The 57,671-nt window shown below is 53.9% G+C and carries 44 protein-coding genes (2 of these 44 cut by a window edge); 22 read left to right on the forward strand and 22 right to left on the reverse strand.

All coding sequences use genetic code 11. From position 1 onward, the window contains the following. The 3 genes from LCM31_RS06075 to LCM31_RS06085 form a co-directional block, all read right to left on the reverse strand. Positions 1 to 698 carry the 5' end (the start) of an MBOAT family O-acyltransferase gene (locus tag LCM31_RS06075; RefSeq protein ID WP_224868392.1) on the reverse strand. Its footprint begins 856 nt before the window's first position, so the window shows 698 of its 1,554 coding nt (coding positions 1–698); it begins with the start codon at positions 696 to 698; its stop codon lies beyond the left edge, outside the window. A gap of 118 nt (positions 699 to 816) precedes the next feature. Continuing rightward, positions 817 to 3,522 carry an AMP-binding protein gene (locus LCM31_RS06080; RefSeq protein WP_224868394.1) on the reverse strand — a complete coding sequence of 902 codons (2,706 nt, stop codon included), beginning with the start codon at positions 3,520 to 3,522 and terminating at the stop codon, positions 817 to 819. Positions 3,523 to 3,674: 152 nt separating this feature from the next. After that, positions 3,675 to 4,343 (reverse strand): VOC family protein, encoded by a 669-nt coding sequence (locus tag LCM31_RS06085; RefSeq protein WP_224868396.1) that lies wholly within the window; start codon positions 4,341 to 4,343, stop codon positions 3,675 to 3,677. Between the two features lie 571 nt (positions 4,344 to 4,914). Between LCM31_RS06085 and LCM31_RS06090 the strand changes: the two genes are divergently transcribed. The 8 genes from LCM31_RS06090 (at position 4,915) to LCM31_RS06125 (ending at position 14,296) form a co-directional block, all read left to right on the forward strand. Then, positions 4,915 to 6,327, forward strand: a complete 1,413-nt coding sequence (locus LCM31_RS06090) for an undecaprenyl-phosphate glucose phosphotransferase (protein ID WP_224868398.1) — start codon at positions 4,915 to 4,917, stop codon at positions 6,325 to 6,327. 50 nt (positions 6,328 to 6,377) lie between these two features. Then, on the forward strand, positions 6,378 to 7,589 hold the full coding sequence (locus LCM31_RS06095) for a hypothetical protein (protein ID WP_224868400.1): 1,212 nt from the start codon (positions 6,378 to 6,380) through the stop codon (positions 7,587 to 7,589). 11 nt (positions 7,590 to 7,600) lie between these two features. Continuing rightward, a complete protein-coding gene (locus tag LCM31_RS06100; RefSeq protein ID WP_224868403.1) occupies positions 7,601 to 8,164 on the forward strand; it encodes a polysaccharide biosynthesis/export family protein in 564 nt (187 codons plus the stop codon). Between the two features lie 8 nt (positions 8,165 to 8,172). After that, a complete protein-coding gene (locus LCM31_RS06105; protein WP_224868405.1) occupies positions 8,173 to 10,356 on the forward strand; it encodes a GumC family protein in 2,184 nt (727 codons plus the stop codon). A gap of 145 nt (positions 10,357 to 10,501) precedes the next feature. Then, positions 10,502 to 11,236 carry a tyrosine-protein phosphatase gene (locus LCM31_RS06110; RefSeq protein ID WP_224868407.1) on the forward strand — a complete coding sequence of 245 codons (735 nt, stop codon included), beginning with the start codon at positions 10,502 to 10,504 and terminating at the stop codon, positions 11,234 to 11,236. Between the two features lie 341 nt (positions 11,237 to 11,577). Next, positions 11,578 to 12,669, forward strand: a complete 1,092-nt coding sequence (gene hppD / locus LCM31_RS06115; protein ID WP_222247865.1) for a 4-hydroxyphenylpyruvate dioxygenase — start codon at positions 11,578 to 11,580, stop codon at positions 12,667 to 12,669. A gap of 39 nt (positions 12,670 to 12,708) precedes the next feature. Then, positions 12,709 to 13,257 (forward strand): VOC family protein, encoded by a 549-nt coding sequence (locus tag LCM31_RS06120; protein WP_222230671.1) that lies wholly within the window; start codon positions 12,709 to 12,711, stop codon positions 13,255 to 13,257. 28 nt (positions 13,258 to 13,285) lie between these two features. Beyond that, a complete protein-coding gene (locus LCM31_RS06125; RefSeq protein WP_224868409.1) occupies positions 13,286 to 14,296 on the forward strand; it encodes a fumarylacetoacetate hydrolase family protein in 1,011 nt (336 codons plus the stop codon). A 45-nt stretch (positions 14,297 to 14,341) separates the two neighbouring features. Here the strand turns inward: LCM31_RS06125 and LCM31_RS06130 are convergent, their stop codons facing one another. Next, positions 14,342 to 16,459, reverse strand: a complete 2,118-nt coding sequence (locus LCM31_RS06130; RefSeq protein WP_224868412.1) for a winged helix-turn-helix domain-containing protein — start codon at positions 16,457 to 16,459, stop codon at positions 14,342 to 14,344. A 141-nt stretch (positions 16,460 to 16,600) separates the two neighbouring features. On the opposite strand from LCM31_RS06130, the gene LCM31_RS06135 reads away from it, so the two are divergent. Beyond that, positions 16,601 to 18,472, forward strand: a complete 1,872-nt coding sequence (locus LCM31_RS06135; protein ID WP_224868414.1) for a beta-lactamase family protein — start codon at positions 16,601 to 16,603, stop codon at positions 18,470 to 18,472. Positions 18,473 to 18,563: 91 nt separating this feature from the next. Here LCM31_RS06135 and LCM31_RS06140 read toward each other — a convergent pair whose 3' ends face one another. From LCM31_RS06140 to LCM31_RS06150, 3 genes are all read right to left on the reverse strand, one after another. After that, a complete protein-coding gene (locus LCM31_RS06140) occupies positions 18,564 to 21,302 on the reverse strand; it encodes a TonB-dependent receptor (RefSeq protein WP_224868416.1) in 2,739 nt (912 codons plus the stop codon). 213 nt (positions 21,303 to 21,515) lie between these two features. After that, positions 21,516 to 22,352, reverse strand: coding sequence for a LytR/AlgR family response regulator transcription factor (locus tag LCM31_RS06145; protein ID WP_224868417.1), 837 nt, complete (start codon positions 22,350 to 22,352; stop codon positions 21,516 to 21,518). After that, the gene (locus LCM31_RS06150) at positions 22,339 to 23,472 is read right to left on the reverse strand and encodes a sensor histidine kinase (RefSeq protein WP_224868419.1); all 1,134 of its coding nucleotides are present in this window, start codon (positions 23,470 to 23,472) and stop codon (positions 22,339 to 22,341) included. The genes LCM31_RS06145 and LCM31_RS06150 overlap by 14 nt, the downstream gene beginning before the upstream one ends. A gap of 249 nt (positions 23,473 to 23,721) precedes the next feature. Here LCM31_RS06150 and LCM31_RS06155 point away from each other — a divergent pair, with 249 nt between their 5' ends. After that, positions 23,722 to 26,316, forward strand: coding sequence for a glycoside hydrolase family 3 protein (locus LCM31_RS06155; protein WP_224868421.1), 2,595 nt, complete (start codon positions 23,722 to 23,724; stop codon positions 26,314 to 26,316). Between the two features lie 342 nt (positions 26,317 to 26,658). Then, positions 26,659 to 28,842 carry a carbohydrate-binding protein gene (locus tag LCM31_RS06160; RefSeq protein ID WP_224868423.1) on the forward strand — a complete coding sequence of 728 codons (2,184 nt, stop codon included), beginning with the start codon at positions 26,659 to 26,661 and terminating at the stop codon, positions 28,840 to 28,842. 263 nt (positions 28,843 to 29,105) lie between these two features. On the opposite strand, the gene LCM31_RS06165 is transcribed toward LCM31_RS06160, so the two are convergent. From LCM31_RS06165 to LCM31_RS06175, 3 genes are all read right to left on the reverse strand, one after another. Further along, complete coding sequence (locus tag LCM31_RS06165; protein ID WP_224868425.1) at positions 29,106 to 29,759, reverse strand: putative glycoside hydrolase; 654 nt, start codon at positions 29,757 to 29,759, stop codon at positions 29,106 to 29,108. A gap of 112 nt (positions 29,760 to 29,871) precedes the next feature. Beyond that, a complete protein-coding gene (locus LCM31_RS06170; protein ID WP_224868427.1) occupies positions 29,872 to 30,489 on the reverse strand; it encodes a hypothetical protein in 618 nt (205 codons plus the stop codon). Between the two features lie 41 nt (positions 30,490 to 30,530). Beyond that, positions 30,531 to 31,190 carry a DsbA family oxidoreductase gene (locus LCM31_RS06175; protein WP_224868429.1) on the reverse strand — a complete coding sequence of 220 codons (660 nt, stop codon included), beginning with the start codon at positions 31,188 to 31,190 and terminating at the stop codon, positions 30,531 to 30,533. A 185-nt stretch (positions 31,191 to 31,375) separates the two neighbouring features. On the opposite strand from LCM31_RS06175, the gene LCM31_RS06180 reads away from it, so the two are divergent. After that, positions 31,376 to 32,170, forward strand: coding sequence for an SDR family NAD(P)-dependent oxidoreductase (locus tag LCM31_RS06180; RefSeq protein ID WP_224868431.1), 795 nt, complete (start codon positions 31,376 to 31,378; stop codon positions 32,168 to 32,170). A 159-nt stretch (positions 32,171 to 32,329) separates the two neighbouring features. Then, positions 32,330 to 34,129 (forward strand): DUF885 domain-containing protein, encoded by a 1,800-nt coding sequence (locus LCM31_RS06185; protein WP_224868433.1) that lies wholly within the window; start codon positions 32,330 to 32,332, stop codon positions 34,127 to 34,129. Here the strand turns inward: LCM31_RS06185 and LCM31_RS06190 are convergent. The 3 genes from LCM31_RS06190 to LCM31_RS06200 are packed head-to-tail and all read right to left on the reverse strand — an operon-like array spanning position 34,086 to position 39,064. Further along, on the reverse strand, positions 34,086 to 34,880 hold the full coding sequence (locus LCM31_RS06190; protein ID WP_224868435.1) for a CLCA_X family protein: 795 nt from the start codon (positions 34,878 to 34,880) through the stop codon (positions 34,086 to 34,088). The genes LCM31_RS06185 and LCM31_RS06190 overlap by 44 nt on opposite strands. Positions 34,881 to 34,892: 12 nt before the next feature. Continuing rightward, on the reverse strand, positions 34,893 to 37,400 hold the full coding sequence (locus LCM31_RS06195) for an ATP-dependent DNA helicase (protein ID WP_224868437.1): 2,508 nt from the start codon (positions 37,398 to 37,400) through the stop codon (positions 34,893 to 34,895). Further along, positions 37,397 to 39,064: a VRR-NUC domain-containing protein gene (locus tag LCM31_RS06200; protein ID WP_224868439.1), complete on the reverse strand. Its 1,668-nt coding sequence runs from the start codon at positions 39,062 to 39,064 to the stop codon at positions 37,397 to 37,399. The genes LCM31_RS06195 and LCM31_RS06200 overlap by 4 nt, the downstream gene beginning before the upstream one ends. A gap of 228 nt (positions 39,065 to 39,292) precedes the next feature. Here LCM31_RS06200 and LCM31_RS06205 point away from each other — a divergent pair, with 228 nt between their 5' ends. From LCM31_RS06205 to LCM31_RS06220, 4 genes are all read left to right on the forward strand, one after another. Beyond that, on the forward strand, positions 39,293 to 40,321 hold the full coding sequence (locus tag LCM31_RS06205) for a zinc-binding dehydrogenase (RefSeq protein WP_224868441.1): 1,029 nt from the start codon (positions 39,293 to 39,295) through the stop codon (positions 40,319 to 40,321). 319 nt (positions 40,322 to 40,640) lie between these two features. After that, complete coding sequence (locus tag LCM31_RS06210) at positions 40,641 to 41,054, forward strand: DUF1330 domain-containing protein (RefSeq protein ID WP_224868443.1); 414 nt, start codon at positions 40,641 to 40,643, stop codon at positions 41,052 to 41,054. A 467-nt stretch (positions 41,055 to 41,521) separates the two neighbouring features. Next, positions 41,522 to 42,343 carry a zinc metalloprotease gene (locus LCM31_RS06215; protein ID WP_224868445.1) on the forward strand — a complete coding sequence of 274 codons (822 nt, stop codon included), beginning with the start codon at positions 41,522 to 41,524 and terminating at the stop codon, positions 42,341 to 42,343. A 42-nt stretch (positions 42,344 to 42,385) separates the two neighbouring features. Beyond that, positions 42,386 to 42,787 (forward strand): hypothetical protein, encoded by a 402-nt coding sequence (locus LCM31_RS06220; protein WP_224868447.1) that lies wholly within the window; start codon positions 42,386 to 42,388, stop codon positions 42,785 to 42,787. A gap of 146 nt (positions 42,788 to 42,933) precedes the next feature. Here the strand turns inward: LCM31_RS06220 and oppF are convergent, their stop codons facing one another. The 5 genes from oppF to LCM31_RS06245 all read right to left on the reverse strand — a co-directional run bounded on the left by oppF (position 42,934) and on the right by LCM31_RS06245 (position 48,586). Continuing rightward, the gene (gene oppF / locus LCM31_RS06225; RefSeq protein WP_224868449.1) at positions 42,934 to 43,941 is read right to left on the reverse strand and encodes a murein tripeptide/oligopeptide ABC transporter ATP binding protein OppF; all 1,008 of its coding nucleotides are present in this window, start codon (positions 43,939 to 43,941) and stop codon (positions 42,934 to 42,936) included. Continuing rightward, entirely contained in the window at positions 43,941 to 44,918 is a 978-nt protein-coding gene (gene oppD, locus LCM31_RS06230; protein ID WP_224868450.1) for an oligopeptide ABC transporter ATP-binding protein OppD, read from the reverse strand. The genes oppF and oppD overlap by 1 nt, the downstream gene beginning before the upstream one ends. An 11-nt stretch (positions 44,919 to 44,929) precedes the next feature. Further along, positions 44,930 to 45,838, reverse strand: coding sequence for an oligopeptide ABC transporter permease OppC (oppC, locus tag LCM31_RS06235; RefSeq protein ID WP_222230618.1), 909 nt, complete (start codon positions 45,836 to 45,838; stop codon positions 44,930 to 44,932). A 15-nt stretch (positions 45,839 to 45,853) separates the two neighbouring features. Next, entirely contained in the window at positions 45,854 to 46,777 is a 924-nt protein-coding gene (gene oppB, locus LCM31_RS06240; RefSeq protein ID WP_224868451.1) for an oligopeptide ABC transporter permease OppB, read from the reverse strand. A 132-nt stretch (positions 46,778 to 46,909) separates the two neighbouring features. Continuing rightward, positions 46,910 to 48,586, reverse strand: coding sequence for a peptide ABC transporter substrate-binding protein (locus LCM31_RS06245; RefSeq protein ID WP_224868452.1), 1,677 nt, complete (start codon positions 48,584 to 48,586; stop codon positions 46,910 to 46,912). Between the two features lie 417 nt (positions 48,587 to 49,003). Here LCM31_RS06245 and LCM31_RS06250 point away from each other — a divergent pair, with 417 nt between their 5' ends. Beyond that, positions 49,004 to 49,507 (forward strand): YHS domain-containing (seleno)protein, encoded by a 504-nt coding sequence (locus tag LCM31_RS06250; protein ID WP_224868453.1) that lies wholly within the window; start codon positions 49,004 to 49,006, stop codon positions 49,505 to 49,507. A gap of 105 nt (positions 49,508 to 49,612) precedes the next feature. Here the strand turns inward: LCM31_RS06250 and LCM31_RS06255 are convergent, their stop codons facing one another. The 4 genes from LCM31_RS06255 to LCM31_RS06270 all read right to left on the reverse strand — a co-directional run bounded on the left by LCM31_RS06255 (position 49,613) and on the right by LCM31_RS06270 (position 52,540). After that, positions 49,613 to 49,861: a DUF6482 family protein gene (locus tag LCM31_RS06255; RefSeq protein ID WP_224868454.1), complete on the reverse strand. Its 249-nt coding sequence runs from the start codon at positions 49,859 to 49,861 to the stop codon at positions 49,613 to 49,615. 159 nt (positions 49,862 to 50,020) lie between these two features. Continuing rightward, a complete protein-coding gene (nhaA, locus tag LCM31_RS06260; RefSeq protein WP_224868455.1) occupies positions 50,021 to 51,256 on the reverse strand; it encodes a Na+/H+ antiporter NhaA in 1,236 nt (411 codons plus the stop codon). Between the two features lie 108 nt (positions 51,257 to 51,364). Next, on the reverse strand, positions 51,365 to 52,306 hold the full coding sequence (locus tag LCM31_RS06265) for a sodium-dependent bicarbonate transport family permease (RefSeq protein WP_224868456.1): 942 nt from the start codon (positions 52,304 to 52,306) through the stop codon (positions 51,365 to 51,367). Next, positions 52,307 to 52,540 carry a hypothetical protein gene (locus tag LCM31_RS06270; protein WP_224868457.1) on the reverse strand — a complete coding sequence of 78 codons (234 nt, stop codon included), beginning with the start codon at positions 52,538 to 52,540 and terminating at the stop codon, positions 52,307 to 52,309. Positions 52,541 to 52,698: 158 nt separating this feature from the next. Here LCM31_RS06270 and LCM31_RS06275 point away from each other — a divergent pair, with 158 nt between their 5' ends. The 4 genes from LCM31_RS06275 to LCM31_RS06290 form a co-directional block, all read left to right on the forward strand. After that, on the forward strand, positions 52,699 to 53,634 hold the full coding sequence (locus LCM31_RS06275; protein WP_224868458.1) for a LysR family transcriptional regulator: 936 nt from the start codon (positions 52,699 to 52,701) through the stop codon (positions 53,632 to 53,634). A gap of 124 nt (positions 53,635 to 53,758) precedes the next feature. Then, positions 53,759 to 55,504 carry a phytoene desaturase family protein gene (locus LCM31_RS06280; protein WP_224868459.1) on the forward strand — a complete coding sequence of 582 codons (1,746 nt, stop codon included), beginning with the start codon at positions 53,759 to 53,761 and terminating at the stop codon, positions 55,502 to 55,504. Between the two features lie 164 nt (positions 55,505 to 55,668). Then, the gene (locus LCM31_RS06285) at positions 55,669 to 56,274 is read left to right on the forward strand and encodes a hypothetical protein (RefSeq protein ID WP_224868460.1); all 606 of its coding nucleotides are present in this window, start codon (positions 55,669 to 55,671) and stop codon (positions 56,272 to 56,274) included. Further along, positions 56,274 to 57,671: the 5' portion of a zinc metalloprotease gene (locus tag LCM31_RS06290; protein ID WP_224868461.1), read on the forward strand. The gene runs 1,056 nt beyond the window's last position; only the first 1,398 of its 2,454 coding nucleotides appear in the window; its start codon is at positions 56,274 to 56,276; its stop codon lies off the right edge, out of view. The genes LCM31_RS06285 and LCM31_RS06290 overlap by 1 nt, the downstream gene beginning before the upstream one ends.

Raw genomic sequence — 57,671 nt, forward strand, 5'->3', positions numbered from 1 at the left:
CCAAACATTTTGGCAATCCCCAGCGCCATATCAGCATAGCCACTAAAATCGAAATAGAGCTGAAACGTATACGCGAGTAGTCCGCCCCATGATTCCAGTAGTGTGATTTCCGAACCCTGGTCCGCTGAGACAAACACTGGTGTAGCGTAGGGAGCAAGTTGATCTGCAATTAACACTTTCTTGGCAAGGCCGATACTGAATAGCAGTAGACCAGCGCTCACCTGATTTAGTGGTATTCGGCGGGATTCAAGAAGTGTGAATTGGGATGCGACATCACTGTGTTTCACGATCGGCCCCGCAATTAACTGGGGAAAGAACGTGACAAAAAGCAGATAACGGTCGAATCGTTTTTCGGCACGTCCCGTGCGAAAGGTGTCAACCAGATAAGCGATTTGCTGGAAAGTAAAGAACGATATCGCGAGAGGAAGTATGATGTCAGGTAAGTCTAGGCTGGCCCCAGTGATACTTGAAGCTATAGAGGCGAAGAAGCCAAGATATTTATATAGTGCAATAATACATAGATTAGTGCTGATTCCTAGAACTAGAAAAATATATCTTAGGTGGTGTTTTGCAAGCAATTGCCCTAGAAAGAAATTGAATAGGATGGATCCAACAAGCAGCGGTAGATATTTGGGGTTCCACCAGGCGTAAAAAAATAGGGAGGAAATTGATAACCATAGCAAGGCAGCTCGGAACATAGCGACATTCCGAAGGATATAGTACCCCGCGATTACGAGGGGTAGGAATACCAGTATGAATTCGATGGAATTGAATAGCACGTGTGCCTAGCCTTACATAAGAGCGTCGATATTCTCGTTATATTATTTTTTCAATTATTCTGGCGACGTTCGGCGCGTTTGCCTCATTGAGCATGGAGTGGTGTTCGCCGGGCACTTCATGTATTACCAGTTTCTTCGCATATTTTCCCCACCCAAGATCTTTTTGTGGGCGTTCACCGTAAAGGAATTTGCGATCGCTCGCCTTGATGAGGGTGAGAGGCATTTCGATGCTATCTAACCGCGTTGAGAGAATGGCAGTTTTTCTAGTCTTGTGCCTTATACGGATGTTATCTGTCTCACTATCCGTATTAGATACACGATCATCCCCTGAAGCGCTCTTCCTGGTTAAGAGTCGTTGTCTGATCTTTCCGAGCAGATACGCAGGTCCCTCCGCCGCTGTACGTCGTAGGTGTTCGCCAAGTCTGAATGACAGTTTTTTATGCGCTGTGAATGTGTCGGGGACAATCGTATCCAATAGGCCGATGAGATCCACGGTTTCGCCGCTTTCGACGAGGGCTCGACTTACTTCGATTGCGATAATGCCGCCGAAAGATTTTCCAACCAGCAGGTAGGGTCCATTTGGTTGTACTTTCTTTACCAGAGATAGATATAGTCGGGATACACCTTCAATTGAATTGGTGCTTTCGACTGCATCGGAAGTGGATCCCTTGAGTATCAAATCCACCTCTTCCGGCAAAAACAGTGCATATATTGGCCGATTGGAATCTATTGACTTGGCTAAATGGAGGTATTCAACAACGCCGTTGATTAGCAATAGCGGCGATAAACTTGGATCCCCTTGTCTTAGAGGGATACAGCCCTCTGGGATTAGGGCGGTAGTGCTCTCTTTACGGTCAGTATTGGATTGTTGCTGTGAAATTCGATTTCCCAATGTTCTGACGGTGGCATTCTCTACGATATCGGAGATGGTCAACTGGCAACTGTACGCATCGGACAGCCTAGCAACGGCACGGACTGCAGCGATTGAATCACCACCGGTTTCGAAAAAATCCGTGTGTGCATGGATGTTGTCAACCTTTAGAAGATCGCGCCAGACTTTCGCAACTTGGTGTTCTACTTCACCAACAAGCGGTTCACGTTGTCTTGACTGCAAGATTGCACAACCTGCAGGATCGGGCAGGTTAATCCGGTCAATTTTACCGTTGTGATTAGTCGGTATCTGCTCAGTCGCCAGGTACATTGACGGGACCATATAGGCCGGCAGTTGTGCGGAAAGAAATGACTTTATTTCATTGACGTCTGGCGACTGACCCTGTTCCATGACTACATAAGCGACTAGGGTTTTCGAGTTTCCCTCACTTTGCAGTTGCTTCGCGGCAACAACACAGTTCCTTATGCCCTTTACCCGCTTTACAGCGGCTTCGACTTCCAATAACTCGATCCGGTTGCCATTGAGCTGGATCTGGAAGTCTTCACGTCCTAGCATCTCAAAAGTGCCATCTTCATGCGCTCGTACGATATCCCCTGAAGCAAAATATCGTATACCTTCATGGCGATAAAACTTCTCGAAGTTCAGGTCTTCCCTGTGCAGGTAGCCTTTAATGACCCCCGGACTTGCTACAAATAATTCTCCAGCCTCCCCTATGGGTACCGGGCGACGATTGCTATCCAGGACCTTCAGCTGGACATTTTGCTGGGGAAAGCCGATCTTCGTTTTGTGTGGCTTCGGCTGCTCAACCGGCCAGTATGTCACCATACAATTTGTTTCACTGGCGCCATAGTTCACGTACAGATTTACTTCAGGCAAGAGGTAGCGAATTCTTGCGAGGAGATCTGGTGGCACGTTGTCGCCGCCGCTGAGTATGCATTTCAAATTCGATAGCTGGGCAACCCTATCCGGGGCACGCTCTACGTGATCAATAATTCTTGCAAGTAGTGTTGGTACGAAGTGCCAAACCGCGACCGTGCTTGCCAACTTGAACAGACGGTTGATGTCGAGAATGTCATGGCGCCGTGCGACTACCGTGTGGCCACCGCAGGCCAGCATTGCCAGCAGCTCGAAGGTGCTAATACTGAACGAAGCACCTGCGACCGATAGTATGCTCATCTCGGGTTTTAGCCCGAAGCAGCGGATGGATGAGAACATTCCATGTGCTAAATTTTGATGCGTCGAAACCGCGCCTTTGGGACGGCCGGTTGTTCCTGAGGTGAAAAATATATGGGATTCGTTATCTAACGAAATTTCTGTAGGCGGGGAAAATTCAGGGCCTAGTGCATCATATTCTTCAAGTTGGGTGACATCTAGCAGGCGGTTGGAAAAGGTCGCCCCAAATGTAGAACCTGGTTCTGAGTAATGGTTAGGATCGAAAATAATTACGGAGGGGGCGATATCCTCGAAGATCATCTCAATTCTGGTCTTCGGGAACATTGGGTCGATCGGGACGTAGGTACAGCCGCTGAAATGAATGGCGAGCAAACCACATACCAAGGTATAACCCGGCTGCATAAGTACAGCGATACGGTCACCAGGGGTGACACCGCGTGCTTTTAGTACTTCACCGATTCGCGTCGCGGCCAGTATCAGTTCGCGATACGTATGTTCTTGGCCATCGAAGATAATTGCAGTTTTGTTTGGAGATAGCCGCGAGTTCTCGAGTATGCGCTGCGGCACGGTCATGCCGCCTTCACTAAAGGGTACTCGCTCGGATCTAGTTACAGAACTCTGGGTATCGAGGCTATTGCTCGCGTTTTGTACCGTCAGTTCGGCTTCACGCTTTTCCACACGGATTTCATCCCTGGCAGGCGCCAATCATCTCCATAATGGTCTAGTCACCGTGTGACATTAAGTAACACAGATACTTGCTGTATCCGGAAATCGATTAGCAGTAGTCCGTAGCTAGTACTTAGCTACACATTAAGGCAGCTGGCCAGCTACTAGGCTGGCTCAACGGTTTCCTCACTTGTGTGCGTGGTGCTAGCCGCAGACGCACGTTGGGGAGGGAGGTTCTTTCCAGGTGCCCAATTTTCCGGCATCAGAGAAAAGTCTATTAGAGTGGAGGTGTCCCCGGAATTGCGTGCGTCTTCTATGCGCTGATAGAAATTCTTGCCGGTATTCTGGGGGACACTGGTACTCATGCTGGCCCCTTGTTTTGGGCGCTCTACATATTCCGGGAAAGACATGAGTGCCGCGTTTTGCTTTGAATAGCCCTTTCCGAACAGTTGTTTCAGATCACCAAAACCGTCGTTACTGACTAGCTGTTGCCCACGCAGGTTTACACCCTTGGAAATGGCGTGCGTGACGAAATCTTCAAGATTGGTCGTGTCAAAAGCGATATGCTGGACACTGTGATCACCGTGGCACTCTGCGAATGCAGATACCTGGCTCTTTTTCTTGCGGTCGATTCCTTCGACCAAGACGACACCAAAGCTTTCGAAATCGATACACCAGAGCTTCATGCTGCTATCGGGGTCATCGGGACGAACGTCGTCAACCCGTTTGGTGAGCTTGCCGCCTTCGATCTCGATATGATACCAGGCCCATTTTTCGATCATGCCTGATGCGACTGCATAGGCGATATGGTCAACTCTGTTGACTCTAGACATTCCGTGTCCCCCCAAAATGAGAAAATAGCTTCCCTGTCGCAAACCCTGCGACTAGCGCCGCCTAATATGGCAGCGCGAAAAATAATGTCAACAAATAAAGTTCTGAGAACTGGTACACAAAATTACACGCTCTCAAATTTGTGTTTCGAAATTGTGCGTGATGCACGTTTTGGAAATCATTTTAGGGCAGTGCCAACATGCATGGCGCGTATTTCTTCTAAATATTTCACTTCAGTTTCATTTGCTGTGTTTTGTGCCAACTTGCGCCTTTTTACGCTTCACGTGGATTCTTGCGACAAGAATAGTTGAGTTCCATCACATTTTTTTATGATAATCGCGCCCCGCAGTATCCAGTGGCGCGAGGAGGCAAGACGAAAAACCATTCGTTATTCGCCTGCGAGATTTCGGCCCGGATTGTGCAGGGAAGGATTTGAGGTTGGTGAGATTGGAGATGTAACAAGCTCTCGATAGCTTTCAACCAACCGTACTGCTGCTTTCGGCATGGTTGCTGAAAATTAGCAGGTATAACAAGGAACGTGGAGATCGATTGATCTCACCTCAGGGGGTTCTCGTGGAACAAGGATGGGTCCGCAGTCGGCAGAGTGGAATCATAGCGCTCTATCGACTTTTCGATGTATTGCTGATTCAGGGCGTACTTTATGCGTGTCTGGCATACTTTAATGTCACGCCAGACAAAGACTGGTTGATCGCCGGGCTTCTGGCGTCGGTTAGCTTCGCGTTTATTGCTGAATCGGTCGAATTGTATCGATCCTGGCGTGGCGAAACGTATGTACGTATTCTGGGTACGGTGACGGTCGCGTGGGTAGCGGTCTGTATATTCCTCATCATCATCGCGTATTCTTTCAACGCATTCGCGGCTGATTTTCTGCGTCCGGCGGTTGCCGCGTGGTTGGTGTTTACCTTGTTCGGCCTTGCGTTCTGGCGTTTTTGCCTCCGTCAGTTGCTCTTCTTTATTCGCGTTCGCGGCAGAAATACCCGCAATGCTGTCATCATTGGCTGTACCGATTCAGGCTTCAAGCTCGCGAAAGACCTCTCGGTAAACCCTCAGCATGGTATCCGCGTGAGCGGGTTTTATCAGGTCACTGAAGCACAGGACCTAGCGTCGCGCCGTATTATGGACTCCGAGTTTAATGTACTGGGTAGCGTCGATGATGCAGTTGCAAAAGGCCGTGCTGGCGAATTGGATGTAGTATTTATTGCATTGCCGATGCGGGCAGAAGATCTCATCAGTGAGATTCTGGATAAATTCTCAGATACCACCGCGACCGTACATATTCTTCCAAATTTCTTTGTTGCGAAAATGCTCCATGCGCGCTGGCATCAGGTGGGCGGGAGCAGCCTGCTAAGTGTATTTGATACACCGATCCAAGGTTTTGACGGGTGGCTTAAGAGACTTGAGGATCTGGTACTTGCGACCGCGATCCTTGTCGCGATCTCACCATTAATGCTCTTGATTGCCCTCGCTGTTAAGTGCTCGTCACCCGGGCCAGTAATATTCAAACAGAGACGATATGGTCTTGATGGACGTACGATCTATGTTTGGAAGTTCCGTAGTATGACAACCATGGACGATGGTGAAAAAGTCATGCAGGCCAAAAGCGGGGATCAGAGAATTACGGCCGTTGGGCGAATCTTGCGGCGCACATCGCTCGACGAACTACCGCAGTTTTTCAACGTGTTGCGTGGCACCATGTCCATCGTTGGCCCCAGGCCGCATGCCGTCACGCACAATGAAGAGTATCGCAACCTTGTGAATGGTTACATGCTGCGGCACAAGGTAAAGCCGGGTATTACAGGCCTCGCCCAAATCAAAGGTTTCCGCGGAGAAACAGATACGCTGGACAAGATGAGCCGTCGCGTGGAATACGATCTCGAATACATTCGTCGTTGGTCAATCATTCTCGATTTACGGATCGTTTTTCTGACTATATATCGTGGTTTTTATCATAAGAACGCCTATTAAGTGACTTGCTTACTGCGACATTTCACTTCAAAAGAAGGGCTCGGAATATAATGCAATCTTTACGCTTTGCTCAATTCGAGAAAAATTTACCGCGACGGAAAGCCTCTTGCACGGCGGTATGTTTGCTTGGTGTTTGTGCACTTTTTTTGACGCATTATGCGCATGGCATCACTGTGACTCTGCCCGCGGGCATTGAGGTGACAAGTAGCCTACTTCTGGAGCGGGAATATGATGACAATGTATACCTCACGGTAGATAACCGGCGAGATGATTGGGTAACAAGAGTTACCCCCAAGGTCAGATGGTCTCGCGAGACCGATATCACCAGCCTCGAAGTGGATGTGGTGAGTACGCACGGTGTATATCAGAATGACACACGGCAAGAGTTTACAGACTACATCGCTGATCTAGGCTGGCAATGGCGCGCGGCATCTTTTCTGGGCGTAAATGTGTCTGCTGGTTATGTTGACGTAGCGCAGTCTTTGGGGCGTGCGCAGGATTCCGGTCTCGCGCCGATTTTGATTGAGGCAGAGAGAGTAAAGCGGCCCAGTGCAGATATCGCCTTACAACTCGGTCGGCAGAACGGATTGTTGCAGACGCAGGTTACACACGGTTTCCAGGATAACGAATTCGAAGATTCATCTCGCGACTTTACGGATACCTATAACTTGTTGGATAGCGACTATGCGTTAACAGAGCAATGGTCTGTTGGGGTGCAAGTCATTGATCGCAAGCTCGACTATGTCGAGGTCGATGACATCGTTTCGAGAGACAGTAAAGAGCGATCCATCATGGGTAGTATTACCTACGGACTGCCGAAAACCAGTATCCAAGTTCGCATGGGTGAGTTGCAGCGCTCTTTTGCTGCGGACGAGCGTCCGGACTTTAGCGGAGCGCGCTGGGACATTACGGCGTCGTGGCGCCCACGCACCTACAGCACCCTGTCAATAACTGTTGGTCGAAATGCCCAGGAGGCAGCTGGTGCTGCCGATTTCGTTGATGTAGATAGTCGTGTGTTCTCGTGGTCGCATCAGTGGTCGGGAAGTTTTAGCAGCGATATTTCCTTTAGTAAATCTGAAGGTGAATTTGTAGGAATAGAGCGTACGGATGTAGTTTCCCGATCACGATTTTCTCTACGTTATCAGCCTTTGGAGTGGCTTCAGGTACAGATGGGGCTGGTTGACCTGAAAAATGAGACAGTACAAGTTCCTGCGAGTCTGCAAAATACCCGGTACTTTATTGGTATTGAGGCTCCACTTTGAAGGGCGGATCTATGATGCATAGCACCACTTTTAAGTTTCTATTCGGATCGTTTCAAGCAACGATTGCTGTTTTCCTTGGCTTTATATTCCAGGCTTCTCTGGTGTCAGCTGCTACTCCAGAATATCGAATTGATGCAGGAGACAGTATTTCAATCCGTGTTTACGGTGAGAGCGATTTGAGTGTTGACGTGATGCTGGCAGAGTCCGGTGTTGTCAATTATCCGTTTTTAGGTGAGTTAAAAGTAAGCGGACTTACCCCTGCAGAACTCGAGAACGTGATTCTGAAAGGCCTGAAAGGGGACTACTTGATCAACCCGAGTGTAACTGTCTCGGTTACCCAGTATCGGCAGGTATTTATCTATGGCGAAGTTCAGGCGCCCGGTGGTTACAGCTACCAGCCCGGTCTAACCGTCGGTAAGGCGGCTGCGCTTGCCCAGGGTATGACGGAAAGAGGGTCTGAAAAAAGAATTTTTCTTACCCGCGAGGGCATGTCTGAAAATCAGAAAGTCCGGGCAGACATGTCGACAAAACTTCAGCCGGGTGATGTCATCACTATCGAACAGGGATTCTTTTAGATATCTTTATGGAGAAGTATACGAACAATTCGGAAGAAGGAGAGTCCTCTCAGGTTGGTAATATTGACCTGGTCGCTCTGTTTTTTGCTGTATATGAGCGAAAATGGTTCATCATAGCCTTTGCTATCCTGATGACCATTGTCGCTTACCTTTCGGTTCAGAATATTCGTGATCGCTATCAGGCAACGGCTACGCTGTTGCTTGGTGGCAATGAGGCCAATCTTGTGTCTATTCGAGATGTTTACGAGGCTGGCGTCCAGCGTCGAGAATTTCTTATGACGCAAGTGGAGATGTTGCGCTCCCGTGGGATCGCGGCGCGAGTGGTGGATGACTTAGACCTGGCCAATCACGAAATTTTTAGTCAAGTATCAAAGCCCTCTCTAAAATCTAACATTAAGTCTCTGCTCGGGATTGAAACCTCTGTCGAGAACGTTGATCCAGTGGAAAAAGCACGCATCCAGCGTGAACGAATCATCAACATTATTGCGAAAAATATTGAAGTTTCGCCGGTTCGCAATACCAAGTTAATCAAGCTTTCCTATGAGAGCTACTCACCATCGCTTGCGGCCGCAATTCCTAATGCCATGGCACGAGCCTATATTGCAGAACAACAGACGGTTCGCAGTGATGTTACCGAAAAAGCGACCAGTTGGTTGAGTGAGCGCCTTGAGAGTCTTCGTGACAAATTAGAGCTATCCGAGCATGCGCTGAATCAATTCCAGCAGCAAGAAGATCTCGTCGATCTGCAAGGGGTAAGAGGGCTGGCCTCGCAAGAGTTGAACGAGACGATGCAGCAATTGCTGGACGCCAAGCGCGAACTGAAAGGCGTCAGGCTGTTGTATAACCAAGTGCGGCCCAAGGATGTGCCGGAAGAATCGTTTTTGAGCCAGCCTGAGGTACTGAATCACCCCCTGATTCAGGCAGCCAGTCAGTCAGTGACAAATGCCCAGCTAGGGGTCACAGAGCTGGCGCGGCGTTACGGCCCGAAACACCCGACGATGCTTGCAGCACAAGATGAGCTGGCGAGTGCGCGTGCACAGTTAAGAAGTGAAATTCGCAAGCTGGTAGCAAGTATCGAAGTGGATTATGAGCAGGCCGCGCAAAAGGTATACGCATTGGAGGCCGAACTCTCAGGTGCCAAATCGAGCTTGCAAAATGTTGCGCAAAAAGAAATTCGTTACGACGAACTGAAGCGCGAAGTAGAGGTTAACCGGCAGCTCTACAACACCTTCCTAACACGGTTTAAAGAGACCCGTGAGGTCTCTGACTACGAGTCTGCAGCCGCTCGCGTGGCGGACCCCGCGGTAATTCCGCGTCGACCACTCGCATCGAAAAAGCAGCTTCTTATTCTGTTTGCGTTTTTTGCCAGTGCAGGCCTTGGTGCGGGCATCGTAATTTTATTGGACTTATTGAAAAGTGGTATTCGCGATCCGCAGGATGTGGGCCGGAAAATTGGTCTGCCACTTTTGGGTATGGTACCGGAGCTTTCCCTAAAGAAGGATGAGCAGCTCGATTTGTACACATACTTTGACCCCAGCCAGCCACAATTCTCCGAGGCTATTCGCTCTTTACGTACAGGTGTTGTGTTATCGCGAATGGATGATAAGGCTGATGTAATTTGCGTTACCTCATCTGCACCATCAGAAGGCAAAACGACGATATCGACCAATCTCTCCTTCTCTCTCGGTCAGTTGGAAAAGGTGCTGCTAATCGATGCTGATATGCGGCGGCCCTCCGTTGGTCGAAGGTTTTCTGTTGCGCCGAGTCGTCCGGGTCTCGCGGATATTTTGTCCGGTCGCTTTACCGTCGATGAATGCGTGGTGAAAGATGAAAGAAGCGGTATCGATATCATTCCCGCGGGAATTCGACCGGAAGATCCCCAGCGACTGCTTGGCTCCTCTCAGTTCCAAAAGCTGATTAAGGAACTCCGCGGAAAATATGACCGTATTATTATTGACACTCCACCGGTACAAGCTGTGAGTGATGTATTGGTCATCTCGAGACTAGTCTGTTCTGTGCTTTATGTCGTGCGGGCCGAAGAAACGAGAATCGGTGTTATCCGTGCCGGTATCTCACGTCTACTTAACTTAGGAGTGAAGCCAGAAGGGGTGGTGCTCAATAGCGTTGTTATGACGCGTCGCGGAGCCTATTCAGACCAATATTACGGGCATTATCCGGACTACGCACATTAGGTAGAGTCAGAATTTTGGCGGGCAGGAGCGCTATCCGGAAGCGCTCCTTGGTGATTCGTCCTGGGTTCTGGTCCTGGTATAGGTGAGCCTTTACCTGACTCTCGATTTTACGATCTATGCGCGTTAAATGCGGTAGTATTCTCGCATGATAGATCTCCATCACCATTTTCTGCCGGGCATAGATGACGGCCCTCGCACGTTCGAACACAGCATGCGTCTGGTTCGTGCTGCTGCAGCAAATGGCATCACTCATATGGTGGCAACGCCGCATATTCACCCGGGGCGTTACCCCAACACGGTGAACTCAATTGGTAATGCCTTTCGTAAGTTTCTCGACCAGCTCCCTGCTGATGAAGATCTTGGCGTGAAATTTGCCCTTGCCGCAGAGATACGAGTATCGGAGGACCTGATCAACCTTGCCTCTTCTGGTCAGCTACCTGCGCTCGGTCACTGGGAAGGTGATCCCATCATCTTGTTAGAAATGCCGCATAGTCATATTCCTGCGGGTATTACGAATTTGGTCGGCTGGCTGGCTCGTCAAAATATACGCGCTATGATCGCGCACCCGGAGCGGAACAAAGAGATTTTGCGGGATCTTGGCCGAATTAAGCCTCTCGTAGATGTGGGTTGTTTATTTCAGGTTACTGCAGGTGCTCTGGTGGGACAGTTTGGGATGCCAGTGCAGGTGCGTGCGAAGCAAATTCTCAAGCAAGGTTTGGTCACCGTATTGGCCACTGACGCGCACCATATAATTCGGCGCCCACCAAACCTGGCGGAAGGCCGCAAAGCTGCTGAAGAGATTGTTGGTGAATCACTCGCCTGGCAGCTGGTCAGAGACAATCCCGAAAAAATTGTTCGCGAGCGGACTTTCCTACCCTGAGTAAGTTTGGCAGTGCCTCTATTAGACTCCGTCTAGCCAAGTATTCAGCTATTTTTCGCCAAAAGTTTACGGAAAATGACAGCTGTATGCCCGGCACATAAGTGATCTATCTGCAGCCATTGTGTGGCCAATTGCACATTTAGACTGAAATCCCTCCACTAGTCACTTATTTCCCCCCCCAAATCGCCATTCTGGATCTATCAATAGATGGGCTGTCCCATCTACCTATTGACATTAGTTACACGCGTAACTAAATTCGTTGCACCTGAAACCAAGTGGACCCAGCGGCCACAAGCCGCATCCCTGGTCCTAATAACGAATCCTGTATAACGGAGGATCACATGGCCGATTTGTTTGAGAACCCCATGGGCCTGGACGGCTTTGAATTCGTCGAGTTCACAGCACCTGAGAAGGGCATTCTGGAAACCGTGTTCGAGGCCATGGGCTTCACCAAGGTAGCCCGCCACCGCACTAAAGAAGTGGAGCTGTGGCGCCAGGGTGATATCAACTTCATCACCAACTACGAGCCCGGTAGCCACGCCGACTACTATGCGCGTGAGCACGGCCCCTCCGCCTGTGGCCTCGCATTCCGCGTTAAAGACGCCACCTTTGCCTACAACGAAGCGATCAAGAAGGGCGCCCAGCCGGTCGATGTTGCAACCGGCCCTATGGAGCTGCGCCTGCCGGCGATCAAGGGCATTGGTGGTGCCACCCTGTACCTGATCGACCGTTATAAAGAAGGCGAGACCATCTACGACATCGACTTCCAATGGCTGGAAGGTGTCGACAAGCATCCCGAAGGTTGTGGTTTCCACACCCTCGACCACCTCACCCATAACGTGTACCGCGGCCGTATGGACTACTGGGCCAAGTACTACGAAGACCTGTTCAACTTCCGTGAAATCCGCTACTTCGACATTAAGGGCGAATACACCGGTCTGCTGTCCAAGGCGATGACCGCACCGGACGGCAAGATCCGTATCCCCCTGAACGAAGAAGCCGCCGGTGGCGGTGGCCAGATCGAAGAGTTCCTGATGAAGTACAACGGCGAAGGCATCCAGCACATCGCCTTTGCCTGTGACGACCTGATCGCCTGCTGGGATCGCCTGAAGGCGCGCGGCATGGAGTTCATGACTGCGCCGCCGAACACCTACTACGACATGCTGGAAGAGCGCCTGCCGGGCCATGGTGAGCCCACCGAAGAATTCAAGTCTCGCGGCATTCTGCTGGACGGCACCACCGAGGGCGGCCAGCCACGCCTGTTGCTGCAGATTTTCTCCGCCAACATGCTCGGCCCGGTGTTCTTTGAGTTTATCCAGCGCAAGGAAGACGAAGGTTTCGGTGAAGGTAACTTCAAGGCGCTGTTCGAATCCATCGAGCGCGACCAGCTCGAGCGTGGTGTGATCGGTAACGAAGACAAGCCGGCGGCCTAAGCGCCCCGGTTCCACTCTGGATAACTTGGATATATAGCTATGGCGATTCAACGAATCCACCATGTGGCCTATCGCTGTAAAGATGCCAAGGAGACCGTGGAGTTTTACCGCGATCTCCTCGGTATGGAATTCCAGCTCGCGATCGCCGAAGACAAGGTGCCTTCCACCGGGGCGCCTGACCCTTACATGCACGTGTTCCTCGATGCAGGGCAGGGCAATGTACTGGCGTTTTTCGAACTGCCGAATTCCCCGGATATGGGCCGCGATGAAAATACCCCGCAATGGGTACAGCACATTGCGATGGAAGTGGAGAGCATGGACGAACTACTGTCGATGAAGCAGAAGCTCGAAGATGCCGGTATCGATGTGCTCGGCCCCACCGACCACACGATTTTTAAATCCATCTATTTCTTTGATCCAAACGGCCACCGCATCGAGCTCGCTGCCAATACCGCCAAGCCCGGTATGCACAAGGAGTTGAAGCGCGTCGCCGAGGATATGCTGGAAGAGTGGTCGCGGACCAAAAAGGCACCGCGACATGCGGCCTGGATGCATGGTGAAGAAGAGTTCAAGGCTCTCGACCCCTAAATCAATCAACTATTAAGAGGACGGCACAGTGAAGTTAGCCAGCCTGAAAAGTGGCCGCGACGGCAAGCTCGTCGTAGTGAGCGATGACTTAACCCGCATGGCGGATGCCAGCGAAATCGCACCCACATTGCAAAGCGCCCTGGATGAGTGGGCAAGTGTTTCTACCCAGTTGGAAGCGCTGCAAAGCAAACTGAATAGCGGTGAGATCACGGGCGAGACCTTCGACCAGGCCATGTGCCATTCACCCCTGCCACGCGCCTACCACTGGGCCGATGGCAGTGCCTATGTGAACCACGTTGAGCTGGTGCGCAAGGCGCGCAATGCAGAAATGCCGGAAAGCTTCTGGACCGACCCACTGATGTACCAGGGCGGTTCCGACACCTTCCTCGCACCTCGTGCGCCGGTAGTAATGCCGCAGAGTGAAGGCTTCGGCATCGACTTCGAAGCGGAAATTGCCGTCATCACCGACGACGTGCCCATGGGTATTTCCCCCGAAGATGCACTGAAACACATCAAGCTGGTGATGCTGGTAAATGACGTGTCCCTGCGTGGCCTGATCCCGAACGAGCTCGGTAAGGGCTTTGGCTTCTACCAGTCCAAGCCATCCAGTGCCTTCTCCCCGGTGTGTGTAACCCCGGAGCAGCTCGGCGATGCCTGGCAGCAGGGCAAGCTGCACCTGCCGCTGGTATCCCACCTGAATGGCGACAAGTTCGGTGAACCCAATGCCGGTGTGGATATGACTTTCCACTTCGGTCAGTTGATCGCCCACGCCGCGAAAACCCGTCCACTGGGTGCCGGCACCATCATTGGCTCCGGTACCGTATCCAACAAGCTCGACGGTGGCCCGGGCAAGCCGGTGAAAGAGGGTGGTGTTGGTTACAGCTGTATTGCGGAAATTCGCATGATCGAAACCATTCAGGACGGCAAGCCCACCACGCCGTTTATGCAGTTCGGTGACAGCATCGCCATCGAAATGTTGGATGACAAAGGCCAGTCGGTTTTTGGTCGTATTGAGCAGGTGGTAGAGCAGCAGGCTTGAACGGGATAAATATCCTGGCTCGGGCTCCCCAAGGCCAATATGCAGTTATTGATTCTGCATGTTGGCCTTTGTTGTATCTGGCATAGCGATGACTCGCACCAAGTCGCTTTCGGCTAACAGAGACTTCACAACTACAATTTTCCGGGCATTCGAATCCAGGTCAAAATTCAGCCGAAAGCGATTTCGCGCAAGTGTGCGCTGTTCCCGCAGGCCAGATTCGAGATGAACTCGATGGATTTCTGAATCGGTCCCGGTGCGATCCGTGTAGTACAACCAATCGTTATGAGTACGCCATCGATTGGGGCTGACATCGGGTAGTTGCACGAGCTGTATAGGTCTATCGCCAGATCGGTGCAGCCAGGCGAGGCGGTCTGCATCGATGAATATTGCACTGTCTTTATCCACCTCTCGCATGGCAATGTAATTTTTGTGCAGCGGCTCCGGCTTGCCGCCCGGAGCCGCTTTGTACAGGGTGGGTGTTCCGGATGAAAGTTTGCTGAAATAAATACTGCTGCCGTCCCTGCTCCACGTCGGATGGCCGAGCGTGTCTACACCGTTACCAAAATAGTTTACTTGGCCATCGTCAACCGAAAGTAAAAATATCCTGCCGTCCAACAAGCCTGTCAGTTGACTGCCATCAGGGCTAACCTGAAGTGATTGAAGTGTCGCAGTGGGCGGGAGCTCGAGTATCGCGCGACTCTCACCTTGGCTCGATTGAAACTGCAGCGATTGCTCTCGTTCAGTGCGCGATAGGAAGTAGAGTCCAGCCCCGTACGGATGGATTACCGGGTAATCTTCAGCGTTAGGGAGGCTGAACTGGCTCGTTGCCATCAATGCAGTGTCGTGGAATGGTAATGGCTGTTGCTGCAGGTCGAGATAGTTGCCGTTATGCGTCCGCATGAAAAAGCAATTTTCCCCACAGTGGTGGAAGACGTGGTTGGTATTGCCGTTAACACTTGAGTAAGTGACAAACCGATCTGTATCCAACAAGTACTTCGCGAGTTCTCCCGTAAACCCTGATAGCACCACGGCCCGTCCATCCTCGGACCATGCCGCTCGCAGGTAGAGTTGGCTAAGATTTCGAGTGTGTAGCAGAGCGCCTGTTGCGACATCCAGAATTAGCAGTTCCTGTTTGTCTCGGTTGAGACTGCGCAATACCACTAGCTTATGACCATCTTTCGACTCACGTGCGAAAAAATCGAAAGTGCCGTTATTGCCCGGCTCGGTTACATGCTCAAGCGTATAGTCCTCGAGTGCCAGCCGCGTGATTCCAGGGGTTGACGATGCCGGGCTAGATTTGAAATACAAGGCATTTCCATTGTAACTCCACCCGGAAAGATACTGTTTTCTGCCCTCCGGCAACGAAATGGATTGTAGGTTTATCAGACCATGGTCAACATCATAGTCTGCGACAAAATGGTCGAGCTCATTGCCAGCGGTACTCCGGGTAAAAGCCAGCTGATTGCCATTTGGTGACCAATGAGCGTTTGCATAATTGGCCTTTTCCCATGTTAGTCGCTGCACCTGCTGCGTTTGCAGGTCTTTCACATATAACTGCAAAAAGTCGTCTTTGTTGGCTCGGTGGGCAAATACCAGTCTATTGGTGGCTGGATTGTAGTCCGGGTTCACCTCAGAGCCTGGCATCAGCGTGAGGCGAGAAACTTCCACCTTTTTTGTCGTTTCAGGCTGTATAAAGAGCAACAGAGTGCCGATTAGCGCAATCGTCGCGAGCCCAGCGACACACCATAGTGCTCTAGCCCTTGAGGTTGGTGGCTTTATGGGTCTTTTTTCCACCTTGGCGATCAATGCATATCCTTTCAGCGGAACCGTGCGGATATAGTTGGGGTTGCGTGCGTCATCCCCCAGGCAGTCCCGCAGCTTGCGAATCATTGCCCGAAGGGCATCATCGCCTACCACTCGGTCAGCCCAGATATGGGTGTTGATGGTTTTGCGGCTTACGGTATGACCGGCGTGATCGACCAGTAATTTCAGTAGACTGTTGACCTGTGGCTCAAGCCGCCGTGCATCTCCATCGTAAGTGATGGTGGCGTGAGTGGGCGTGTAGAGGTAGTCACCAATTCGGAAAGCGCTGGATGTTGGCTGCTGTCCACGCATCATATGTACCCAATCGATCAATTCTTCCCTGTGAACTTGTGTGAACATCGCTGAAGACACCTTGTACACACAAGTTCACAACTCTTCGTTTGCCGGCCAATACGGCACCCGGCAAGTTCCTCATATTTAATCACAGCCGTCGCCATGATGGCCTCACGATACACCGCAGGGTATGAACGAGGGGACCTTATGTATAAAAAAATACGTGCTTGCCTATTGGCCGCTTTTCTCATTTGGGGAGTACAAGTCCAATGTGTCGCCGATAGCGATGGAGCTGGTCGCTATGCCAAGCTGGCTCGCGATATTCAGCAGGTGCTGGATCAAACGCGTACACCAGGTGCGGCAGTTGCCTTGTTAGAGCCGGGCAAGGAGCCATGGGTATACACCAGAGGTTTTGCACACCTCGAATCCCGCCAGCCAATTACGGTAGATTCGGTATTCCGTACCGGGTCAGTAGCCAAGATCTTGGTGAGCCTATCGGTGATGAAGCTGGTTGAAGAGGGCCGAGTGTCGCTTGAAGACAGGGTGGCAAACCTGGTACCGGAAGTGGAATTTAACAATCCATGGGAGGACAGTAACCCATTGTTACTGGCCCACTTGCTTAATCACAGCAGTGGCTGGGATGCACCGCATTTCCCGGAATTGGTGGCCAGCTCCACGAGTCCTATTGGCATCATTGACCAGCTCGCATTGCATCCCCATTCGCGCACCAGCCGTTGGGTGCCGGGAACTCGGAGTGCCTACAACAACACTGGACCGTTAGTTGCAGCGTATATCGTCGAGAAACTAACGGGAAAACCGTTTGAAGAGTATGTAAGTGAGCACTTCTTTACCCCTTTGGGCATGGTGAACAGCGGTTACTTTTTTGACGATCATTATCGTCAGAACGCGGTTACTCAATATCGCAAGGGCGTGTCCATGCCGTATTGGCATCTGGGCAATCGCGCCGCAGGTGGCCTGAATAGTAGCCTGAGTGATTTAGTCGCGTTTATCCGTCTTCTTCAGCAACCTGACTTATCGATTGAAGGAATTATTTCGTCTACATCTGTAAGGACCATGGAAGCTGTACAGGCGAGTCAGGCTGGTGGATTGGGGTTGGAAGTTGGTTGGGGGCTGGGTTTAACCTCCTTTCATCACAAGGGTTTTGTCTGGTCTGGGCATGAGGGGAGTCTCCCCGGCGCTGGGGTGTTAATCGCTTACGAACCTGAGGGAGAGATAGGCCATGTTGTCTTGGTCAACCAGGATGGCCCGGCTGCTGCACGTATCCACAAGTTACTGCAGGCGTTTATTGTGGCTGAATATGGAAGCCAACGTGCAAAACAAACTGACAGTCGGCTGGCTAATTCCATAAAGAATACCAAAGTCACATCAGGTTACTATCGCAATATCAGCCCCATAGCAGACCGGGCGAGGGTAATACCGACAATAACGCCTTGGAAGATTCAACAAAATGAGAATGACTTAACGATCACACCACTACTAGGAGGGTCAGAAAAATCTGTTCGAATGAATGTGGGCGGTAAAGGCGTACAGCCTGAAACAGGGCGCGTTGTGCTGGTGCAGGGTGAGGATCCATTAGTGGGTAGTGTTATTCACTATGGACCAATCACGTTAGAACCCATTAGCACCTTGCATGCACTGGCTTCACCAGCATTGGTGATATCGTGGGTACTTGTGACTTTACTGGGAACGTTGTTTGCTGTTGGTGGTTGGGTATGGCGGATTTTCAGCGCGCGAACTGGGGATAATAGCCGATTCAAAGTTTGGCCTGTGGCAACCGTTATGATGGGGTTGGTTACCGTTCTTTGTGCGAATGCGGCTTTCAGTTCGCCGGAGCCATACACTCGTGCAGCCAGTATTTCTCTACCGGGCATTTTTGTATTCGTCGGATCGATTGTATTTTTTGCCATGGCTATTTGGGGGCTGCGTGAACTGTATATAGGGTTTGCCAAACAGAGAGGATTTGCTCGTTGGTATACGACAGTGTGGCTGGCATTAAACGCGTGTATAGCTGTCTGGTTATTGATATATGGGGGAGTTGGCTTGCGATTGTGGATCTGACATCTGTAAATCGATGAAACATCGCTTCATGCATAAAAAAGGCCCGCATTGCTGCGGGCCATGTCGAAGGGAGACAGTGATGAAAAAGAACTTACCAGCTATAACCGAAGCGTAGGCCGTAGTTGCGTTGGGCTTTTCCGGCTACGGGAGTAGTACCAGCATAACCTTGCCACCAGTTCACATCCTCGTCGGTGAGGTTGTATACCCATGCTTCCGCAAACCAGTTTTGACTGGCGGAAGTGTACTTAAGGCTGGCCGTTGCCATTGCCCAGGCATCTCGCTTGTCGGTATAAATATCTAGATCGATATTGTCAGCTATTACACCTTCTTCGAAGGTCCAGCGCTCGTTGTTATCGATAGAGGTATAAGACTCGTCTTCCCAATGAATATTTAGGAATGGCGTCAATGAAGAGCCGTCCGCAAATTCAAAGTCATGACTGATATTCAATGTGAGTGCTGCATTAGGCGAATATGCGAGCTCATTGCCTTTAAGATTACGGAAAATCTGAGGATAAGCCGTATCATCGTAGTTCAGTGAGTCATTAGGTCCGATGCCAAATACCTGGCGTACCTCCTGGCCCCATTGACCGATATAGTCACTAGTGATTTCAGTATCTAGGAAGGTTAGATAGCCGCCTATATGGCCGCCGGCCCAAGGCGCCCATTCCATTTCAAGTTCCAGGCCCTGAATCCGAGAGTTGGATGCATTGCGAGTCAGGAAAGTACCTTTGTCTTGAGCGATAGTAATAGGATTGCCGTCTTCATCGATACCCTCACTGAATACGGTGTCATAGAGCTCCCACTGAGTGAACTGTTGATCCTCGTAGTCGCTATAGAAGTAGTTCGCACGAAGATTCATATTGCCATCGAGAGCAGTTGTTTTGATACCGAGCTCATAGGTAACTACGGTCTCACCATCATAGCTGGTATCGAAACGGTCTCCGGTTGGGTTATCTGGGGTAATGGTGGATTCTTTATAAATCACATCGCCAATACCGCCACCCTTGTATCCATTGGCTACATAACCGTAAATCAGGGTCTCATCGCTATAGTCATAGTCGATACCCACGCGCCAGGTGGTTTTTGACCAGTCCTCGTATACATCATTCTGGGTTTCTACGACGAATCCTTCGCGCGGATAATCATAGTAATCAGCAGGTAGAGCGTTCAGCGTATCACGCGGTACCCGAGCATGGTTGTCCATCCAATCGTCTAACTGTCCCCATACAACATCCCAGCCGTACTGGCCGATGTGTCCCCAGGCATCGATAGGGCCTGAGCACTCGCCCCAACAGCCCCAGTTACGTCCGCCAACATCCTCTTTGCTATCCTCAGTATGGCGCAGCCCCAGAGTCAAGTGAGTCTTGTCGGTAACCGAATATGTGGCTTGTCCAAAAAGTGCTTCAGATTTAATGATACGCTCGGGCTGGATCCAAAGGCTCGCCCCACCCATGGCACCTTGGTAGTGCCCATTCATATAGTTATCTTCTTTAAAATTGAAATACCCGGCAATCCACTGCAGGGGGCCGTCACCAGTGGACTTCAATTGCAGTTCGTGGGACCAAGAAGAGTAGTCCGTATCGACCCACTTAATCATCTGATCCCAGTGGTAGTAACCTTGATCGATATCGAACTGGCCAGTTCGCTCCTGGTTTTGGTATCCCGCGTTATAAACGAACTGCAGCTCGTCATTAATATCGTAAGTAAAGTGAGACCGGATACTGTCCATGGTCATGTCAACTTTGCCCGGCACATTCACATAGGCAACGAAGTTGTCTTCGCTGCCCCAGATATTCGTACAGGAGCCGCCGTTAACGTCGGAAGGCCGATCTTCAATACGTTCACAGTCGCGCTGCCCAATACCGCCGGCACCCTTGTCACGGAAACGCTCAACTGTTACGAGCCAATCCGCTTTTTCAGTCGGAGTCCATTTGGCCGCAACCCGAGCAGCCCACTGGTCTGCGTTGTTGTAAAAATCCTCCGGATCAGCCTTAACTTCCTTGTAGTATTGGGTATTGAAGAACCAAGCATCCCAGCTGTTTGCGGCTGGGTTAACCGCCGAATCTGTGGGTTCTAGTTCGTCGATCGGGAGGTAGCGCTGATCCCACTGGTTGGGATCATAGTAACCGGTAAGATTGGAGTCTTTTTTCTCCGTCATGTACGCGGCTCGTAATGCAAAAGTCTCAGATACAGGGATGTTGATCATGCCCTTGAGTGCACGTTGATTGAAACGACCCATTTCAAATTGGGTGGATGCTTCAAATTCTTCAGTATTTGGCTTGGCTGAAATGATATTCATCGAGCCCACAGTGGAGTTGCGCCCAAACAGCGTACCCTGGGGGCCTCGGAGCACTTCGGCCCTTTCAATGTCGAACATCAGCGCCATTGCACCTTGCGGACGTGGCGTGTACACACCATCAAAGTGGACACCCACTGCCGGGTCACCCCACTCTGTGGTATTGGTCGAACGAATACCCCGCATTGTGATAATCGGTGCCGAGGACTCATTGTCCACCATGATGCTCATGTTCGGCACCAGGTTGTTCAAGTCCTTGATGTTTTTTACACCAAGGGTGTCCAGGGTCTCCTCCGAAAATGCGGAGATTGCGATGGGGGTGTCCATCAGGTTGGTTTCGCGCTTGGTGGCGGTCACGATGACCTGTTCCAGCGCCGAATCATCATTTTCGTTTTGTGTGTCAGCGGTCTCGTTGGACTGGGCCAGTGCCACAGAACCAAAGGCGAGGTTTGACAGAGCGATTGCTGCTGCAAGTTTTTTGTAGCGCATCATCGTCGGTGTTCTCTCTCGTATCGTTATGATTTTAATGGCCATAACTCCTGGCCGATTTGCCGGCGGTCGCTAGTGCACCAATACTGGTGCCATGTCTGCCCCACTTAACCGCCAGTGTTTAGTTTGTTGACCTTGCGCGCTGGTCTCAATCGGAAATCGGTATCGGGAGAGAAGCCCTAGACGTCGCGCAGACACTGCGGGACTGCACGACAAGGTGAGATCTACCTGCGATAACCTGCAGGGTCCTAACTGGGATTAGGCGTGTGTCGCCTGACGGCTGCGCAGTGCGTGGACCTGATCCTTAAAATTGCGGCTTGCCTTAAGTTGAATATCGCCATCCAGCACCAGAATACATTCTGTATTACGCAGTGGAATAATCTTGGACACGCGTTCAGCATTAACTATGGTGGATTTGTGAATGCGAAAGAACAGTTTCGGGTTCAGCAGTTGCTGAAGTTTCTTGAGGGTAATACGCAGTATGTGTGTCTCGCCGGCAGCATGGATACACATGTAGTCACCTGCGGCATCAATCCAGTCGATTGAGCCTGTCGGCACCATTACAGTTTCATTGTCTGAATTTTTAATTTCCAGTTTATCCGGGTACCCGCTGGGAAGCGGTACATCACTATCAAGCCATTCTTCGAGTTCGGGCATCGAGATCCCGGATACATCGTGCAAAGCCGCCATGAGTTTTTCCTGACAGCCATCATTTGCTAACGGTACATGGCGCTGTTGCGCGCGATCTATAGCTTGTTTCAGGCGCCCAAGGCTTGCCGGCTTTACCAGATAGTCATCTGCATTTAGTTCAAATGCATCAACTGCATATTTATCGTAAGCCGTGACGAAAATAATAATCGGGTCAGAACATGTGCGCAGTTCTTCAACGACTTCCAAACCGTTAATGCCCGGCATTTCCATATCGAGAAAGATAAGGTCTGGCTTAAGCATATTGTTAAGCTCAATAGCCTCTTCGCCACTGCTGCATTCACCGATTATCTCCACTTGATCGATTTGCGACAGGCGTAATCGCAGCCCCTCCAGTGCCAGTGGTTCATCGTCTACGAGAAGCGTATTTAACTTACTTTGTGCCATTCGCCGTGCTCCCGGATTGAAACGGAATACGAATTTCCACAGTCAGCCCGTTTGCATGGCTTTTCAGGGAAAATTTGTGGTTGCTTCCATAAAGTGTTGTCAGGCGATTGCGGGTATTACTTAGCCCGATGCCGGACGGGCGCTCATTGCCGCCCTTAGAGTCTTCTAATCCAGGCCCGTCGTCACCAACTTCGATGACCAGTTCACCACCCTGTTTGGTCGTTTTGATGATCAACTCACCGCCATGCTTGCGCGGGGCGATGGCATACTTGATGGCATTTTCAGCGAGTGGCTGTAACAGGAGGTTGGGCACCAGTGCAAACTGCGTCACAGGATCTATCGATCTTTTAATAAGAAGTCGTTTTTCAAAGCGAACTTTTTCAATGTTGAGATATAGATCTAACGCTTCAAGCTCATTTTTGAGAGTGACCTGGGTGGATGGATCATTGTCCAGCGAGCTGCGCAAAAACTGGCAGAGTTGATCAACCATCTCACCGGCAGTGTCATTTTCCCGCTTGAGAATAAGCGTGGAAATGGCGTTCATTGTGTTGAACATAAAGTGCGGATTTAGCTGATAACGCAACATTTTCAGCTGCGCTTCACGTGCTGAGCTCTCCGCCTGCAGCGCCTTGTGGTGCTCCGCCTGTAAAGCGCCATAGAACTTGAATACGAAATACAGGCCTGTCCAGGCGGCCATAGTTGTTAGGGAAAATAGATACCAGGCGCCGAAATCGTGCCAGCTCCAGTTGAGCCACGGAAAGTTATAAAGAAAGTCGAAAGTACAGAGCTTGAAGAAGTTCCACACTGCGGCGAACAGCGCGGAAAGGATGACGGCTCCGATGGCCGCCATCGATAGGGGCAGCCGTATTGCCAGTCGAAGCACCTGTCTGAGTGCCAGAGACGTCAGCAATCCGGTCATTGTCTCCAGAAAAATATGTGTGTGCGCAATCAATAGATTGTCGGGCGTCAGCCTTGGGATCACCACGGCCACGTAAACCAACAAAAAATAGCCTGACCAACCAGCGCCCTGAAGACCCCAGAATAGTCGATTGTGGCTCCGCAGCAACGACAACGCTGGCGGATAGTGGAGAGAAGGATTCGCTATATACATGGCAATCATTATTTTTTCTTGAGGGTAGTGTTGAGTGGCGGACGCTGTCAATGGCAAAGCGAGACAACGCTGGAATAACCCCCGCCATCGATCAGAGCGGGTATGTGGACGCTACTTGGCAACCCGCTGTGTAGGTTGTCGTAACGATGTTCCGGCTTGTCGCATCCGCATGGAGCTAGGGTGGGGCGGTTTGTTACCGTCGAATCCGTGAATAACTCTAATAGGGTCGATTGCCACTAAGCGATTGACGAGTGAATGATGAGAAAACATTTCCCACTATTTGCCGCCGCGGCGGGTTCATTGTTGTTGATTATGGCGGGTTGCGAGCGTGTGGACCCACAAAGCGAATACAGTGCGCAGCAAATCAAATGGCCCAGCGCGCCGATAGCGCAGGCGGAAAACCCCAACTCCGGGTCCGCTAACAGTGCGTCAGGTTGGCCGAAAATCGCCAGCGAAGTGCAACCAAACAGCGAACTGGAGCAGCGTGCTGCGGAACTGCTGGCGACTATGACGCTAGAGCAAAAGGTCGGTCAGATCATCCAGACGGAGATCAAGTTCACCACACCGGACGATGTGCGCGATTTTCACTTGGGGTCGGTGCTGAACGGTGGAGGCAGTTTCCCTGGGAATAACAAATACGCAACGCCCGAAGACTGGATTGCGCTTGCGGATAAATACTACTTCGCCTCCATGGATACATCGAAGGGCGGGCGCGCAATTCCGATTATCTGGGGCACAGACGCCGTGCACGGTCACAATAATGTGATCGGAGCCACATTGTTTCCACACAATATCGGTCTCGGTGCGACCCGCAATCCCAAGCTGATGCGCAAGATAGGTGAGGTAACCGCTCGTGAAGTCGCGGTGACCGGAATTGACTGGTTGTTCGCACCCACTGTCGCCGCACCGCGAGATGATCACTGGGGCCGTACCTATGAAGGCTACTCGGAAGATCCGGAGCTTATCTACCAATACGCTGGTGAAATTGTGCGTGGTATCCAGGGCGACGAGCGCGGGCGTTTTGGATCGGGGCAATTAGTCGCGACGGCAAAACATTTTATTGGTGACGGAGGTACCGAAAACGGTATCGATCGCGGTGATACCAAGCTGACAGAGCGTGAATTGATGGAGATTCACGGCCAGGGCTATTTCTCATCTCTGCAAGCCGGTGTGCAAACCGTCATGGCGTCGTTCAACAGCTGGAATGGTGAAAAGCTGCACGGCAGTCACTACATGCTCACGGAGGTTCTCAAGGAGCAGATGGGCTTTGACGGGTTTGTAGTGGGTGACTGGCTTGGGCATGCATTTGTGCCCGGCTGTAGTGAAGTAAGTTGCGCACAGTCGATAAACGCCGGCCTCGATATGTTTATGGCGTCCAATGCAGACTGGAAGACCCTGTATCACAACACCATTGACCAGGTGAAGACGGGTGAAATTCCGCAGCAGCGTCTGGACGATGCAGTAACCCGTATTCTACGAGTGAAATTACGTGCGGGTCTGTTTGACGCACCCCCGTCACAACGTCCACTCGCCGGTGAACTCGACATTATCGGTTCCGAGCCACACAGGGAGGTTGCGCGCCAGGCGGTACGCGAGTCTCTGGTACTTCTCAAAAATGAAAATCGGTTGCTACCGCTGCAGCGCGATATGCGTGTACTGGTTGCCGGAGATGGGGCCGATAACATCGGTAAGCAATCGGGGGGATGGACGATTTCCTGGCAGGGGACCGGAAACTCAAATTCGGATTTTCCGGGTGGTACGTCAATCTATGACGGCATTCAGTCTTCTGTTGAGGCAGCTGGCGGCGTCGCCAAACTGAGTGTGTCGGGCGATATCGAAGAGGGTTTTGACGCGGATGTTGCCATTGTGGTGTTTGGTGAGAATCCTTACGCAGAAATGCAGGGTGACCTGAAGACCCTCGAATACCAGGCCGGTAATCGCAAAGATCTGAAGTTACTAAATAAACTCCGATCTCAGGGTATCCCGGTGGTTTCCGTTTTTCTGACTGGCCGTCCTCTTTGGGTGAATGCGGAAATTAACGCTTCTGATGCCTTTGTTGTCGCCTGGCTACCGGGGAGCGAGGGCGCCGCGGTCGCCGACGTCCTTTTCCGCAACAGTGATGGATCGATTAATCATGACTTTACCGGAAAGCTTTCATTTAGCTGGCCGGAGAGTCTCGCGCAAAAAGTGGTAAATCGCCACGATGACAAAACAACAGCGCTATTCGAGTACGGATTTGGTATGAGCGCTGACGACGAAGTTTCCCTTGCTCGCTTGAATGAGGAGCGTCCACAAATTGATGTGTCGGAATTGGCAGAACTGGATTTGTTTGCCGCGCGACCAATGGAACCCTGGCATTTATTTATTGGTGATGATCAGGGTGCCGAGCTCGAAATGACCGGTAATCGTCACAATAATGCGCATATGAGTATTGCGGCTATCGATCGCAACATGCAGGAAGATGCGCGCTCCATCGAATGGCTCGGGAACGGCACCGGCTCGGTGTACCTGAAGGCGTGGAATCGACTCGATCTTTCTGAGTACTTGGTTGCGGATGGTGCATTGGTCGCAGAAGTGCGCCTCGACAAAAAGCCGAGCGCATCAATATTCGCCCAGATGCGCTGTGGCGACAATTGTGGTGCAAAAGTGGAAGTGTCGGACCTGGTAAAAAATCTCTCGATATCCGAATGGCAAAAGTTGAGTGTTGACTTGAGCTGTTTCGGAAGTGGAGAAATGGACTTTAGTAAAGTCGATATGCCCTTCCAGCTATCGACCGACGGCACCATGCAGCTTAGTTTCAGTCGCATATCCATCGGCTCGCCGGCGAAACATCATATGACTTGCAGTAGCTAATTTAACAGCTAGCAAACTCACTGGGCGGCGCAGTCGCGCCGCATCAATAAAATAGAAAATTTTTCAGCAAATTATTAATGCTGAGGGGCGAACTTTGCCCGAAAAAGCGCTTGACCAATTTCACGTTCTCTTTAGCCGTTAGAACTTGATGTAGCAGTACCTCTTACCGGTAGCAATGCAATATACCGGGTGCCCAAAGCTCGGCACGGAAAGAAATATAAGGTTTGTCTGCAGTATCCGAGCCGGCATAACAATAAATATAGGATATCTCCGATGAATATCTTGATGAGAAGAGTGCAGCCAGGATGGCGGCGCATATGTACGGCAGGGATCGCTCTTTGTATGACTTTGGCCGCGAACGATGCACTGGCCGTGCGGGACCGTCCGCACATTGATCAGTCACTTGGCTACAATGTCATCCTTTCCGATAAAAACACTACGTTACGTGGTGTCAGCTTGTCTTTCGATGGTGGTGATCCATATGGGACTTTACCCGCGGTAATGCCGTCGCAGGAGTCTTTGGATGCGTTGAATACGGAGTATGGTTATAACACCGTGCACGTATATCTTGAGGGTGATGCGGGCCAAAACCCTGATCCCGTTGGCATTAATCTGGCGCTCGCCGATGAACTGGTCGCACGTACTCGTGCCGCGGATTTGTATCTGATTATTACCGTGGGTAATAACGGTGAAAACGGTGCGATCCACAGTATGCAAAAGACCTTGGATTTCTGGTCCCTGTATGGCGAGCGCTACAAGAACGAAACCCATGTGATTTTCGAGGCGCACAATGAGCCGGCGCCCTCAACATTATCGAACTGGACCCAGCAGGACTGGGACAACCAGCTGATCATGTATAACCATATCCGTGGCATTGCGCCGGACACCATGATCTTGTTGGGTTCATTTATGTCCTTCTTCGGCGGTAGCGCGGCCATTGCAGGCGCCGACCAGTTGAAAGCACAGGGCGTATCCTGGGATAACGCCGGTTTCGCTTTCCATGGCTATTGGAACCTGCCGGATATCGAAAAGACCATCGCACCGTTCCTGGCCAGCACGGACTACCCTGCGCTGATCTGTACCGAGTTCTGGCCGGGCGATACAGAAAACGGCTACAACGCTGCGTTTGAGACGTATCACATCGGCTGGCAGCAGTTCCAGTGGCTGGGCGCGAATGATTTGGACTTGGAGAACCTGAAAAACAAGCTGGATAATGCTGGTACTGTGTGGAAGCCCGAACTGGCGGAAACCACTTGGCCGGCCAGCGGCGCGCCCAACATTCCACTGGGTGCGGAGATTGGTATCTATAGTCGTGGACAGGGAATGTTCGTGAGTTTGGATGGAGACAAGCTCAGCGCAAACAAGGCCACCTATAGCAAAGCCAATGGAGAGAATTTCACCGTGGTAGATGCTGGCAACGGTTATGTCGGCCTGCGCGCAGACAACGGCAACTATGTCTCTGCGGCGGGTGACGGCCTACCGATGACCGTGACGGCTACCAGTATTGGCAATGCAGAGAAATGGGAATGGCTGGAGCTACCGGCAGGCGACTTCGCCCTGCGCCCATGGGGTGGTGGTGGTCACTTGTGGGGAAGTGTTGAGCGCGGCCAAAACGCGGGCAAACTTTCTGCTAACGGTGATAATGCCTCTATCAACGGTCCCGCCACTCTGGCATATCTGACCGAAGCCGGTAGCGCGCCTGATGCACCGACTCCGCCTCCGCCGCCGCCCCCCGGTCCTTTCAATGGTGCACCGACCGCGATTCCAACTACTAGCCCACTGCTCGCAGCAGATTTTGATCACGGCGGTGAGGGTGTTGCCTACCACGATATCGACGACGAAAACTGGGGCGGTGCCTATCGCTTTGACGTTGGTGTCGATATCGAGGCGAGTAATGAGGGTGTACCCAACGTAGGCTGGATTGATCCCGGTGAATGGCTGACCTACACCGTCGACGTGCAGACTGCCGGTGCCTACACCTTTACCTTCCGTGTGGCGTCCGCTGCAGACAACGGCAGCTTCCATATGGAATTTGATGGTGTGGATGTCTCCGGCCCGATTAGCACGCCGAATACTGGTGCCTGGAATAACTGGGTCAATATCACCAAAGAAGTTGAGCTCGTCTCCGGCATTCAGGTAATGAAAATGGCCAGTGCCGGTGGCTTTAACCTGATCAGCTTTGATATCCAGGAAGGTAGCGCTCCGCCGCCTCCGGCTGGCACCGACATGTATGTATCTTCGGTGGTAACCGGTACCGTGGGTGCGGGTCGCGGCCAGAAGTACGGCACGGCAACGGTTACCGTGCTGGACAACAACGCCAACCCGGTTTCCGGTGCCACTGTAACCGGTAACTTCACCAGCGGCATTATCGAAAACGGTGTGTCCGGCGTTACCGATGCCAATGGCGTTGCGGTACTGCAGAGCAGCGTAAGTGCGGGCGGCAATCTGGCAGTAGAGTTCTGCGTGAGTGATGTCAGCGGTAGCCTGAATTACGATGAGACATCCAGCGTGAATCGCTGCTTCTAAAAGTTCATCTCACAGGATGAAGCGCGGCCTTCGGGCCGCGTCTGTTAAGCCGAATGGCCAACACAACGGCAAAAAAGAAAATTAAAAGATTGTGGAGTGGGTATCTTTTTAATACGCGAGAAGTAAGAGCTTCAGTACAACAGATTGTGTTGTTTCCTCTCAGGCAATGCGCCGTGCTTCACGGTTATTTCGCCTAAGCCCCACCAAACTTTGGTGGGGCTATTTTTTTATCGCTATTCTGCAAGTCCAGCGCAGCAAAACCTTTAAGTTGAGCAATTGATCGTTGAACTCTCAGGCGCATTTGTTACCAAGCGGACGTCCGCAAGAGAAAGTCCCAAACTGCCATTAGTGATAACAACGAGGGGTGAGTCTACCTTGGATAATTTGGTGCCAGCATCCGCGAAGCAGGAAAGAGGGATCGCGAGGTGGAACCATTGCTTTTGTGGTACTGCAGAGAGAATCTGTCCGAGTTTAAAGGAGCCCGTACACGGGTAACCGCAATCCATTCGCAGAGTCACCTTGTCAGTGGGTACTTCATCCACACGCAATACCAGGCTAAGAGCACCGCCTTCAGTGGCCAGCGGTTCGAGGTCGAGTTTGCGCTTGCTTTGCCAAAGTATCTGACCGGTACTCCCCGATCGCCACTTTGCCTCTACTACGTTGTAGCCGATAGCATCTTCTATGAAATCGACTTGTACATTCTTCGGCGAGCGCGTGTTAGCGGAGCCGTCGCGCACTGGAGTGTGCCAATTTGTTGGGTTGCCCACATAGAATTTCCAGGGGTCACCCACTGCACCGCCAGACAACAGCACGCCATTGCCCAATGCATTATTCTCAAGATTGCTAGCACTAGCGTGCGTTACGCTACTCCCCAGGGCGCAGGCAAGCGCGACACCATACCCGAAATACTTAATCATCTTTGGCCTATTCAATTTATTTTATGAAATTGAATACTGGCACGTTTATGTATTTCAGGGCGGAGATCGCGCTGTCCGGGTATCTGTGTGAGACGAGCGGATCGCGTGCGATCTAATCTGACCCCCAGGGCGCCGGTGGTATTTCCACAGGCTGGGTGAGGTCAAACTCAACGCGGAATTTTCGACCGGTTGGGCGAGTGAGTTCATAGGCAAACATCGATCCCGGGTGAACCTCCATCGCCCAGGTGTTCTCCACAGAAGCAGATAAGCCCTCTTTGTTGAACACGGCTATGGATTCAGCATCCACCGGAAACTCCTGTCGGTTGTTGGTTCCGACCGTTTGGCTATCGCCGCCATACATGGTCACAGCATCTTCGCTACCGTCTTTATGGCGATGGTCGTGCTTCAGGCGCAGGCCGTTGTCGGTACGAGTGAGTATCCAGGTGCGGGAATGGTCATCACCAACATGGAAGGGAATCTTGATTTGCGTATCGGGTTGGTCACAGCCCCGCACATGCATAATCAGCTGTTTGCCCTCAAATGGATCTGGCGTATCGGTTTCTGGTTCATTGGCGACGATCTTGCCGGCAAACGCCTTGCCACAATAGGCGGAGATATTTTTCAGGAATACATCGGCGGGCACCGTGGCGGCATTCTTTTGTTGGCAGCCCTGCAGCAGACCGACCAGGCCCACAAGGCATCCCATGGTTACCATGGATAAGCGCATCATGTTTACTCTCAACTTAGATAGAAATTGAACTGAGACGGGTGTCAAACCGTATGTTTGTCATCAATTATGCGCTGCAGTTGCGCCTCGAAGGTTGTTACTTCCTGGGCGCCACTTAACGCGTATTGCCCATTAAACACAAATAGCGGCACACCGCGCACCCCCTTGCTGACGATTCCCTGCTCCAGCTGGCGTACTTCATTGGCATAGGTCTGCTGTGCCAGCACCTCCCGCGCTGCGAAGTTATTTAAACCGGCGCTTTCCGCCGCGGCGATTAATACATCGAACGCACTGACATCTCTTCGATGGCTGAAAAAGTCAGCAAAAAGCTGCAGGCTAAGAGCATGCTGCTTGCCCTCAATTGCTGCCCAGTGCAATAACTGATGCGCTTGGAAGGTGTTTACCATGCGCATTTCATCGAAGTAATCAAAGTGGAAGCCCACATCCGCACCCAGCTTGGTTAGGCGCTCGCGTGCGGCAATGCTTTCCTCGGGACTGGTACCGTATTTCTCGGCGATATGTTCGCGCAGGTTTTGCCCCTCGCTGGGCATATCCGGATTCAGCTCGAACGGTAACCAGTTAATCGTGGGATCAATGGCCTCGTCAAAATTATCCAGGGCCTGCTGCAGTCGGTAGTACCCGATGACACACCAGGGGCAAACCACATCGGAAACGATGTCGATTCGAAGGGGAAGCTTCTGCATAACGATTTGTCTTGTGTTGTGGGTTGTGCATGGCGCCGAGGGCGACAAGCCCGAATTTGCCCAACTTGAATCTGCCCAAGCAATTGCGCAGGCGCGCATAGTGTAGTCCCGCGGGCATTGAACGGCACCTTTTTGATCCAAAACAGACCGAAACTACTATGGGGGAATTTATCGGGAGGTAAACCATGGACCTGCAATTAAACGGCCGCCTGGCATTTATCAGTGGTTCGACCAAAGGCATCGGGCGCGCTATAGCCGTCAGCCTGCTACAGGAGGGTGCCCGGGTAATCGTTAATGGTCGCTCTGGCAGTGCGGATGCGGCGGCGGAACTCGCACAATATGGGGAAGCGATCGGCATCGATGGTGACCTGGCGGACGCCGGTGATGCGGAAAGAATTTGTGGCGAGATCGACAAGCATGGTGCACTTGAAGTTCTTGTGAACAATATGGGTATTTTTAACCCGAAACCCTTTGCGGAAATATCCGATGAAGAGTGGCGCAACTTTCTCGATGTCAATGTGATGAGTACCGTGCGACTGTCGCGCTACTACTTCCCGAAGATGCTGGAGCAGGATTTCGGTCGTGTGATTAACATTTCCAGCGAGGCGGGTATGCGCGGCCTGGAGAGCATGGTGCACTACTCGGTTACCAAAGGGGCGCAAATTGTCATGGGGCGCGGGATGGCAAATTTGACCCGCGGTTGCGGCCGTAATATCACCGTTAATTCGGTGCTGCCGGGCCCGACGCTTACCTCGGGAGTTGAAACCTGGCTCAAGGAGAGTGCGGAAGTGCAGGGCAAATCAGAAGAGGATTTTGTGCGCGACTTCTTTCAGGAGACCGAGCCGACGTCACTGTTGCAGCGCTTTATCAATCCGGAAGAAATTGCCGCGGTGGTGGCCTTTGTTGCTTCGCCACTGAGTATCGCCATCAACGGGTCGAGCATCAAAGCGGAAGGCGGGTTGATCAAGAGTATTGCTTAATAAGGAACCGGTCTTCTTGAATGGGTCAACTTGTATGCGGCGGCGTGACTAGGCCAATGTGACTAGGCCAATGTGAATAGGACAATGTGAATAGGACAACAAAGCGTCCGGTGGACATGGTATGTTTATGACCGACTAGGTACAGAACCGGAGAACCACATGTCGGTCATGTTTTCCCCTTCGCGCAGCCTGCCACGGTTATTGGTTGCGTTTGCACTTTTTATCTTCAGCGCCAGCGCTCTAGCTGACAGCGCGGCGCAGCAGCTGCAGCAAGTTATCGACGACCACTGGCAGTACTATCTTGAAGAGAACCCGACGGCGGCCAGCCGCATGGGTGACAAGCGCTATAACGACCGCCTGCCCGGCGTTGCCGATGCCGATCGCGCTCGTCGCTTGCAGGCAGAAAAAGCGTTTGTAGAGCGCCTGCGGAAGATTGACTCCGCCAAGCTGTCGCGGGATCAACAGGTCAACCGCGATCTGCTGCTGTGGGTGCTGAATAATTCCATCGAGTCAAACGAACTTTATCTGGACCGCACCCCGGTCAATACCTTCTACAGCTTCTGGAATACCGCCCTTGGCGCCAGTCGCGGCTTGAATATGCCGCAGGTATCGGACTACGAGGATTACATCAAACGCCTTGAGGATACCGGTCGCTTCTTTGATGAGAATATCGCGAATATGCGCGCGGGCATCAAAGACGGTTTCGTGTTGCCGAAAATCGTGATCGAGGGCATTGCACCGACGGTACGTGCCCAGGTTTACCAGGACCCGACCAATAGTAGTCTTTACGAGCCCTTCAAAAAGTTTCCCGAGAGCTTTTCAGACAAAGACAAACAGCGTCTGCAGGCGCACGGCAAGCAGGCCATTCGCGAATACGCCATGCCCGCGTTTGATCGCGTGGCGACCTTTCTCGAAGGCGATTACCTGAACGCGGCCAGCGACAGCCTCGGCGCCGAGCAGTTGCCCGGTGGCAAAGACTACTATCGCCATGCCATTCGTACTTATGTGACCCTGGACATGGACCCGGATGCCATCCACAAGATTGGGCTGGCGGAAGTGAAGCGTATCCGTGAGGAAATGAATCAGCTGATCGAAGATAGCGGGTTCGAGGGCAGCTTCGAAGAGTTCACCGAGTTCCTGCGTACCGATCCACAGTTCTATGCGGAAACACCGCAGGAGCTGCTCAAGGAAGCTGCGTACATCGCCAAGAACATCGATTACCGCCTGCCGGAATTCTTCGGCAAGCTGCCGCGCCTGCCCTATGGCGTGGTGCCGGTGCCCGATGAAATCGCCCCCAACTATACCACTGCGTCTTACAATCCCGCCGCGATTGGCGGTACCCGCGGCGGCGCCTACTGGCTGAATACCTATGCACTGGACCAGCGTCCGCTCTACGAATTGGTCGCGCTGACTCTGCACGAAGCGGTACCCGGCCATCACCTGCAGGGCGCCCTGTCACTGGAACTGGAAGACGTCCCCGCATTCCGCAAGAACCTGTATCTGAGCGCTTTTGGCGAGGGCTGGGCGCTGTATACCGAGCGCCTCGGTGAAGAGATGGGTGTGTACGACACCCCTTACCAGAGTTTCGGGCGCCTGAGTTATGAAATGTGGCGCGCCGCACGCCTGGTGATCGACACCGGCATCCACTCCCAGGGCTGGAGCCGTCAGCAGGCTCTGGATTTCCTCGCCGACAATACCTCCTTATCCGAAGGCAATGTACGCGCGGAAGTAGACCGCTACATTTCCTGGCCGGGGCAGGCACTGTCTTACAAGATGGGTGAGATAAAGATTCGCGAGTTGCGCGAAAAAGCCGAACGGGAATTGGGCGATCAATTTGATCTGCGCGCATTCCACGATGCGTTGCTTGCCAACGGCGCGGTGCCCATGGAGATGCTGGAAGCGCAGATGAACCTGTTTATTGCTGACCAGCGCGCCGCAAGCTCGCGCCCAGCACAGTGAAGTAATCCGTAAAGGCAAGATTGATTCGCGTGCGCTGTACGTCCTGTGGATACAGCCCCAATCTTGCCTCTTCCGTTGCCTTGGTGCCGGCCACCAGAAAATTATTGGAGATGGTTGCGTCCTGCACAAAGGCTTCGAAGGCCCGCGCGCACATCTCGGCCGGCGACGCGTAGTAGACGCAACCGTTTGCCTTATCCGCCGCTTTTGAAGCGCGGAACATATCACTGGGGTGCTCCCCGCTTGCGTCCAGCATAACCGCGCGGAAACAGGCAAACAGCCGGTCATTGACGGGGTGGGGCACCGGTGTGGCTTCGCGCAGCCAGGCTTCCGAGGCGAACATGTTTCCCGGTGCATCGCTAAACGCTTTGCCGGCGAGGTAGTGGTCCAGTGCGTGGAACCACTCGTGGGCAATGGAGCCGGGGCCGGCGTTTTTTGCTAGGGCAAAGGTGCGGGTTCCGGGTTCATAGTGGGCACAGATACCCGGGCGGCCGCCGGTGCCATACTGGAAGGCGAGGGTGCCGCGCAGGGAGATGAGCAATTCCGGCCCCTGCAGAATAGTCATCAGGTCTTCCAGCGCGCCGTAAAACAATCCCGCCGCGCGGGTTTTTTCCGCCTCGGTGACCCAGCGCCCGATAGCGATGGAGCGGAAGTCGAAGCGTTTACGCACATCGTTAAAGCCCACAGTTTCCTGTGCGCCCGATTGGGGGCGCAGGTGTGGGCTGCGGCGGTAAAACTTGCGATCTAAAACCATGCGTGCAGAAAATTATTCGTTCCAGAACCTTGTCAGTGCGTCGGACAGCGCCTGACCGTTGCGGCAGCTGTGTGGTTGCCAGTGTTGCGGGTAAAGGGCCCGATAAAATGGGTCGGCGAAGCGGTAGTCTGCCAGAATCACTACGCCGCGGTCGCTCTCTGTACGTATTACCCGCCCGGCGGTTTGCAGCACCCGGGTGAGTCCGGGGTAGCGATAGGCGATATCGAAGCCATTTTGCCCTTGCTGCTCCCAGGTTGCTCGCAACAGTTCCTGCTCTTCATTGACCTGCGGCAGTCCGGTGCCGACCACAATGGTACCGATCAGCTGTTCGCCCACATAGTCGATCCCCTCGCCAAAGATCCCCCCCATGATGGCAAACCCCAGGGTGCGGTTACCCGCCTGAAACTGTTGCAGGAATTCCGCGCGCTGCTGGTCGGAGCTACCAGATTCCTGTAGCAGCAGCGGTATCTCCGGGTAGGCACTGGCAAAGCGCTCGGCCACCTGCTGCAGGAAGCGGTAGGAGGGAAAGAACACCAGATAGTTACCCGGGCGGCTTTGATACGTGCGAGCAATCATCTCCACCAGGTGCTCGCCGGCGCGGTCCCGTGCCCGGTAGCGGGTATCCACGTATGGGCACAGGAAAAGTCCCAGCTGCTCGCTGCGAAATGGCGAGGGCAGGGCGAGGTAAGGGGCATTCTGTTGCCAGCCGAGCTGCTGGCAGATGTAGCCGGGCGGGCGCAGGGTGGCGGAAAACCCGATGACCGCGTGGAAGGCTTGGTATGCCTGCTGTAAATAGGTGGCGGCATTCAGGCAAAGTAATTCGACTTCCTGTTCCCGCCAGCGACTATCCGGGTTGGAAGCGCTCTGGACGCGGGTAATACAGCGGTGCTGCTCCGCCACCGACTGTTCGATCACCTGATAGCGAAATAGCGACCGCAGCCAGTCATTGATGTCTTCGGGTGGTTGCTGGCCTTGCTCCCATAACTGGTTCACAACCAGCAGCACTTTTTGCACCGCGGCACTGATCTTTTGCGGTGCGCCGTCGCTCAGTGAAGTTATCCACAGCTCGCGATTTTTGGTTCCCTCGGTGGGAAAATTTGCCGCTGTGGATATCTCGGCAGTGTTCTCTGCCGGGTCTTCCGCACTGCCGCGCTGTTCCTCCACCCATTTGTCCAGCGCTCTTACCAGAGACTGGATAGCCCGGTGCAGGTTCGGGTGGGAACCTTTACAGGCGGCTGCGGCACGGCGGCTGTCGCCGCGCTTGAGGCTTGCGCTGAACATGCCACGGGCGCGATCCCCTAGATTGTGGGCCTCATCGATTAACACCGCGCGTTGCCGGCTGCTATCCAGCAAACCGTGCATTTGTACCAGCGGGTCGAACACGTAGTTGAAATCGCACACCACCAGATCCACCCAGGGGCGCATCTGTAGCGACAGTTCGAAGGGACACAGCTGCAGGCGGTCGGCTTCCTCGGCAATCACTTCCGGGGTCAGCAACGGTTTGCCCAGGAGGTTAATACGCGCCTCCGGCAGGCGGTCAAAGAAGTTGCGCGTGCGTGGGCAAATCCCGGCGTCGTCGCGGCTACACAGGCCCAGGCTACACGCACAGGTTTTGTCCCGCGCCTGAATCTCCAGCACCGACAGGGTTAGTCCACGATCATGTAAGCGTGTGGCCGTTTCCCGCACTACCTGGCGGCCGGAATTTTTTGCTGTCAGGTAAACCAGCTGATCGAGCGGGGTTTCTCCCATCGCCTTGATGGCGGGGAACAGTGTGCTGATGGTCTTGCCGATACCGGTGGGCGCCTCCACCACCAGTTCGCCACCGTCGCGCAGGCAGCGGTAGGCGGCTACCGCGAGTTCGCGCTGGCCGGCGCGGTAGTCTGGAAATGGGAATGCCAGTGCGCGAGCCGACGCGCGCACGGTATGTCGGTGCGCCTGCCAGCGCCGATGCCACTGTATGTAGGTGGTGAGCGCCTCGCGGGTAAAGGCCTCTAGTTCTCCCCAGCGGAACTCGCGGGATTCGGGGTAGGTTTTCTTGTCCTTGAGGTTGTGCCAGAGCATTTGCAGGGCTACCGGCGTAGCTGCCGTGAACTGGTGCTGCAGGCCGTAGCAAAAGCCGTAGATCCTCAGCTGTGCCCAGTGCAGGGCGCGCGCGGATTCCGCGAGTGCCTCCGGTGGCACATAGGTGGTTTTGATCTCGTCGAGTTGGACTGGGGTATGCAGGTCCACCTGGGGGTGGAGTATGTCGACGCGCCCGCTCAGCGTCACTGCCTGACCGTCCTGCTCCAGTTCTACTTGCAGGCGATATTCCGCCTCGCTGCCTTTCGGGCGTTTGCGTTGCAGACGCTGGTGTGCGCGGATGCCCTCCGCGGCAGTGGGCCCACCGTGCCTGTGTTCGCTAACCAGATCGCCACTGCGACAGGCAAACGCTACCAGCTCCCCTACAGAGAGCTGCAGGGTATCCTCTGCTGTTGGGCGACACTCAGTGTCTTCCAGAGGGGCGTTCAGGGTGCCAGTCACAAAGTATCCCACTCAACATGCAATACCCGGTGCGGTATCTGGTTTTGGGCGAAATAAGCCAGCCAGCGCTGCTGGTTTTGCTGCAGGCGATCCCCCGGCCCTTTGATTTCTACCAGTTCATAGCCGCCATCAGCGGGGAACAAGATCAGGTCCGGAAAGCCGCTGCGGTGATGGGCAATGTCGTTCAGCAGCCGGCGAAACAGTGCCAGCCAGTGCTCGGTGGGGATCTGTGACAGTGCCAGTTCCAGCAGTGGCTCCGAAAGCCCGTCCCAGTGCACCAGCGGGTTAGCGATACCACGCTTCTCGCGGAAGTGGTGCCATACCCATTCGTCGAGCCCGGTTTCCTGCAGTTCGGTCAGGCGCTGGGTGAATGCCGCCCGCCGCTGTGGATAAAAATCTGCACTGCGAAAATCGCTCGGCGCAACCTGGAATGGATTGAAGAAAGCACCGGGAATTGGCGCGAATACGATATCCCATATGGCCAGGCCCAATACGCCGTTGATCAGTGTGTTTTCCACATAAAAGCACTGATTGCCGGCGGCGGCGTCTGCGAGATAGTGTGCAGCCCGGACTTCCACCCGCTCATTGGTTTGCGTCAGGGTGACGGTGTGCGTGGGTGCCCGATAACGCTTTGGCGCAGGCCAGGTGTCGCAGTGCGAGGTTTTCTTGGCGGTGCGATGACCGAAGCTCGCAGCGAATTCGCGCTCCTGCTCATTCTCCGGTTGCGCCAGTATCTGGGCACAGATAGTCAGAGCCGCATCGGTATTGCCTTGAGTGGCGGCGATACGGGCGCGGCGCTCGCGCGCCGGCGGGCGCTGACATTGTTGGTACAGCGTATTGGCCGCTTCCAATGCTTGCAGCCGCTCCAGCTGGCGCGCCAGTGCCAGGCGCAGGCGATCCAGTCGCCGTTGCAGTGTGGTATCACCTTGCGGGTTTTCCGGCAGTTCGGCGGCAAGGGTGGTGATGGCTTGCGCATCAGCGCTGAGTGCCTGCTCCAATTGTGCGAGACAAGCGTAATAGTGCAGATGGCGCTCGACCTGCGCGCGGCTTTTAAATGGCAGTTGCGACTGCTCCAGCGGATAATTTTCGTAGCGGAACAGTCCAAGATCCCGCAGTACGTAATCGGTAAGGTCCTGATTCAGGTTGCCGAAGAACAATAGCTTGAAGGTCTCGAAGTGTGCTGCCGCCTGTACCGCGAGCAGAGGTTCATCAAAGGTCAGCTGTGCGCGAACAGAGTCGTGGTCTTGCTGCAGGAGTGCCTGCTCCAGTGCCGGGCGCTTGAGTGTTTTGGGCAGCGGTTCGAGGCTACAGGCTAGCAGTTCGTTTTTGGTGAACAGCGGCAGAATGTCTGTCAGGTCCAGGGCCGGATCGCGCAGGAACAGCCCAGCAGTTGCCAGGGTTTCCACCGCGTGCGGCAGGTTGTGAATTTCCTGGTACGCCAGTTTGGATTGCCGAAAGAGTGCACCAGCGGTGGAGGGCACTCCCTTGCGTGACAGCAGGCGTACATAGAGTTTCTGGCTATCGGTATCGAGTGCGCAGAAGCACTGGTGGAAACACCGCTCTTCGTCAGACAGCAGCGCGTCATAGCGCGTTACCACAAATTCCACGAGGGCGTGGAAATTGCTTAGGTAATAGTCTGGTGCCAGTTCGACGGGCTCGGCCATGGGAGTTTCGCTAGGGAAATCAATTGCTGTTGAAGGGTATGGGCGCCATCCAGGGGCTGTATGGTTATACAGCATGTGTGGAAGTGGGACAAACTTCACATCGACCGCTCATCCATGCACGGTTCACTGGCGCTGGGTCGTGAAATATCGTTACTCTCATATACCGATATAGAGGCGATACAGTACCGGTCCTAATTAGGTTTGGGAAAATAAACTAAGGAATGACAGATGGAGCAAATCCGGCACGTATGGCGTACACGCAAGGCCGGTGCGATCAGCAATCTACGGCTGCTAGAGGAGCCGCTTGCGCCCCTCGTTAGTGGCCAGGTGCGCGTGGCGGTGAAATCCGTCGGGCTTAATTTCGCGGATATTTTTGCGCTGACCGGTTTGTACTCCGCTACGCCGGAAGGCAGCTTTATCCCCGGCCTGGAATTTGCCGGAGTGGTAAGTGAAGTGGCCGCGGATACGCAAACCGATTTAAAAGTGGGAGACCGTGTGTACGGTTGTACCCGTTTTGGTGGCTATGCCACCGTGATCGATATTCCCGCGCAACACTGCCGCAAGATCCCGGATGCCTGGAGTTTTGCCGAAGGTGCCGCCTTTCCCGCCCAGAGCCTCACCGCCTACTATGCGCTGACCAATCTGGCGGCAGTAAAGCCGGGGCAGCAGGTGTTGATTCAAAGTGCTGCGGGCGGTGTGGGTTTGCAGGCGATGCGCATGGTGGAGCAGATGGGGGCCATCCCCATCGGCACGGTCAGTTCTGAAAACAAGTGTGAGTTTCTTGCCGCGCAGGGTTTTACCGATGTGATTGTGCGCGGCGAACATTTTGCCGATCAGTTAAAACTGCAACTGGGCGGGCAGCCACTGCATGCCATTCTCGACGGGATTGGCGGCAAGCTCCAGCAGCAGTGTTTCGCGGCGCTTGCGCCGACCGGGCGTCTGGTAGTATTTGGTGCGGCGGAGTTTACTCCGGGCGATAAACCTAATTGGCTGAAAGCGGCCTGGTTGTACCTGAAGCGTCCGCGCTACGATGTGATGGACATGATCAGCACCAACAAATCCGTGCTGGCCTTTAACCTGATCTGGTTATGGCAGGAACAGGCATTGTTCGATGAGCTGTTAGGCGGCTGCGCGAGCCTGGATTTACCCGCCCCCCATGTTGGTCACGAATACGACTTTGCGCAGGCCCACGATGCCATCGAGTGCCTGCGCAGTGGCAATTCCATTGGCAAGGTGGTGCTGAATATCAGCAGCTAAATTTTACGGTTACTGTTTTTTACTCCACGGTACCGCCATACGCTAATGCCCAGACCTAGTGGGGGTGACGTCCGCCAGATGCTCGTCGAGAATCTGCATGTGTTCCTCTTCAGTTTCCAGAACCGCACCCGTTCAGCATGGGGCAACTGGAATACACGATGGTGGGGGTCGTCTTGTGGTGCTGAACATAAGACGCTTTTGGATTCAATTACTGCGCCAGATTGTCGCAGGATTGTTTTCATCTTTCCCGCATCCAAGCATCGACAACGTGCGTCTAACTATCCGATATGATCCATTCGTAGTAAATCGAGAGAAACCAATGATGATTCGAGTAGCGCTAGTGGCCACTTTATTCACTGTCCTGTCGGGCTGTGTGTCGATCAATGTGACGGATAGCGGCCAGAGTGGCTATAGCAATAGCTGTAACCGCACGGCTTATCTGGTGCACAGTGGCACATTACGCAGTGAAGGCGCTCTGGCCAGTTATCGGGCAGCTTACGCCGAGGAAGTGGAAGATTATGATGGCCTGGTACTGACGCAGCAATCACCCAGTACAGTAGTGCACGGTGCCCAGTCAGGCGCGGAAGTTCTCATGCTGACGCGCTTCCCTTGTGAGAGTCGTGCAAAAGACTTCTGGCGAAGCCAAACCAATGCCGAGCTGGCTGTGCTCCGCGATCAGGCTGGTGACTTTATGGTAGCCATCTACGAACGTGGTCTACACGTCAATTTCTAGGCAGCCTTTCAGTGTCGTTTGACACTGTAAAATGACAACCGCTAAGCACGGCCGCGCCATTGATGGCGCGGCCGTTTTTTATCTCGTCGTAACTCTTTCGTGCACAGAAACCGGATACAGTGGATACGCGACCAAATAACGAGAACTTTTAATTGGCACTAAAGTGCCTATTGCTGTGCTGTCGATTTTTTTGTAGCGAAGAAAGAAAGGTCCTAGTGATCCCTGTTTTGAAAACGGTGCCAAAATAAAGGATTTAACGCCGTTATTATAACCGTATGCACTAGTTCTATTGACTTTAGTTTGGTTAAGAGACGAAGGTTGGTTCGGTCTGAAGAGGTATCCACTCGAATAATAAAGTTAAGGTCAGGGTTATGAAAAAAACCGCTCTCTCAGTATCAATCAAAACAGTTCTGTCTCTATGTCTGTTAGCGTCACCGGGTGTCGCACTTGCGCAAAGCGGTGCTGCCATGGACAACGCAAACAATAATGCCAAGTTCAAGCGCTGCGGCACCAAGCATCCCTCAATCCAAGAGGCAGCTCTGAAGGAGCAGCACTTTACTGCCATGCGGGGCAAACCGGGTGGTGGAGATGACGGCGGTTATACACCGCGTCCGGCTGGTTCGGTGAGTGTCGATGTCCATTTTCATGTAATCACTGACAGTTCCAATAATGGCGCGCTCTCCAGTGGTGAAATCAACTCGCAGATGGCCGTGCTCAACGATGCCTACGCCGGCACGCCGTTTACATTCAACCTGGTCGCGACCACGGTGACTGCGAACAATGCTTGGTACAATGTCGGGTATAACACGTCTGCGGAACAGCAGATGAAAACTGCTCTGCGTCAGGGCGATGCCGGCACGCTGAATATCTACGCGGCGAATATTGGCGATGGTCTGCTTGGATGGGCTACCTTCCCGAGCAGCTATGCGTCTGCTCCATTGGATGACGGCGTGGTGATTCTAACGGACTCAATGCCTGGCGGCGATGCGGCCCCATACAATGAAGGGGATACACTGACTCATGAAGTCGGGCACTGGCTGGGCCTGTACCACACTTTTCAGGGTGGGTGCTCCGGAAGTGGGGATTATGTTGCCGATACACCTGCGGAAAAATCGCCAGCATACGGGTGTCCGGTAGGGCGCGATTCCTGTACAAAAGGTAAAAACGCAGCTGGACTGGATCCGATCACAAACTTCATGGATTACACTGACGACAGCTGTATGTATGAATTTTCTGAAGGCCAGTCGGCACGTGCCGATGAGCAAAGTAATACCTACCGCGGTCTGTAATGGTTATACGGGGGGCTAACACCCCCCGCTATACTGCTACCTATGAATACCATCTACCATTTCATTTTCGTGTGCATGCTCAGCCTCTTGGGCTCTTCGGAAGTGGCGGCGCAACGGCTCGCCGTGCCCGAATACGTTACCTGTGACAGGAATCAGCTGACCTCCTGGCAGGGCGAAATAACGCGAGTAAATCGCAAGGGAAATAGTGTCGATCTCGCGATCGAAACTGATTACGGTACCAGTGAGTCTATGACAATGGCCGGGGCAAGCTGGGAAGAAGTTATTGCTCAGTTTCGCCTTGCAGGGCGCCCCTTCACGGCTGACGACTGGAGTCAGCTCTTCGACACAGAAGGTAATCACCGGCGCGGATTGCGCGCGATTATCTGGTTGTGCCAGGCTGATGATCAGCCGCCGATCGTAAACTGGCAGCTTCCAGGTCGTTGAAGGCTTGCAATCATTTATGCGATAGAAAAAAGCCCGGACACATTAATGTTCGGGCTTTTTTATAGCTGGCCTAGCTACTCTGCAGTTTATTGGTGCGCAAGTTTACCCAGCCATTTTTACAGGCATGGCTCCAGCTAATTTTTGAATCAGCCGGCCTGCAAAGCATCCAGGCGCAAACAGGCACTCTGGTGCTCTGCGCTGCCACTCAGTGCCGGCACCTGTTCGGCACAGACTGCATCGGCATGGGGGCAGCGCGTGCGGAACACACAGCCACTGGGCGGGTTGATAGGGGATGGCAACTCGCCTTCCAGCAGCTGGATATCTTTGCCCTTCTCGACCTCCGGGTCCGGAATCGGCACCGCCGACATCAGGGCCTGGGTGTACGGGTGCTGGGGATCGGCGAACAGCGCGTCCGCAGTACCCACTTCCACGGCATTACCCAGGTACATCACCACCACGCGGTCGGAGATGTGTTTTACCACCGACAGGTCGTGGGCGATAAAGATCAACGACAGGTTCATCTCCCGCTGTAACTGCTTCAGCAGATTGACCACCTGCGCCTGAATAGAAACGTCCAGCGCGGATACCGGCTCATCACAGATGATCAGCTTCGGCTCCAGGATCAGCGCGCGGGCAATGCCGATACGCTGGCACTGGCCGCCGGAGAATTCGTGGGGGTAGCGGTTGACCAGATTGGGCAGTAGGCCCACCTTCATCATCATCGCTTGTACGCGGTCGCTGACTTCCTGTTTGGGGATATCCGGGCGCAGGGTGCGCAGGGGTTCGGCAATAATGTCGCCGATGGTCATACGCGGGTTCAGGGAGGCCAGTGGATCCTGGAAGATCATCTGGATATCCGAGCGGGTCGCGCGCAGCGCCTTGTCGTCCAGCTCGGTGAGGTCCTGTCCCAGCCACAGCACGTTGCCGTCGGTGGCCTTGATCAGGCCGATGATTGCCCGTGCCAGGGTGGACTTGCCGCAGCCGGATTCACCCACCACGCCCAGGGTTTCACCCGCATACAGTTGCAGGTCTACACCATTCACCGCTTTCAGGTTGGCTGGTTTAGTCCAGGGCCAGGCATTTTCTTTCTTGATCTGGAAATGCACTTTCAGGTCCTGCACATCCAGCAGCAATTCTTTTTCTGCAACAGTCATTAGCTGGCCTCCAGAATCTGATTGGCATCTGCATGGCAGGCACGCAGGCGTTCGGCATCAAAATTGTGCAGTGCCGGCGCCTCCTGGCGGCAGCGGTCCTGCACCCAGTGGCAGCGTTCCTGGAACGGGCAGCCGGCAGGGAGGCTTAACAGGTTAGGTGGGTTGCCGGGAATGGTCGGCAGTTCCTCGCCGACGCTGTCCAGCCGTGGAATGGCTTTGAGTAGGCCTTCGCTATAGGGGTGGGTCGGGCGATAAAAAATATCGTCCGCGCTGCCGTATTCCATGGTGCGGCCGGCGTACATCACCAGTACCTTGTCGCAAGCGCCGGCAACAACGCCCAAGTCATGGGTGATCATGATAATGGCGGTGTTGAAGTCGCGCTTCAGTTCGTTCAGCAGCGCCAGGATCTGCGCCTGTACGGTAACGTCCAGAGCCGTGGTGGGCTCGTCGGCAATCAGCAGTTCCGGGCTGCACAGCAGCGCCATCGCAATCATCACGCGCTGGCGCATACCACCGGAGAATTCGTGTGGGTACATGTTGAGGCGCTTTTGCGCTTCAGGAATTTTTACCGCATCCAGCATGCGCACTGCTTCCGCGAGCGCTTCTTTCTTGCTCATGCCCTTGTGCTTCACCAGCACCTCGGCCAGCTGATTCCCCACTTTCATATAGGGGTTCAGGGAGGTCATTGGGTCCTGGAAAATCATCGCGATTTTTTCTGCGCGAATCTTGTTGAGTTCGCGCTCCGGTAAGCCGAGGATTTCCTGCCCCTTGAACTTGGCGCTGCCGCTAACGATGCCATTCTTGGCCAGCAAACCCATCATGGAAAACACGGTCTGGGTTTTACCCGAGCCGGACTCGCCAACAATGCCCAGGGTTTCACCGGCGTTCAGGGAAAAGTTCAGGTTGTTGACGGCGGTTACCGCCCCTTCCGGCGTGGTGAATTCCACGCGCAGGTCTTTCACATTCAATAAAGTCATGGCGCAGCTCCTTAGCGATCTTTCGGGTCCAGCGCATCGCGCAGGCCGTCGCCGATAAAGTTAAAACAGAACAGGGTGGTGACCATAAATACGGCCGGCACAATCAATTGCCACAGGGCAATTTCCATGGTCTGCGCGCCTTCGTTCAACAGCGAGCCCCAGGAGGTCATCGGCTCCTGTACACCCAGGCCGAGGAAGCTGAGGAAAGATTCAAACAGGATCATCTGCGGGACCAGCAGAGTTGCATACACCGCAACAATGCCGAGCACGTTGGGCACGATGTGTCGGGTGATCATCGCCCACTTGGAAACACCGTACACGGTGGCCGCTTCGACAAATTCCTTGCCCTTGATGCTCAGGGTCTGCCCGCGCACGATACGCGCCATATCCAGCCAGCTCACTGCACCAATGGCGATAAAGATCAGCAGGATGTTGCGACCGAAGAATGTCACCAGCAGGATGACGAAGAACATAAACGGGAAGGAGTAAAGGATTTCCAGGGTGCGCATCATCACGCGGTCGGTACGGCCGCCAACAAAACCGGCAGTGGCGCCGTACAGGGTGCCGATCAATACCGCCACCAGTGCACCCATTACGCCGACCATCAGCGAGATACGCCCGCCCATGGCGGTGCGCACAAACAAGTCGCGACCGAGGGAGTCGGTACCGAAGAAATGGCCACTGGCCACCGACGGTGCCGCGTGCATTGCACCCCAGTCCACCTCGTCAAACGCGAATTGGCTGAGCATTGGCCCGGCAAAAACAAACAGGGTGATAAACCCGAGGATCACCAGGCTGGTGAGCGCGGCACGGTTATTGAAAAAACGACGGCGGGCGTCGTCCCACAAGCTGCGGCCCTTGACCTCCAGCTGTTCGGAAAAGTTTTCGACCGCTTCTTTATTGGCTGTTGTGGATAACATCTCGTAAGCCTCTGGTTATGCGTAGCGGATTTTGGGGTCGACCACCGCGTACAAAATGTCGACGATGGCATTAAAGGTAATGGTCAGGGCGCCAACCAGAATGGTCAGCCCGAGCACCATGGAGTAATCGCGGTTCAGGGCGCCGTTTACAAACAGCTGGCCGATACCGGGTAAACCGAAAATGGTTTCGATCACTACCGAGCCGGTAATAATTCCCACCAGCGCCGGGCCGAGGTAGGAAAGTACCGGTAGGATTGCCGGACGCAAGGCGTGGCGTACGATGATGTAGGGGGTGGACAGGCCCTTGGACTTGGCGGTGCGAATAAAGTTGGCGTTCAGCACCTCGATCATGCTGCCGCGCATAATTCGCGAGATGGAGGCGATGTAGTACAGGGACATACCGATCACAGGCAAGACCACATAAGGTGTCGCGCCGTTATGCCAGCCGCCCGCGGGTAACCAGTCGAGCCCGATGGCGAAAATCAGCACAAGTAGCGGTGCCAGTACAAAACTGGGGATCACCACCCCGGCCATGGCGCCGGTCATGATGGTGTAGTCGAGCCAGGTATTCTGGCGCAGGGCGGCGATGGTGCCGAAGGTAACCCCGAAGGTCACCGCCACGATAAACGCCAGCAGGCCGATTTTCAGGGAAACCGGAAAGGCCTGCGCAACCAGCTCGTTTACCGTGAAGTCCTTGTATTTAAATGAGGGCCCCAGGTCGCCCTGCAGCAGGCCACCGAGGTAACTGAAATATTGTTCGTGCACCGGTTTGTCGAAACCGTACTTGGCTTCGATATTTGCCATCACTTCTGGGGTCATGGCAATTTCGGCGGAGAAGGGATTTCCCGGCGCAAAGCGCATCAGGAAAAAAGAGACGGTAATCAGAATAAACAGCGTGGGAATGGCTTCCAGCACGCGCTTGGCGATAAATCTCAACATAAGCGTCTTCTGTTATAGCTTTAGTTTGGAACCTACTTGTTCTGAAGCGCTTCCATACCTCTTGGGAACTTTGGGTCCCCCTGGAATTGAAAAAGCCCGGGAACCACAACGGGTTCCCGGGCTTTGTATCAATTAGTGCTCGATGATCCACATGTCCTTGGAGTAGTAGTTATCCAGTGGGTCCGGCGCGTAGCCTCCAACGTGCCGTTTAACCATATGCTGGGTAACGTACTGATAGATGGGTGCGATTGGCATATCTTCGGCAAGGATCTCTTCCGCCTGTGCGTAGTATTCCGCACGCTTGTTGAGATCCAGTTCCTTGGCACTTTTCGCAAACAACTCATCGTACTTAGGATTGCTGTACTTTGAGTAATTACTGCCGCCGTCGGTCAGCAACAGTTTCAGCATGGTGGACGGCTCGTTGTAGTCGCCAATCCAGCCCGCGCGGGCAATATCAAAGTCGGTATTGGCGCGCGTGTCCAGATAGGTTTTCCACTCCTGGTTTTCCAAGGTGACATCCACATGGCCCAGAGTCTGCTTCCACATGGCGGTGATCGCTACCGCAACCTTTTTGTGGTTGTCGTTGGTGTTGTAGAGCACGCTGAACTTGAGCGGGTTTTGTGCGTTGTAGCCGGCTTCCGCGAGCAGCTCCTTGGCCTTGGCCACGCGTTCGGCCTGGGTCTTCTGACTCCACGAAGTGGCCGGCGCATCAAAGCCAGTTACGATACCCGGGGTCAGGTGGAATGATGGCTTCTCGCCACGGCCCATCACCTTGTTCGCCATGATTTCGCGGTCGATGGCATAGGCCAGTGCGCGGCGCACGCGAGAATCGTTGAACGGCGGCTGGGTGGTGTTGAATTCGTAATAGTAGGTGCCGATATAGGGTGCTGTTCGTACCTCATCAGCACGCTCTTTACGCAGACGATTGATATGTTCAATAGGCACTTCGAAAGTGAAATCAATCTCGCCGGCTTCATAGCGTTTCAGTTCCGCATTGGGAGAAGCAATCGGCAAGCTACGCACTTTTTCCAGCTTCACATTGTCAGCATCCCAGTAGTGTTCATTTTTTACATATTCGATGCGTTCATTCACCACCCACTCGGTCAGCCGGAAGGCGCCGTTGCCGACAAAGTTACCGACGCGGGTCCACTGGTCGCCGTATTGCTCAACGGTACCTTTGTGAACCGGCGAGGTGGAGGCGTGCACCAGCATGGAAACGAAGTAGGGAACCGGTGCTTCGAGAGAAACCTTGAAGGTATTTGCGTCTACCGCTTCTACACCGAGGTTTTCCGGTGGTTGCTTGCCATCGACAATATCCTGAGCATTTTTCACCTTACCGGCGGCTAGGTACCAGGCGTACTTGGACGCGGTTTTTGGATCCAGGATTCGTTGCCATGAATAGACAAAATCTTCCGCGGTGACAGGGTCACCATTCGACCACTTGGCGCTTTCGCGGATCTTGAAGAAGTAATGCTGGTTGTCGGTGGTCTCCCAGCTCTCGGCTACACCCGGGCGCACACCGCCGTCGGCAGATGCGATTACCAGAGTCTCCATCAGGTCGCGTAAGATAGCCGACTCGGGAGTGCCGGAGATCTTGTGGGGGTCGAGGGTCTCAGGTTCAGAACCGCCGCCGCGCACCAGAGTCTGGTCGGCTGCCAGCTTGGTTGGGTCCAGTTTGACCGCAGTTTGCTTGCTGGTTTCGGAGCTGGGGTCGGAGGGTGCGCCGCAACCGCCGAGTGCGAGCAGTGCCGCCAGAAGCGGGCCAATATGCCAGGTACGGCTGCGTTTCAGCTGAAGGTGGGGAAGCATTATTCTTTCCTCAACGGTTCCTGTAGGAACCTGTGCTTATTTTGTGACTTTGGTTTATCGATTTATTAGTTGGTCAGAATTTATACATCAGACCGTCGCAAAAAGTTCCGCGTTACCCACAGAAAATACCGGTCTTGTCATTCAATTGCTAGGTATAGCAAAAGGTGGCGACTCGCGCCGAGCGGATTTCGTGGGTTATACGTTCTCCTGCTACAAGGTGGGCAGAAGAATGGACGATTGTGATACTCCCAGTGGCGCAGCAAGCCTTCATGTCACCGCAACTTTCCGCGGGCACACCAACAAACCCGCGGTTACCCCCTACCCAGTGCCGGCTTTTCCCGTACACTCGAAGCGGGTGATCTAGTTACGTACCCAAAGCCTATAAAAATACTTTGAACACATACTCAAGGATGTTTTATGTTGCTACGTACCGCTCTCGCCGCACTATTAGGGTTCATTTCCACATTTGCGCTGGCCGAGGACAGCCAGCCCCAAGCGAGCCCTGTCCAATCAGCGGCTATCTCCGCCGACAAGAATGTCTATTCTCACTTCTTCCGTGATGCCCTCAAGGGCGCCGACGTTGTTGCCTATTACAGCCTTAAACCTGGTGAAAAAGCGGTAAAAGGCTCCGCCAGTATCACCTATGACTGGGGCGATGTGACCTGGCGCTTTGCCACACGAGAAAACCGCAATCTGTTCGCGGCAGACCCTGCAAAGTACGTGCCCGCTTACGGCGGTCACTGTGCCTACGCCATGTCCAAGGGTTTTGAGGCACCACCGCGCCCGGACAGCTGGGTCATCATCGATGGCAAGCTGTACCTGAACAACAATGCAAAATCGTTCGAGATCTGGGAAAGGGATACCGGAGGTAATATCAGCAAGGCCAACGAGAACTGGGTAGAAATCAACAGCGCAGAGTGAACTCGTTCAGCAAAAGCACGCAGCTAAGGCTCAGCCTCGTGCTTTTGCTGTAGGAAGATCGCTTATCCAGTGGTGTCCCTGCTATGGAGTGCGCGCTGCGGATGATTAGCTCCAGTGCAGCTGTACCCGGAGTGGACCCGTATCGTCCCCCAGTCCACACATTTCCTCGTAGGGTGTGCGTTGCTCCAGCCACACTTCATCGTATGCGCGGGGATTGAGGTAATCCTTGATTTCCTCGAGGCAATGGAACTGCTTGGGCCTTCTATTGCGGTCCTCCAGCGGGTGAACACCGTTCTCATCAATGGTGTTTACCAGATACGTCTGTCCTTCCAGCGAGATGATCTGCAGATTCATATTGCCTCCCTCGGCGGCTCAGTCGATATGGCGAGCTGCACTTACACAGTTAAAGCTTAATGTGGCGAGTCAGGCACAAACAGGTCGCTGCAATGGTCATTCCCTGCCGCTTGTTTATGCCTGACGTTGCGGTCCAGCAACCTCCTTAAGTTTGTACGATTACGCTTTGCCAGCGGATGATGCCTGGAAAATTCCGGCGCGCTGTTCGTTACGGCTGCTCCCTTCTTCCGAAGGTTTGCGGCAGGCGTAATAGAGCACCGCGATACCGGCAAACGCCGACAGGAAGGACCCGAGCAACACACCCACTTTTACATTTTCCTGGTAGGCCGGTGGGTACCCTTCAAACGCCAGGGTGCCGATAAACAGGCTCATGGTGAAGCCGACACCACACAGTAGCGCGACGCCGTATACATGGAGCCAGTTGGCGCCAGCGGGCAGGCGGGCGAGACCGCTCTTAACGGTCAGCCATGTGGTGGAAAAGATCCCCACCTGGTTACCGAAAAATAATCCGAGGGCGATGCCAAGGGTGACCGGGTTCAGCAAACGCTCGATGGAAAAACCGCTCAGGGAGACACCGGCATTGGCGAAGGCAAAAACCGGCAGGATCATTAACGTCACCCAGGGCAGCAACCCGTGCTCCATACGATGCAGCGGCACACGGGGCTTGGCGCGGTTGACCCGCAGCGGGATAAACCAGGCGGTAAGGAAGCCTGCGAGCGTCGCGTGCACACCGGATTTCAGCACCGCGATCCAGATGATGATGCCGATCAGTACATAGGGGGCGAGATTCGTAACACGCGCCCGGTTCAGCATAAACAGTGCCGCGAAACCTGCGGATGCGACGCCCAGTGACACCATGGACAGGTCGCTGCTGTAAAACAGCGCGATAATCAGGATGGCACCGATGTCATCAAAAATAGCGACGGACAGCAGAAACAGCTTCAGGCTGACCGGCAGGCGCTTGCCAAACAGGGTGAATACCCCGATGGCAAAGGCGATATCGGTTGCCGAGGGCACCGCCCAGCCGCGCATGGTTTCCGGGTTATCAAAATTAATTGCGGTATAGATGAGTGCCGGGAATGCCATGCCTGCAATGGCCGCGAGGCCGGGCAATATCACCTGATCCTTGGAAGAAAGGTGGCCTTCCAGCACTTCGCGCTTTATTTCCAGGCCTACCAGGAGAAAGAACAGCGCCATGAGTCCGTCGTTGACCCACAGCAACAGCGGTTTCTGGATCGCGAAGTCGCCAAAAATGACGGCAACGGTGGTGTTCAGCCCGTCGAAATAAAACCCCTGCAATGCGGAGTTCGCCAGCAGCATGGCGATGACGGCGGCGGATACCAGCAGTATCCCGCCGAATGATTCGTGTTCAATAAGTTTTCGTACAGCAGTCATTGCTGCGTGTCCTCCATGATCGCCCCGGGCGCACACACACGCTCGGGGCTCATCGCGTTATTTTTCCAGACAGAGGCGCGTTGATTCTGCGCGTTATTGTGTGATCGCTTACGCGAACAGCGTGTGTATATACGTTGCGAGCGAGAGATAGATTGGTATCCCGATCAATACGTTGAACGGGAAAGTGATCGCCAGCGATGCGGTCAGTGGCAGGCTCAGGTTCGCCTTTGGCAGGGCGACGCCCAGGGCTGCCGGCGCCGCGATATACGACGCACTGGCACCGAGCGTTGCCAGCAGCGCGACGCCACCGGTGGAGAAGTCCATGCTCACTGCGAGCAGACCACCGACGGTCGCGCCGATGAGCGGCATGACGATGGCAAAGCTGGTGAGGAAGGCACCGTTGCGCACCACCTCCGGGAAGTAGCGGGCCGCCTGGCAACCCATATACAGCAGGAACAGGGCCAGTGCGCCATGGAACGCGGTGGTAAACATCGACATGACCTTGGCACTACCCTCCACGCCAGCAAGCCAACCAATCAGCAGGCCGCCGAGCAACAATACGCAGCCCTGGTTTAGCAGCAGGGTGCGCCAGTTGAGTGCGGATGCCTCGGCGCCGCGGCGGGTGGCCAGGTAGATACCAAGAGCGATGGCCGGTACCTCAAGAAGCACCACGAACAGCGGGAAGTAGGCCTCGTATGCAATGCCACGGCTCTCCAGCAGTGCGACCGCGACGGCGAAGGTGCCGACGCTAACGGAGCCATAATGCGCAGCCGTTGCGGCGGCGTCCGTGCGGTCCCACTGCCCAAATTTGCGCAGGATGGGGTAGGCGATAAACGGCAGAATCAGGCCCAGCAGTAATACCACCAGTGCCTGGGGAATGAGCGTCGCACTGGCATGTTCACTCAAGGCAACGCCACCCTTCAGGCCAATTGCCAGCAGCAGGAACAGGGTCAGGCCCTGGTACAGTCCGCGGGGAAAGTCGATGCGGCCGCCAATCAGGGTGGCGGCCATACCGAACAGGAAGAAAGCGACAACAATATCGATGGCCATTTAGCGCGCACCTTCACTGGCCGTCGCGGCGCTGGAGAGATTGGGCAGTCGCGCCGGCAGTGCGCGGGCACGCTTGACCAGTGGGACAATTAGGTCGGCGAGGTTGAGCAGGCACAGGCCGACCCCGACCGCTGCCAGCGCCCACCCGGTAATACCGGCAGTGGCGAGTGCGGTGCCAAGTCCGAGGACCGTGGCGCCGCAGAAAAGACCAAACATCCGTTGCTGTTTTTGCATGTTGCTTACCCTTTAGTTGGTTGATTCACCCTGTGAGAGGTGTGTCTGATACTGAATTGGCGGTAAGTATGTGGGCTGTAATACATAAACAAAAATAGATATTATCTAATGTTTGATTAGATATTTATCTATACATCTGGACCGAGGGAATTGCTTCGATGAGTCGATTGCACGCTCGCGTGGGGACAATCCGCCAGCTGGAGATCCTGTGCGCACTCAAGGATCACGGCAGCGTAATGGCTGCCGCCAAAGCCCTGCACCTTACCCAGCCAACGGTATCCATGCAGTTACGTAAGCTGGCGGAAGCGGTGGAGATGCCGCTGTATTTCCAAGTCGGGCGGCAGATCCAGCTGACCGATGCGGGTCTCGCCGTGGTCGCCAGTGCGCGGGAAATCCTCTCGTGCTTTGAACGCCTGGATATGAACCTCACCAAGATGCGCGGGCTGACCGCCGGTACCTTGCGCATCGCCGTGGTCACCACCGCCAAGTACTTTATCCCGCACCTGATTGGCGATTTCTGCCAGCTGTATCCGGATATCAACGTGGAACTGAAGGTGGGCAACCGCGAGCAAATCTCCCAGCGTATGGCCGAGGGCATCGACGACTTCTGTGTGTTCAGTCATCCACCCAAGAAGACGGAATACCTGCTCACGGAATTCCTGCCCAACAACTTGGTGGCGATTGCCCCCCGCGGGCATGCGCTGAGCCAGGCCGGGCGTATACCACTGGAGGAATTCGCCCGCGCACCGGTACTGATGCGCGAGCAGGGCTCCGGCACCCGCTATGCCATCGAACGCCACATGGAAAAGCACAACTGCGATCTGAATATTCGCATGACCATTGAGAGCAATGAGGCCGTCAAGCATATGGTGATGTCGGGCATGGGCGTGTCGATTCTGTCTGAGCACGCCCTGAGCGTCGGTGATTCGTCCGGCCTGGTGGTGCTCGATGTGGAAGAGCTACCGATCAAAACCAACTGGTTTCTGGTGCGCTCGCGCAGCCGGCCAATTTCCCCGGTCGCAGAGGCGCTACTCGACTTCGTCAAGCAGGAGGACCGGCTCGCGCAGCTGACGACGATGCTGCCGCGGGGATGACCATTCGCATGTAATTGGCCAAGGAGGCTGATAGAAAGCAGCCATTGCAGCGGGGGGTGGCAATGACTAAGGTGGGGGACGAATAACTATAATCAGACAGAGGTCCACTGCCGTGGAAACAACTGTGGAACGCCAGAAAACCGAGACCCAAAAATCTGCCCCTGGGTCCAAATCCGAGCCGACATCCAAGTCCGCGCCCACGCCCAGCCGCTTGCGCATCGGCCGGCGCTATCGTCCCAGTCGCCTCGACGGCCCCTACGATGCCATCATTATTGGCTCCGGCATTGGTGGGCTGACCACCGGCACACTGCTGAGCGCGACCGGCAAAAAGGTGCTGGTACTGGAACAACATTACACCGCCGGCGGTATGACACACGCCTATGACCGCAACGGTTACGAATGGGACGTTGGGGTGCACTACATTGGCGATGTGGGCGACCGCCCCTCCATGAGTCGCCACCTCTACGATTTTCTCTCCGCCGGCGCCCTCAAGTGGGCACCGATGGATCCCGCCTACGACCGAATTATTCACGGCGACAAACGATCCGACCTGGTTGCCGGCCGCGAGGCGTTTATTCAGGAGCTGCTCAAGCGCTTCCCCAAGGAAGAAGACGCGCTGCGTGAATATCTCAAACGCCTGGCGGAAGCCAACCGCTTTATGCCGATGCTGGTAACGGAAAAGGTGCTGCCGCGCTGGTGCGGGCCAATGATGCGTGCGCTGCGCCGCTGGCGGTTACCCGATTACGTATTTAAAACCACCCGCGAGGTCTTGCTGGAACTCACCGACAACGAAGAGTTGATTGCGGTGCTGACTGGCCAGTGGGGTGACAACGGCATGCCGCCGTCTGAAAGCAGCTTTGTGATTCACGCAATGATTGCCCGTCATTACCTGCACGGTGCCTATTATCCGGTGGGGGGTTCCAGCCGAATTGCCGAAACGATTATTCCGCAAATCCAGTCCACCGGCGGCGAGGTGTTTACCTACGCAGAAGTGGAAACCATTCTGCTGGACGGCAACCGCGCCCGCGGCGTGCGCATGAAAGACGGTACCGAAATCGAAGCGTCCATCGTTATTTCCGGTGCCGGTGTATTCAATACCTTCGAACAACTGCTGCCGCACAGCGCGTCCGAGCGCGCCGGCTACGACCACGATCTTAAGTCGGTGGAGCCTTCCATGTCCCACCTGTGCCTGTATATCGGCCTGCAGCACACCGCCGAGGACTTGGGACTGCCAAAGACTAACTACTGGGTCTACAGCAGCGCAGAATACGATCGCGACGTAAAAGCCTTTGTGGAAGATATGGAAGCGGATTTCCCCCTCGCTTATATCTCATTCCCCTCGGCAAAAGACCCGGACTTCCTGCGCCGCTACCCCGGGCGCGCCACCATCGAAATCGTCACTCCGGCGCGCTACGAATGGTTCAAGCAGTGGGAAGGGGAGACCTGGGGCAAGCGCGGTGAAGAATACGAGGCGCTAAAAGAAAAATTCAGCCGACGCATGCTTGAGAAACTTTTCACCCACTTCCCACACCTGCGCGACAAGATCGACTACTACGAACTGTCCACACCGCTATCCACAAAACACTTCTGTGCGTACGGCACCGGCGAGATCTATGGCCTGCAACACGGGCCGTCGCGCTGGCAGCAGAGCTGGTTGCGACCAAAAACACGCATCAAAGGTTTGTATCTTACCGGGCAGGACATTGTTAGCTGTGGCGTTGGCGGCGCCATGTTTGGGGGTGTAATCACTGCCCAGAGTATCCTCGGCTTACGCCGCGGCTTGCCGTTGCTACGCAAGGTGTTTTCTGGGAAAAAAGGAACCTTCCCTAGTCCCGCCCTTTCTGTGAATGAAATCACAACAAAAATGTAAACTCGATTACCCGTAAGGTAACACACTGTCACATTCGCCCCGTTTTCCGGGGCGCGTCCACTCTTCCCTTCTCGCTTGTGGTTAATTAACCGGGTAACCGTACTACCGGACAAATTTTTTGTTCGGTTATTCCGATAAAAATAACCACCTTTCGGGGAACACTTATGCAAATAGGGAAACTCTTCTCGCGCATTTCCTGGTTGGCGGCGTTTGTCGCAGCGCTTGCGCTGTCGACCACTGCGCATGCCATGAAACTCAAAAACCAGAACCTCAAGGAGCTCGTCGTTGCATCCGACAGCATCCTTATGGGTAACGTCACCAAAGTAACCGACGGCTTCCAGGACGGTCTCCCGTTCACCGAAGTCACCATTCGCGTTGGTAGCGATGCAAAAAAGAAAGTTGCAGAAGACAGCGAATACACCTTTCGTCAGTTTGGTTTGCTGAAGCCGCGCTCCATGGGTAATGGCAAGGTCTACCTCGGTGTTACCCCGGAAGGTTTCGCCAAGTGGAATGAAGGTGAGCAGGTTGTTGCCTTCATGTACAAAAAAGCGGGCGTGACCGGTTTCCAGACCACCGCGGGTATGGCGCAGGGTAAATTCGTAATTACCGAAGACAAAGCGGCGAACGCGTTCAACAACTTTGGCCTGTTCAATGATATGGACACCGTGGGCATGACCGCAGAAGAGCAGAACATGCTTACCAATCCGGGTGCTGTCAGCTCCGCTGTATTTATGGGTTACGTTGGCAAACTGGTAGAGGAGACGAAGTAATGAAATTGAAAAAACTGAATCTCGCTATCGGTCTCGCGGTTGTTGCGGCAGGCGCTCAGGCCGGTGGCCCGCTCTACATTCACGAACCGACCATGCAGCCGTACAAGTGGGATACCAGCAAAGGTGATATCCCCGTATACACCGACGGCGGTCCGATGACGCCGACCAAAGATGGCGGCGAAGCCCAGGCCTTTACCGTGGACTATGACGGTACCGTGTTCCTGAGTATCGACCAGGCCAATGCGATTACCGCAAAAGCCGTTGCCGAATGGTCCAATGTAGAAACGTCCACCCTGCGCATGAGTATCCAGGGCACCATTGAAGAACAGACCGGTATTGCCGACGTTAACGAAACCAATGTCGGCCAGATTTACGCTACAGAAAATGGTTACGGTTTCTGGGTGAACTACGACACCGACGGACAAATTCTCGAGCAGTATTTCGGTGTGCCGAAAAGTGCCGTACTGGGTATCGCATTCCCGGAATGGGCCGACGAAGAGACCGGTGAAATTACCGAAGCCACCGCGCTGATGAACGGCTGGTTTGTGGATGTGAACGATACCAATGGCGAAATGGTCGCGGGCGTGTTCACCCACGAATTTGGCCACGCGATTAATATGTCGCACTCGCAGGCTAACGGACACTTTAGCTACATGGCTGCCGGTTATCGTCCTTACTACGATGGTGTTCCTGGCTGTAGCAACGTCAACCAGTACACCGGTTGGCCGAAGCCGGCCGCTGACACCATCGAAACCATGTTCCCGTTCATTAACGTGCGCGGCGAACAGGGTCGCCAGCAGGCGATGATCAGTGTGCGCGACGACATCGTAAATATTTCGGACCTGTATCCAACCGATGCCTACAAAACGCAGTACGGCTCCATCACCGGTACCCTGTACCTGAAGGACGGTTCCACCGAGTACTCGGGCATCAACATGGTAGCGCGTAACCTCGATGACCCGATGTACGACGTGATTACCCAGCAGTCTGGTAACCAGACCCAGGGCCTGGTTGGTCCGGATGGCAAGTTCACCATCAACGGTCTGCAGCCGGGTGCGCGCTACGTACTGTATACCGACACCATCAAGGCGGGCGGCTACCCCACGCGTCAGACTGCGATCGTTTCCGAAGCCGAATACTGGAACGAAGGTGAGAGCAGCAACCCAGCGCACGATGCTGCCTGTGATGTGACGCCGATCGTACTGCAGGCCGGTGAATCCAAGCAGGTCGAAATGTACTTCAACGGCTATGAAGATGGTATCCAGTACACACCACTAGTCGAAGCGTTCGTCACCGATATGGCCAAAAACGGCCAGCGCTCGCTGGGTACCGTGGGTGGCGGAATTCCGTTTATCTACGACGCGGTACAGGAAAGCTTCGAGCTGCATCCCGAAGTG

This window comes from Microbulbifer agarilyticus (assembly GCF_020171345.1).
Lineage (GTDB): Bacteria > Pseudomonadota > Gammaproteobacteria > Pseudomonadales > Cellvibrionaceae > Microbulbifer > Microbulbifer agarilyticus_D.

Excerpts from the sequence above, each read along its gene's own strand:
- LCM31_RS06155 (WP_224868421.1), top strand. The coding sequence starts at position 23,722 with ATGAGAAAACATTTCCCACTATTTGCCGCCGCGGCGGGTTCATTGTTG.
- oppB (WP_224868451.1), bottom strand. The coding sequence starts at position 46,777 with ATGTTGAGATTTATCGCCAAGCGCGTGCTGGAAGCCATTCCCACGCTG.
- LCM31_RS06130 (WP_224868412.1), bottom strand. The coding sequence starts at position 16,459 with ATGTTCACACAAGTTCACAGGGAAGAATTGATCGATTGGGTACATATG.
- nhaA (WP_224868455.1), bottom strand. The coding sequence starts at position 51,256 with ATGACTGCTGTACGAAAACTTATTGAACACGAATCATTCGGCGGGATA.
- LCM31_RS06215 (WP_224868445.1), top strand. The coding sequence starts at position 41,522 with ATGGACAACGCAAACAATAATGCCAAGTTCAAGCGCTGCGGCACCAAG.
- LCM31_RS06265 (WP_224868456.1), bottom strand. The coding sequence starts at position 52,306 with ATGGCCATCGATATTGTTGTCGCTTTCTTCCTGTTCGGTATGGCCGCC.
- LCM31_RS06105 (WP_224868405.1), top strand. The coding sequence starts at position 8,173 with ATGGAGAAGTATACGAACAATTCGGAAGAAGGAGAGTCCTCTCAGGTT.
- LCM31_RS06170 (WP_224868427.1), bottom strand. The coding sequence starts at position 30,489 with ATGATGCGCTTATCCATGGTAACCATGGGATGCCTTGTGGGCCTGGTC.
- oppF (WP_224868449.1), bottom strand. The coding sequence starts at position 43,941 with ATGACTGTTGCAGAAAAAGAATTGCTGCTGGATGTGCAGGACCTGAAA.
- LCM31_RS06200 (WP_224868439.1), bottom strand. The coding sequence starts at position 39,064 with ATGGCCGAGCCCGTCGAACTGGCACCAGACTATTACCTAAGCAATTTC.
- LCM31_RS06140 (WP_224868416.1), bottom strand. The coding sequence starts at position 21,302 with ATGGCCATTAAAATCATAACGATACGAGAGAGAACACCGACGATGATG.
- LCM31_RS06250 (WP_224868453.1), top strand. The coding sequence starts at position 49,004 with ATGTTGCTACGTACCGCTCTCGCCGCACTATTAGGGTTCATTTCCACA.
- LCM31_RS06150 (WP_224868419.1), bottom strand. The coding sequence starts at position 23,472 with ATGATTGCCATGTATATAGCGAATCCTTCTCTCCACTATCCGCCAGCG.
- LCM31_RS06165 (WP_224868425.1), bottom strand. The coding sequence starts at position 29,759 with ATGATTAAGTATTTCGGGTATGGTGTCGCGCTTGCCTGCGCCCTGGGG.
- hppD (WP_222247865.1), top strand. The coding sequence starts at position 11,578 with ATGGCCGATTTGTTTGAGAACCCCATGGGCCTGGACGGCTTTGAATTC.
- LCM31_RS06110 (WP_224868407.1), top strand. The coding sequence starts at position 10,502 with ATGATAGATCTCCATCACCATTTTCTGCCGGGCATAGATGACGGCCCT.
- LCM31_RS06085 (WP_224868396.1), bottom strand. The coding sequence starts at position 4,343 with ATGTCTAGAGTCAACAGAGTTGACCATATCGCCTATGCAGTCGCATCA.
- LCM31_RS06135 (WP_224868414.1), top strand. The coding sequence starts at position 16,601 with ATGTATAAAAAAATACGTGCTTGCCTATTGGCCGCTTTTCTCATTTGG.
- LCM31_RS06175 (WP_224868429.1), bottom strand. The coding sequence starts at position 31,190 with ATGCAGAAGCTTCCCCTTCGAATCGACATCGTTTCCGATGTGGTTTGC.
- LCM31_RS06145 (WP_224868417.1), bottom strand. The coding sequence starts at position 22,352 with ATGGCACAAAGTAAGTTAAATACGCTTCTCGTAGACGATGAACCACTG.
- LCM31_RS06255 (WP_224868454.1), bottom strand. The coding sequence starts at position 49,861 with ATGAATCTGCAGATCATCTCGCTGGAAGGACAGACGTATCTGGTAAAC.
- LCM31_RS06120 (WP_222230671.1), top strand. The coding sequence starts at position 12,709 with ATGGCGATTCAACGAATCCACCATGTGGCCTATCGCTGTAAAGATGCC.
- LCM31_RS06160 (WP_224868423.1), top strand. The coding sequence starts at position 26,659 with ATGACTTTGGCCGCGAACGATGCACTGGCCGTGCGGGACCGTCCGCAC.
- oppC (WP_222230618.1), bottom strand. The coding sequence starts at position 45,838 with ATGTTATCCACAACAGCCAATAAAGAAGCGGTCGAAAACTTTTCCGAA.
- LCM31_RS06270 (WP_224868457.1), bottom strand. The coding sequence starts at position 52,540 with ATGCAAAAACAGCAACGGATGTTTGGTCTTTTCTGCGGCGCCACGGTC.
- LCM31_RS06245 (WP_224868452.1), bottom strand. The coding sequence starts at position 48,586 with ATGCTTCCCCACCTTCAGCTGAAACGCAGCCGTACCTGGCATATTGGC.
- LCM31_RS06185 (WP_224868433.1), top strand. The coding sequence starts at position 32,330 with ATGTCGGTCATGTTTTCCCCTTCGCGCAGCCTGCCACGGTTATTGGTT.
- LCM31_RS06205 (WP_224868441.1), top strand. The coding sequence starts at position 39,293 with ATGGAGCAAATCCGGCACGTATGGCGTACACGCAAGGCCGGTGCGATC.
- LCM31_RS06190 (WP_224868435.1), bottom strand. The coding sequence starts at position 34,880 with ATGGTTTTAGATCGCAAGTTTTACCGCCGCAGCCCACACCTGCGCCCC.
- LCM31_RS06275 (WP_224868458.1), top strand. The coding sequence starts at position 52,699 with ATGAGTCGATTGCACGCTCGCGTGGGGACAATCCGCCAGCTGGAGATC.
- LCM31_RS06095 (WP_224868400.1), top strand. The coding sequence starts at position 6,378 with ATGCAATCTTTACGCTTTGCTCAATTCGAGAAAAATTTACCGCGACGG.
- LCM31_RS06180 (WP_224868431.1), top strand. The coding sequence starts at position 31,376 with ATGGACCTGCAATTAAACGGCCGCCTGGCATTTATCAGTGGTTCGACC.
- LCM31_RS06100 (WP_224868403.1), top strand. The coding sequence starts at position 7,601 with ATGATGCATAGCACCACTTTTAAGTTTCTATTCGGATCGTTTCAAGCA.
- LCM31_RS06210 (WP_224868443.1), top strand. The coding sequence starts at position 40,641 with ATGATGATTCGAGTAGCGCTAGTGGCCACTTTATTCACTGTCCTGTCG.
- LCM31_RS06220 (WP_224868447.1), top strand. The coding sequence starts at position 42,386 with ATGAATACCATCTACCATTTCATTTTCGTGTGCATGCTCAGCCTCTTG.
- LCM31_RS06285 (WP_224868460.1), top strand. The coding sequence starts at position 55,669 with ATGCAAATAGGGAAACTCTTCTCGCGCATTTCCTGGTTGGCGGCGTTT.
- oppD (WP_224868450.1), bottom strand. The coding sequence starts at position 44,918 with ATGACTTTATTGAATGTGAAAGACCTGCGCGTGGAATTCACCACGCCG.